This window comes from Methanoregula sp. (assembly GCF_049518935.1).
In the GTDB taxonomy this organism is placed as follows: Archaea; Halobacteriota; Methanomicrobia; order Methanomicrobiales; family Methanospirillaceae; genus Methanoregula.
The window spans coordinates 1-56,565 of sequence record NZ_JBEKRH010000001.1 but is presented as its reverse complement, the minus strand read 5'-3'; the positions used below and the strand labels follow the sequence as shown (position 1 = coordinate 56,565).

The 56,565-nt window shown below is 51.3% G+C and carries 57 protein-coding genes (1 of these 57 only partly in view); 27 read left to right on the top strand and 30 right to left on the bottom strand.

The features are described from left to right. The 3 genes in view from ABSE13_RS00285 to ABSE13_RS00275 are tightly spaced (each overlapping or abutting the next) and all read right to left on the bottom strand, a layout consistent with a single transcriptional unit that may run on beyond the window. Positions 1–127 carry the 5' portion of a 3-dehydroquinate synthase II gene (locus tag ABSE13_RS00285; protein WP_424026475.1) on the bottom strand. 836 nt of this gene lie to the left of the window's left edge, so only the first 127 of its 963 coding nucleotides appear in the window; it begins with the start codon at positions 125–127; its stop codon lies off the left edge, out of view. Then, positions 46–909 carry a 2-amino-3,7-dideoxy-D-threo-hept-6-ulosonate synthase gene (locus tag ABSE13_RS00280; RefSeq protein ID WP_424026474.1) on the bottom strand — a complete coding sequence of 288 codons (864 nt, stop codon included), beginning with the start codon at positions 907–909 and terminating at the stop codon, positions 46–48. The genes ABSE13_RS00285 and ABSE13_RS00280 overlap by 82 nt, the downstream gene beginning before the upstream one ends. After that, positions 906–1,703, bottom strand: a complete 798-nt coding sequence (locus ABSE13_RS00275; RefSeq protein ID WP_424026473.1) for a 2-amino-3,7-dideoxy-D-threo-hept-6-ulosonate synthase — start codon at positions 1,701–1,703, stop codon at positions 906–908. Before ABSE13_RS00275 ends, ABSE13_RS00280 begins: the two co-directional genes overlap by 4 nt. 586 nt (positions 1,704–2,289) lie before the next feature. Between ABSE13_RS00275 and ABSE13_RS00270 the strand changes: the two genes are divergently transcribed. The 3 genes from ABSE13_RS00270 to ABSE13_RS00260 all read left to right on the top strand — a co-directional run bounded on the left by ABSE13_RS00270 (position 2,290) and on the right by ABSE13_RS00260 (position 5,566). Continuing rightward, positions 2,290–3,108 (top strand): hypothetical protein, encoded by an 819-nt coding sequence (locus tag ABSE13_RS00270; RefSeq protein WP_424026472.1) that lies wholly within the window; start codon positions 2,290–2,292, stop codon positions 3,106–3,108. A gap of 482 nt (positions 3,109–3,590) precedes the next feature. Next, complete coding sequence (locus tag ABSE13_RS00265; RefSeq protein ID WP_424026471.1) at positions 3,591–4,217, top strand: hypothetical protein; 627 nt, start codon at positions 3,591–3,593, stop codon at positions 4,215–4,217. A gap of 1,091 nt (positions 4,218–5,308) precedes the next feature. Then, positions 5,309–5,566 (top strand): MarR family transcriptional regulator, encoded by a 258-nt coding sequence (locus ABSE13_RS00260; RefSeq protein ID WP_424026470.1) that lies wholly within the window; start codon positions 5,309–5,311, stop codon positions 5,564–5,566. Between the two features lie 113 nt (positions 5,567–5,679). Here ABSE13_RS00260 and ABSE13_RS00255 read toward each other — a convergent pair whose 3' ends face one another. Beyond that, positions 5,680–6,552: a hypothetical protein gene (locus ABSE13_RS00255; protein WP_424026469.1), complete on the bottom strand. Its 873-nt coding sequence runs from the start codon at positions 6,550–6,552 to the stop codon at positions 5,680–5,682. A 1,399-nt stretch (positions 6,553–7,951) separates the two neighbouring features. On the opposite strand from ABSE13_RS00255, the gene ABSE13_RS00250 reads away from it, so the two are divergent. The 4 genes from ABSE13_RS00250 (at position 7,952) to ABSE13_RS00235 (ending at position 13,155) form a co-directional block, all read left to right on the top strand. Beyond that, positions 7,952–10,453 carry a PEGA domain-containing protein gene (locus ABSE13_RS00250; protein ID WP_424026468.1) on the top strand — a complete coding sequence of 834 codons (2,502 nt, stop codon included), beginning with the start codon at positions 7,952–7,954 and terminating at the stop codon, positions 10,451–10,453. A gap of 419 nt (positions 10,454–10,872) precedes the next feature. Next, complete coding sequence (locus ABSE13_RS00245) at positions 10,873–11,286, top strand: hypothetical protein (protein WP_424026467.1); 414 nt, start codon at positions 10,873–10,875, stop codon at positions 11,284–11,286. 205 nt (positions 11,287–11,491) lie between these two features. Beyond that, positions 11,492–12,739, top strand: a complete 1,248-nt coding sequence (locus ABSE13_RS00240) for a C1 family peptidase (protein WP_424026466.1) — start codon at positions 11,492–11,494, stop codon at positions 12,737–12,739. 119 nt (positions 12,740–12,858) lie between these two features. Continuing rightward, positions 12,859–13,155, top strand: a complete 297-nt coding sequence (locus tag ABSE13_RS00235; RefSeq protein ID WP_424026465.1) for a hypothetical protein — start codon at positions 12,859–12,861, stop codon at positions 13,153–13,155. A gap of 61 nt (positions 13,156–13,216) precedes the next feature. On the opposite strand, the gene ABSE13_RS00230 is transcribed toward ABSE13_RS00235, so the two are convergent. The 4 genes from ABSE13_RS00230 to ABSE13_RS00215 all read right to left on the bottom strand — a co-directional run bounded on the left by ABSE13_RS00230 (position 13,217) and on the right by ABSE13_RS00215 (position 16,860). After that, positions 13,217–13,906, bottom strand: coding sequence for a class I SAM-dependent methyltransferase (locus tag ABSE13_RS00230; protein WP_424026464.1), 690 nt, complete (start codon positions 13,904–13,906; stop codon positions 13,217–13,219). 448 nt (positions 13,907–14,354) lie between these two features. Continuing rightward, on the bottom strand, positions 14,355–15,110 hold the full coding sequence (locus ABSE13_RS00225) for an ABC transporter permease (RefSeq protein ID WP_424026463.1): 756 nt from the start codon (positions 15,108–15,110) through the stop codon (positions 14,355–14,357). After that, the gene (locus ABSE13_RS00220; protein ID WP_424026462.1) at positions 15,107–16,102 is read right to left on the bottom strand and encodes an ATP-binding cassette domain-containing protein; all 996 of its coding nucleotides are present in this window, start codon (positions 16,100–16,102) and stop codon (positions 15,107–15,109) included. The genes ABSE13_RS00225 and ABSE13_RS00220 overlap by 4 nt, the downstream gene beginning before the upstream one ends. A gap of 62 nt (positions 16,103–16,164) precedes the next feature. After that, on the bottom strand, positions 16,165–16,860 hold the full coding sequence (locus tag ABSE13_RS00215) for an MBL fold metallo-hydrolase (protein WP_424026461.1): 696 nt from the start codon (positions 16,858–16,860) through the stop codon (positions 16,165–16,167). 113 nt (positions 16,861–16,973) lie between these two features. On the opposite strand from ABSE13_RS00215, the gene ABSE13_RS00210 reads away from it, so the two are divergent. Next, positions 16,974–17,435: a winged helix-turn-helix transcriptional regulator gene (locus tag ABSE13_RS00210; RefSeq protein WP_424026460.1), complete on the top strand. Its 462-nt coding sequence runs from the start codon at positions 16,974–16,976 to the stop codon at positions 17,433–17,435. 192 nt (positions 17,436–17,627) lie between these two features. On the opposite strand, the gene dinD is transcribed toward ABSE13_RS00210, so the two are convergent. The 3 genes from dinD to ABSE13_RS00195 form a co-directional block, all read right to left on the bottom strand. Next, a complete protein-coding gene (dinD, locus tag ABSE13_RS00205; RefSeq protein WP_424026459.1) occupies positions 17,628–18,506 on the bottom strand; it encodes a DNA damage-inducible protein D in 879 nt (292 codons plus the stop codon). Positions 18,507–18,944: 438 nt separating this feature from the next. Further along, positions 18,945–19,187, bottom strand: coding sequence for a type II toxin-antitoxin system MqsA family antitoxin (locus ABSE13_RS00200; protein ID WP_424026458.1), 243 nt, complete (start codon positions 19,185–19,187; stop codon positions 18,945–18,947). Then, complete coding sequence (locus ABSE13_RS00195) at positions 19,184–19,486, bottom strand: DUF4258 domain-containing protein (protein ID WP_424026457.1); 303 nt, start codon at positions 19,484–19,486, stop codon at positions 19,184–19,186. Before ABSE13_RS00195 ends, ABSE13_RS00200 begins: the two co-directional genes overlap by 4 nt. 429 nt (positions 19,487–19,915) lie before the next feature. Here ABSE13_RS00195 and ABSE13_RS00190 point away from each other — a divergent pair, with 429 nt between their 5' ends. Then, the gene (locus ABSE13_RS00190; protein WP_424026456.1) at positions 19,916–20,959 is read left to right on the top strand and encodes a zinc ribbon domain-containing protein; all 1,044 of its coding nucleotides are present in this window, start codon (positions 19,916–19,918) and stop codon (positions 20,957–20,959) included. A 69-nt stretch (positions 20,960–21,028) separates the two neighbouring features. On the opposite strand, the gene ABSE13_RS00185 is transcribed toward ABSE13_RS00190, so the two are convergent. Continuing rightward, a complete protein-coding gene (locus tag ABSE13_RS00185) occupies positions 21,029–21,295 on the bottom strand; it encodes a hypothetical protein (RefSeq protein WP_424026455.1) in 267 nt (88 codons plus the stop codon). 89 nt (positions 21,296–21,384) lie between these two features. After that, positions 21,385–22,239, bottom strand: a complete 855-nt coding sequence (locus ABSE13_RS00180) for a TrmB family transcriptional regulator (RefSeq protein ID WP_424026454.1) — start codon at positions 22,237–22,239, stop codon at positions 21,385–21,387. Between the two features lie 132 nt (positions 22,240–22,371). Between ABSE13_RS00180 and ABSE13_RS00175 the strand changes: the two genes are divergently transcribed. The 7 genes from ABSE13_RS00175 (at position 22,372) to ABSE13_RS00145 (ending at position 30,418) form a co-directional block, all read left to right on the top strand. Continuing rightward, positions 22,372–23,634, top strand: a complete 1,263-nt coding sequence (locus ABSE13_RS00175) for a COG1361 S-layer family protein (RefSeq protein ID WP_424026453.1) — start codon at positions 22,372–22,374, stop codon at positions 23,632–23,634. Between the two features lie 11 nt (positions 23,635–23,645). Next, complete coding sequence (locus ABSE13_RS00170) at positions 23,646–24,311, top strand: ABC transporter ATP-binding protein (RefSeq protein WP_424026452.1); 666 nt, start codon at positions 23,646–23,648, stop codon at positions 24,309–24,311. Further along, entirely contained in the window at positions 24,308–25,510 is a 1,203-nt protein-coding gene (locus tag ABSE13_RS00165) for an ABC transporter permease (RefSeq protein WP_424026451.1), read from the top strand. Before ABSE13_RS00170 ends, ABSE13_RS00165 begins: the two co-directional genes overlap by 4 nt. A 13-nt stretch (positions 25,511–25,523) precedes the next feature. After that, complete coding sequence (locus ABSE13_RS00160; protein ID WP_424026450.1) at positions 25,524–26,957, top strand: MATE family efflux transporter; 1,434 nt, start codon at positions 25,524–25,526, stop codon at positions 26,955–26,957. A 1,287-nt stretch (positions 26,958–28,244) separates the two neighbouring features. Beyond that, on the top strand, positions 28,245–28,856 hold the full coding sequence (locus ABSE13_RS00155) for a PH domain-containing protein (RefSeq protein WP_424026449.1): 612 nt from the start codon (positions 28,245–28,247) through the stop codon (positions 28,854–28,856). Positions 28,857–29,475: 619 nt separating this feature from the next. After that, complete coding sequence (locus tag ABSE13_RS00150) at positions 29,476–29,778, top strand: GNAT family N-acetyltransferase (RefSeq protein ID WP_424026788.1); 303 nt, start codon at positions 29,476–29,478, stop codon at positions 29,776–29,778. 310 nt (positions 29,779–30,088) lie between these two features. Continuing rightward, positions 30,089–30,418 (top strand): hypothetical protein, encoded by a 330-nt coding sequence (locus ABSE13_RS00145; RefSeq protein ID WP_424026448.1) that lies wholly within the window; start codon positions 30,089–30,091, stop codon positions 30,416–30,418. A gap of 322 nt (positions 30,419–30,740) precedes the next feature. On the opposite strand, the gene ABSE13_RS00140 is transcribed toward ABSE13_RS00145, so the two are convergent. From ABSE13_RS00140 to ABSE13_RS00125, 4 genes are all read right to left on the bottom strand, one after another. Continuing rightward, entirely contained in the window at positions 30,741–32,036 is a 1,296-nt protein-coding gene (locus ABSE13_RS00140; RefSeq protein WP_424026447.1) for a hypothetical protein, read from the bottom strand. Positions 32,037–32,389: 353 nt separating this feature from the next. Further along, the gene (locus ABSE13_RS00135; protein ID WP_424026446.1) at positions 32,390–32,539 is read right to left on the bottom strand and encodes a hypothetical protein; all 150 of its coding nucleotides are present in this window, start codon (positions 32,537–32,539) and stop codon (positions 32,390–32,392) included. Continuing rightward, positions 32,536–32,757 carry a type II toxin-antitoxin system HicA family toxin gene (locus tag ABSE13_RS00130; RefSeq protein ID WP_424026445.1) on the bottom strand — a complete coding sequence of 74 codons (222 nt, stop codon included), beginning with the start codon at positions 32,755–32,757 and terminating at the stop codon, positions 32,536–32,538. The genes ABSE13_RS00135 and ABSE13_RS00130 overlap by 4 nt, the downstream gene beginning before the upstream one ends. Then, entirely contained in the window at positions 32,754–32,972 is a 219-nt protein-coding gene (locus tag ABSE13_RS00125; RefSeq protein ID WP_424026444.1) for a type II toxin-antitoxin system HicB family antitoxin, read from the bottom strand. The genes ABSE13_RS00130 and ABSE13_RS00125 overlap by 4 nt, the downstream gene beginning before the upstream one ends. A gap of 349 nt (positions 32,973–33,321) precedes the next feature. On the opposite strand from ABSE13_RS00125, the gene ABSE13_RS00120 reads away from it, so the two are divergent. Next, a complete protein-coding gene (locus ABSE13_RS00120; RefSeq protein WP_424026443.1) occupies positions 33,322–34,167 on the top strand; it encodes a hypothetical protein in 846 nt (281 codons plus the stop codon). Between the two features lie 711 nt (positions 34,168–34,878). After that, entirely contained in the window at positions 34,879–35,025 is a 147-nt protein-coding gene (locus tag ABSE13_RS00115) for a hypothetical protein (RefSeq protein WP_424026442.1), read from the top strand. Positions 35,026–35,073: 48 nt separating this feature from the next. Here ABSE13_RS00115 and ABSE13_RS00110 read toward each other — a convergent pair whose 3' ends face one another. Next, positions 35,074–35,772, bottom strand: coding sequence for a hypothetical protein (locus ABSE13_RS00110; protein WP_424026441.1), 699 nt, complete (start codon positions 35,770–35,772; stop codon positions 35,074–35,076). Between the two features lie 1,072 nt (positions 35,773–36,844). Between ABSE13_RS00110 and ABSE13_RS00105 the strand changes: the two genes are divergently transcribed. Next, the gene (locus ABSE13_RS00105; RefSeq protein ID WP_424026440.1) at positions 36,845–37,849 is read left to right on the top strand and encodes a transcription initiation factor IIB; all 1,005 of its coding nucleotides are present in this window, start codon (positions 36,845–36,847) and stop codon (positions 37,847–37,849) included. A gap of 43 nt (positions 37,850–37,892) precedes the next feature. On the opposite strand, the gene thsA is transcribed toward ABSE13_RS00105, so the two are convergent. From thsA to ABSE13_RS00080, 5 genes are all read right to left on the bottom strand, one after another. Beyond that, entirely contained in the window at positions 37,893–39,479 is a 1,587-nt protein-coding gene (gene thsA, locus ABSE13_RS00100) for a thermosome subunit alpha (protein ID WP_424026439.1), read from the bottom strand. Between the two features lie 655 nt (positions 39,480–40,134). After that, on the bottom strand, positions 40,135–40,722 hold the full coding sequence (locus tag ABSE13_RS00095; RefSeq protein ID WP_424026438.1) for a hypothetical protein: 588 nt from the start codon (positions 40,720–40,722) through the stop codon (positions 40,135–40,137). Positions 40,723–41,077: 355 nt separating this feature from the next. Then, entirely contained in the window at positions 41,078–41,431 is a 354-nt protein-coding gene (locus ABSE13_RS00090) for a hypothetical protein (RefSeq protein ID WP_424026437.1), read from the bottom strand. A 39-nt stretch (positions 41,432–41,470) separates the two neighbouring features. Further along, on the bottom strand, positions 41,471–42,556 hold the full coding sequence (locus ABSE13_RS00085; protein WP_424026436.1) for a hypothetical protein: 1,086 nt from the start codon (positions 42,554–42,556) through the stop codon (positions 41,471–41,473). 312 nt (positions 42,557–42,868) lie between these two features. Further along, positions 42,869–43,330, bottom strand: a complete 462-nt coding sequence (locus tag ABSE13_RS00080; protein ID WP_424026435.1) for a hypothetical protein — start codon at positions 43,328–43,330, stop codon at positions 42,869–42,871. 366 nt (positions 43,331–43,696) lie between these two features. Between ABSE13_RS00080 and ABSE13_RS00075 the strand changes: the two genes are divergently transcribed. The 3 genes from ABSE13_RS00075 (at position 43,697) to ABSE13_RS00065 (ending at position 45,662) form a co-directional block, all read left to right on the top strand. Beyond that, the gene (locus tag ABSE13_RS00075; protein WP_424026434.1) at positions 43,697–43,972 is read left to right on the top strand and encodes a glutaredoxin family protein; all 276 of its coding nucleotides are present in this window, start codon (positions 43,697–43,699) and stop codon (positions 43,970–43,972) included. Further along, positions 43,969–44,511: a ferredoxin-thioredoxin reductase catalytic domain-containing protein gene (locus ABSE13_RS00070; protein WP_424026433.1), complete on the top strand. Its 543-nt coding sequence runs from the start codon at positions 43,969–43,971 to the stop codon at positions 44,509–44,511. Before ABSE13_RS00075 ends, ABSE13_RS00070 begins: the two co-directional genes overlap by 4 nt. A 554-nt stretch (positions 44,512–45,065) precedes the next feature. After that, on the top strand, positions 45,066–45,662 hold the full coding sequence (locus tag ABSE13_RS00065; protein ID WP_424026432.1) for a hypothetical protein: 597 nt from the start codon (positions 45,066–45,068) through the stop codon (positions 45,660–45,662). A gap of 217 nt (positions 45,663–45,879) precedes the next feature. On the opposite strand, the gene ABSE13_RS00060 is transcribed toward ABSE13_RS00065, so the two are convergent. From ABSE13_RS00060 to ABSE13_RS00050, 3 genes are all read right to left on the bottom strand, one after another. Beyond that, positions 45,880–46,614 carry an SDR family oxidoreductase gene (locus ABSE13_RS00060; protein WP_424026431.1) on the bottom strand — a complete coding sequence of 245 codons (735 nt, stop codon included), beginning with the start codon at positions 46,612–46,614 and terminating at the stop codon, positions 45,880–45,882. Between the two features lie 377 nt (positions 46,615–46,991). Further along, on the bottom strand, positions 46,992–47,303 hold the full coding sequence (locus tag ABSE13_RS00055) for a hypothetical protein (protein ID WP_424026430.1): 312 nt from the start codon (positions 47,301–47,303) through the stop codon (positions 46,992–46,994). 204 nt (positions 47,304–47,507) lie between these two features. Then, positions 47,508–48,020, bottom strand: coding sequence for a multiprotein bridging factor aMBF1 (locus ABSE13_RS00050; protein ID WP_424026429.1), 513 nt, complete (start codon positions 48,018–48,020; stop codon positions 47,508–47,510). A gap of 129 nt (positions 48,021–48,149) precedes the next feature. Here ABSE13_RS00050 and ABSE13_RS00045 point away from each other — a divergent pair, with 129 nt between their 5' ends. After that, a complete protein-coding gene (locus tag ABSE13_RS00045; protein WP_424026428.1) occupies positions 48,150–49,460 on the top strand; it encodes a proteasome-activating nucleotidase in 1,311 nt (436 codons plus the stop codon). 148 nt (positions 49,461–49,608) lie between these two features. Beyond that, positions 49,609–49,755 (top strand): hypothetical protein, encoded by a 147-nt coding sequence (locus ABSE13_RS00040; protein ID WP_424026427.1) that lies wholly within the window; start codon positions 49,609–49,611, stop codon positions 49,753–49,755. Between the two features lie 298 nt (positions 49,756–50,053). Here the strand turns inward: ABSE13_RS00040 and ABSE13_RS00035 are convergent, their stop codons facing one another. The 4 genes from ABSE13_RS00035 to ABSE13_RS00020 all read right to left on the bottom strand — a co-directional run bounded on the left by ABSE13_RS00035 (position 50,054) and on the right by ABSE13_RS00020 (position 54,325). Further along, positions 50,054–52,342 carry a PAS domain-containing sensor histidine kinase gene (locus ABSE13_RS00035; RefSeq protein WP_424026426.1) on the bottom strand — a complete coding sequence of 763 codons (2,289 nt, stop codon included), beginning with the start codon at positions 52,340–52,342 and terminating at the stop codon, positions 50,054–50,056. Between the two features lie 81 nt (positions 52,343–52,423). Further along, complete coding sequence (locus ABSE13_RS00030; protein ID WP_424026425.1) at positions 52,424–52,546, bottom strand: hypothetical protein; 123 nt, start codon at positions 52,544–52,546, stop codon at positions 52,424–52,426. A 65-nt stretch (positions 52,547–52,611) separates the two neighbouring features. Then, entirely contained in the window at positions 52,612–53,118 is a 507-nt protein-coding gene (locus ABSE13_RS00025; protein WP_424026424.1) for a DUF5804 family protein, read from the bottom strand. Positions 53,119–53,164: 46 nt separating this feature from the next. Next, positions 53,165–54,325 (bottom strand): proteasome-activating nucleotidase, encoded by a 1,161-nt coding sequence (locus ABSE13_RS00020; protein ID WP_424026423.1) that lies wholly within the window; start codon positions 54,323–54,325, stop codon positions 53,165–53,167. 44 nt (positions 54,326–54,369) lie between these two features. On the opposite strand from ABSE13_RS00020, the gene ABSE13_RS00015 reads away from it, so the two are divergent. The 3 genes from ABSE13_RS00015 to ABSE13_RS00005 all read left to right on the top strand — a co-directional run bounded on the left by ABSE13_RS00015 (position 54,370) and on the right by ABSE13_RS00005 (position 56,497). Then, positions 54,370–54,783, top strand: a complete 414-nt coding sequence (locus ABSE13_RS00015) for a DUF126 domain-containing protein (protein WP_424026787.1) — start codon at positions 54,370–54,372, stop codon at positions 54,781–54,783. 71 nt (positions 54,784–54,854) lie between these two features. Further along, entirely contained in the window at positions 54,855–55,316 is a 462-nt protein-coding gene (locus ABSE13_RS00010) for a hypothetical protein (protein ID WP_424026422.1), read from the top strand. A gap of 62 nt (positions 55,317–55,378) precedes the next feature. Further along, positions 55,379–56,497, top strand: coding sequence for a TIGR04013 family B12-binding domain/radical SAM domain-containing protein (locus ABSE13_RS00005; RefSeq protein WP_424026421.1), 1,119 nt, complete (start codon positions 55,379–55,381; stop codon positions 56,495–56,497). Positions 56,498–56,565: the final 68 nt, after the last annotated feature.

The window sequence follows — 56,565 nt, the reverse complement described above, 5'->3', positions numbered from 1 at the left end:
TTATGTCCCCGTCCGGTGCAACGGTCGTGATCCGCCCGAGCCGCTTTACGTCCTCGGCCTTATCAACGACCAGCGCATCCGCACCGCTCTCGATGGCGGTGGTCGCGATCTCCTTGTTCCAGGGCATTTGTGCTGCTCCAGCGCCTTTGCCGGGTCCACGTTGTGGTGGACCACGCTGCAGAGTGCCTGGACGAACGCCTTCGTGTCCTTGCGCTGGAAGGCGTTCCTGCCCACGCAGACACCGGCGCCTCCGGCATTGACCGAGTCCCGGATGATCTGGAGGGATTCGAGGTCGGCGCACTTCTCGCCGCCGGCAATGAAGACCGGCACTGAACATGCCTTCGCGATCTTTTTGAATGCCTCGGGGTCGCCCGGGTAGTTCGTCTTGATCATGTCCGCCCCGAGTTCCTCGGCAACGCGGACCGCGTGGCCGACCGACTGGGCGGAGAACGAGTCGATCCCCTTGCCCCGCGGGTAGCACATGATCAGGAGCGGCATGCCCCAGCGGTTGCAGTCCCGGGCAACGTTCGCGCCGATCTCCAGCATCTTGGACTCGCTGGGCGAGCCGAGGTTGATGTGGATCGAGACACCGTCTGCCCCGAGGGCAATGGCCTCTTCCACGGAACAGACCTGCACCTTGTCGTTCGGGTCCGGGTTGAGCGAGGTGGAGCCCGAGAGGTGGATGAAGAGGCCGATATCGCGGCCGTGCTTCCGGTGCCCGCGCTTGACCAGGCCCTTGTGGAGGATGATCGCATTTGCGCCGCCGTTGGAGACGTCCGAGATCACCTGCGTCATGTCCAGCAGCCCCTCGATCTGTCCCATCGAGAACCCGTGGTCCATCGGCACGATGACCGCCCTGCCCGTGTTCCTGTCCATTATCCGTTCGATCCGAATGTCCTTCCCGATCATGATTTCACCTCAAGGATTCTTAGTGCCTCTTCCACGCTCTTGTTCCCGTGCACGATACAGGCCGCGGCCCGGACGAACTTGTCCGGGTGCCGGTGCTGGAAGGCGTTGCGCCCGATCGAGATGCCGGCCGCCCCGCCTGCCATTGCGCCTTCTATCAGTTCAAGCGTTGTGCGGTCATCCGTCTTTGAACCTCCGGCCACCACGACCGGCACCGGGCAGCCCCGGGTCACCTCGCGGAACGACTCCGGGTCGCCGGTGTAGACCGTCTTGACGATGTCCGCCCCGAGCTCGGCTGCGACCCTTGCCGCGAGCTTCACCTGGTCGAGATCGTTGTTGGTCTTGATGTTCTTCCCCCGCGGGTACATCATCGCGAGGAGCGGCATGCCCCATTCCATGCACTCGACCGACACCGTCCCGAGGTCCGAGAGCATCTTTGCCTCCGACTCCGCCCCGATATTCACGTGCATCGAGACCGCATCGGCCCCCATCTTCAGCGCATTCTGCACCGAGTTGACGAGCACCTTCTCGTTCGGGTCCGGCGCAAGCTTCGTGGAGGCCGACAAATGCAGGATCAGCCCGATGTCCCGGCCGCCCTGCCGGTGCCCGTGGAGCGCCAGCCCCACGTGCCCGATCACCGCGTTTGCCCCGCCGTCCGCGACAAGATTGACGGACTGGCCGATATCGATCAGGCCCGCAATCGGCCCGTCCGAGACCCCGTGATCCATCGGTACGATGATCGTTTTCTTCGTATTCCGGTTCATGATCCTTTCCAGGCGAATTTCCTTTCCTCTCATGGTGTAACAACAACTCCACCCCCTGACTTTACTTTCCAAGCAAACCAGAGGGATTACTTCAATACCAGTAATAAAACCGGTAATAAAATGCAAATGCAAAAAAGCCAAAGAAGCTAAAACCTGCGGTCCTTGCTTCGGGCTGCTGAGAAACGATGTTCATGCAACGGACGGGTGCCTGGCTAGTGGAGATAAAGACATTCACGGGCAAAAAAACCCTCACGAATGCTGTGGCACTCTTCCTGCATATTTTATTGTTGGAGGCCGGGGTATATAATTGTGTGTGCTAATGAGTAGCATGGTCCGGCAGGTCATCAGACCTGGAGGAAGAGAAGAACCAGAAGGGTTCTTCGAATTGGGGGAGTGTTCGAATTGGATCTTATGCACTTTTGTTTTGGGTTATAGTTATCTCGTACTTTGCAACCCATCATCTCTGATATCACATTCCAAAAGAGCTAAGCGCGGGTCTTGCTAAAAATGTTAAAATCATCAGCCATGGTTGACCCTGTTTATTCAAAGCCTATGAAGAATATTTTTATTGTATTTTATTATAAGAGAATTAATCATTAGTGGAATTAAAATATCATATATGAAGTCTCAGCCTATTTCTTCTTGGATAAATTTTGGGACAGGATTAAGATATCTTCAAGATGCACAAAAAGGGTATAGTATTGAAGGAACTAGTTGTGTTTTAGAGAATATTGATGGTTTTTTAAAGAAATTGGATAAATTTAATTTGAAGGTAACTGAACGAGCAGCCGGAGATTTAAAATCTTTTAAATCCGATTTAGAGGAGAAATGCGCTAGGTTAGAATTGGAGAAGAAAGACGTTGAAAAACGTCTAACTCAGGAAGAAGCCAAACAATTAAAAGAAATCATAAAAATTTTGAGAATTACACTTTTTGCAGAAGCAAAAGGATTTTCTGCTTATGTTGCAACTGAAAAACGAATTGATGTTGAAAAACTCATAAATAACGTATCTAGTTTAATGGCACCTAATATATTCGAAAATTTAACTAAAATAGGTAAATATGATTTTGAAGAAGGGTGTAAATGCATTGCATTTGAGCGACCCACCGCAGCAGCCTTTCACCTATTACGAGGGACGGAAGCGGAATTAAGAGAATATTATTATCGAAAAAAGAAAATTCTTCGAAAAGATCAAAAGTCGTTTAAATCATGGTATACTATGACAACCGAATTACGAAATTTAAAAAGTCTTTCAATCCCAGATTCTCTTCTCAATAATTTAGATAATATTAGAGAAAATTACAGGAATCCAACGCAGCATCCCGAATTGATTTATGATATCGAAGATGTTCAAAATTTATTCCCATTATGCGTTGAAATTGTGAATCGAATGGTATCGCAGAGAGTGAGAAAGAAAAAAAAAGTTAAAACTCCTTAAAAAAATATTGAAGTTCAAAACATTCTTGCATTTTGAGAAAGATCTGCTACTTCGGGTTGTAAGTCAGTCCCCTTTTTCTCAACGTAGTCATATATGGTGAAAACCGGGATGTTTGTAATTCCGTCAGCTACCACTCAATTTCAGTTTCCCGCTTCTCCTCCATCGTGTTTTTCTATCAATCCCTATCTGTTTCGCGTCACATTACCGAAATCAATCACCGCGATTTTATCTTGAGCAATCGGCAATATCAATTCCAAGCCCCTTGCCCCACGCGATCCCCGGCCCGGCCACAGCCTCGCGCCACCGGCAGCAGTGGCGATGTGCTCCAAACTGGGCGGGGTCTCTCGGCCGCATCGTAGGAGTCTTGTTGGGGTTCTGGATTGGCAACGGGATCCAAAGTTGGATCTGTTAAATTATTTCTTAATTCTCGGCAGTTGAGATGCACCTAAAAAATTAATTATATCCCAGATAATATTATCATAATGTCTTTTAAAAAATCGAGAGATCAAATTTACAAAATTCCCGAAAAATTACTACTTGTTATTTTGTTATTAGTAGGAATTGGAATATTAGTAATTACTTTTGATAAAATTTACCCAGGTCCACTATTAAATGAAACTTCGTCGACTTTTATTGACAGTACAAAAAATATTTCTAATATCATTGCGGGAGCTTTGGTTGCATCAATAATTGGACTATTTTCTTCTGTTGCTATAATGGATTTAGATTATCAGAGAAACCGTGATAATATAATTTTAGGTTTTTATTATGAGATAATGGACTTGAAAGAAAAAATTAGTGAGATACCTGTTGATAATTTTCAAGATTGCATTGGATATTTCGTGATTCATAAAATAAAGTTATATTCGGAAAATGGTCTCTACTTTGTTTTGAAAAAGGAATTGTTTGTATTGGATAAATCAATTCTTGAGAAAATATTGGAGATATATCCTAAAATCATCTTCGTTGATTCTATAATCCCAAATTCTGGCGACCGTCATGCCTCTCCAGAGTTACTAAAAATTCATGAAAATATTGCAGAAATAAAATTAAAATTAGATGCCCTTCTTCTTATTCTGAAAAACGAAGTACAAAAAATGGAAGAATAAAATACATATTTTTCGAAAATGTATCACTCCAATTTTTCGAGAAATTTCCATGCGAGCAGCAATTTTCCCACCTACTCCTGCAGGGGGGTCGGCCGGCCGCCTCTCCAGGGCCTCGCTGGGCAGATTACCGGCGCCGGGATTTTTCCGGCAATCGCTCCGCCGCGGAGCGCTTTTCGGGGCGGCGGCCGTTCATCGCTCACCAAAATTTTCCGGCAAATAATTTTCTATAACCAACCCGACCCCACAAGAAAATTTTTTCAAGACCCCCCTACCCCTCTTTGGAAAAATTTAAAGAGTCCCATGATCCCCGGATTGCAAGTCCGGAAAACAAGGGTTTCCTTCACTTGCCCCTACCTGCACCAATGGCCCACTCAGTTCCGCGATTTATTTAAGCTCTGTTTACGTTTTACACCGCAACGCAAAACGCCCCATCCGGCCAGAATCCCACAGATATCGCGTATTCCCAAAACACTTGCACAAAGTAGGGTGGTTTTTGCACATAATTCCGGAAATGCTTGTCGGGAATGGCAATCCGGGCTCGTATATGGCCCGGATTTATGGCCCTCAACTAGGCCGTCAAGAAGGCCTCCCGGTTCGAGGAAAAATCCAGATCCAACCCAAAACCCATTGCCTCTCCTTTTCGCCCGCCCAAAAGCGCCCATTAGGGCATGGTCCGGAGCATGGTCATTCCACGACGTAAAAACCATAAAAATCCATGCAATAAGACCGGTTCAAGACACGCATTTTCAGGTTTAGGACACGGTCTTTTCCAAAAGCAGTCAAAACGGAGCCCTGTACGGGCCCGGATTGGGTGGGGAAATCACAAGGCAATATGAAAGGTTCTTAAAAAAGTGGGAGATCCCGATGAAGGATCTCCCTATCGTGGTGTCTGGCAAAGTCCCACAAGAGTGACATTGTTCCACATCCAGAACAATTGGTTTAGAGCCGGGGGTGGCCACTCCGGATTTTTTGTATCATATTTGTTCGATTGCTTTCACCAGGCACCCCTATAGTCATCGCCGTATCAAGGGATAAAATTTGTTAAACATCTATCAAACATCCTGATACGTATTCTGTTCCTTGTTCACTTAATGTATAATCTCGTGAGTTTTGTTACACGGGGGAGCGTAAGAAGAAAAGTGATCAAGGGCCTTCTCCGTCCAACCACCACAACGGAACTTGCGAAGATGATTGGTGTCGACCGGGCCGCAGTGAGTAGGACTATTCATGCTATGGAGAAAGTCGGGCTCGTGGAGTGTCTGACGCCGAACGAAAACAGAGACCGATATTACCGGACGACCGAGACCGGGAAGAAGGTTGCCGAGATTATTGAAGGAAAGGAAAAATAATTTTTTTTAAATCAATGAAGATCCTTCACTTCCGGTCTCCATTATATATTATCTATAGTGTAAAGTGATATCATGCCACGATTTATTATAACTGATTGCGTTGCTTGTATCAATTATCTAGATTTCTCGGATAAATAACGGCGCAGTTTACTAATCAAATCTTTTCTAAACCAATTTCCATAGTTATTTTGGGCTCTCCAGTTAATAATAAAAGATTCATATTCAGAAAATATATCTTTGAATTTTGGATCGTTAAGGGCCTCTCTCCAATGGTTTTTTAAGTAATCATCAATATCTTTTGGCATTTGCTCATAATCATTGCCAAAAAATTCCTTTAATCCATATTCGCAAATCAGAAGTGCATCACGCCAAATTGCAAAAATTTTATCGTTATATCCTCCCAAGCCAGAACCCAATATGAGTGCAATTTCATTTGGTGGAAAATTGCCCTGTAGAATGAAACTAGCCGTGCTGGGTCTTCCATGAATATTATAAAAATCATATAAATATCTAAATACACACGGGTGTGTTCTTTCAACTAAAAATGATAATTGTCTAAACTGTCTCCAATTTATTTTCCCTTTAACCCAACCTTTTAGAAGTTCAGCTAATATCAACGCTTTAAATTCATCATCAAAACGATCCAACAAAATAAGAATCTTTTCGTTTACCTTTTTACGGAATTTTACGTCTGTTAAAATATTAGAGACGAACTTTTGTTTATCTTCAGTACTCAATCCTGAGTTGTATTGTTTAATAAAAAGAACGACTTTTTTCATAAAAAATCGATCTCTAACTCTTAAACCTCCTTTGGATATTATGTTAATAGCTCGGAGAATTGGAACTACCTCCATAATGTCTGATTTGATAAGTTCATCAAAATCCAACTCTAATAGGGTCTCGCCAACCTCGTATGTTTTTTGAAAAATGGATTGATCCATTGGTTCTATTATTGGTTCAATTATTTCCTGATCCCTTTCCACCATTTGTCCCCCACTCTATACAATATGGTTTTTATTAGCCCAAAACTAAATGATAATTGCGTATAATCTGCGATAACACCAAAATGGATGATCGTGAAATTGCGGTCACGGTGCTCCGCAGTCTTTGTTTGCGACGGGGATATGACTGGCAACGCTTTCGCTGACGATCCTGCGATCACCGGTCCGCCACCAATCTCATTTTTTATTTTTCATCCATACAACACAAGGAAAACCGTGAAATATTTTCCCGATACCCAGGTCAAATAATGCCAACCGTATTTTTCTCTTCAGGGAATTTGGTTTGGTCGTGGCAATGATCGTATCCCGAGATATGGAGTCTGATGGCGGGACGAATGCCGAATCCATAATTTCATTTGGATTTTTATATGTAAAGTATTTCACCAGTTTTCACGGAAAATTTCTCATCATATTCACGGGTTCCACCTTCGCGATCCCCACCCCGCCTCGTCGGCCACCTCCTCCCCGGCAGACCGTGCCCACTCCGGCGCCGGTGGCAATCGCTCCATGCCCCCTCCACCAGCCCGTATTTTCATAAATCCGCCCTTGTATCGTTGCTAAATGTGGTCATTTCCGGACATAATAAGACCCTCAAATTAACAATCCGGGCCCAAAATCATCTCCCCTGAAAAACAGAGTGCTTCATTTTGAAGAAAAGTTGTCGGTGGATCTCTGGAAGTGGCCAATCGGAGGCGAAAATGACCCCGTATGGGCGATGGTCTCCGGCTCATCTGAAGAAGGGAATCACGACCTGGGATGAATAATCTCTCATTATTCTCCCCGGTTCCGCCTTCGCAATCTTCACCCCGCCTCGTCGGCCTCTCGATCGCCCGGTGCCGTGCCCCACGCGATCACCGGCCCGGGCCACAGCCTCAGGCGCCGGCGGGGATGCGGTGTCGGACGGGCGCCGGCAGTGGTGATGCGATTTTCCCCCACCCCCTTCGGGGGTCGCTCGGCCGCCTCGTCAGGGCCTCGCTGGGCAGATTACCGGTACCTGAACCTGCCGCGGGGACCGGGAAAAATGTAGATAGGATTATTGTGGGGACGGGGAAACAATAACCGCAGATTATTCTTATAGTCTGATTCCTTTTTGGAATATTTTTTTGACGTCGGTTATTCCGGGGACAAAAATAATTTCGGCAGAGATATAACCCCCCGGAAAAAAACTGCAACAGTTCGTGATGATGGTAAGTGACATTCCACCAGCCTGCATACCACCGGCGAGATCCGGATTAGAGTAATGCTCCGGGGGAATGTCCTGCCGTCAGGTTCCGGGGGAATGGTAAATTTTGCATAAACTACGGGAGCACTTCTCAATTGAGTCTGCAACGAATGCGTGTGATATCAGATTTTGTTCAGGACGATGGGGTTGAGGAGTATAGGTATGAAATGGCATAATCTGGTTCTTCCATCGCTTTTGATTATTGCACTGGTCATGATCGTGCCGCCGGTTTCGGCAAAGGTGTGGACAATCAATAACGGGACTGCCGGCATCATCCAGAAAACGATCGATAACGCCCGCAGCGGCGACACCATCGACCTGGGCCCGGGGACGTACTTCGAGCACGACATCAAAGTCTCAAAGGATATTATTATTGAGGCAACCCCGTCAACCCGGGGGACCGCGATAAATACCTTCATTGATGCACAGGGCCGGGGCCGGATCTTCAATGTTACCGGAAAAAACTCTTTTACGGTAAATTTCCTCTCCCTGCAGAACGGGAGGGCAGATAATGGCAGCGCTATCTACTTCAACGGAAATGGCGGCACTCTTAATATTGTCTACACAACGATCTCCGGCTGCTCGGCAACGGTCGAAGGCGGCGCGATCTATTCCCCCGGTCCAGCCATCATAAACATAGAGGATTCTACCCGGATCACCGGGTGCTCGGCAGAAGTTGGTGGTGGTGCAATCTATTCCGGTGGCGGGACTCTCACCATAGACGACTCCTCATTTTCTGACTGTTCGGCATCAGAAGGCGGGGGTGCAATCGCAGCGAATGGCAGCACGATTATCATATCTTCCACCACTTTCACCAACTGCCAGTCATCAAATGCGGGCGGCGCGATCGCAACATTCAACGGCAGCACTATCAGTATAACGTCCTCCACATTCACGAACTGTTCGGCTACTCCCGATGGCACCGCGGTCGGCGGCGCGATTGCAACATTTGGCGGGGGGAAGATTACCATAGAAACATCCACATTCAAGAGCTGCTCAGCAGATGGCGGTGGCGCGATCTCTTCCCAGAACGGCGCAACCCTCATAATAGAATCATCCACGTTCACCGACTGTTCGGTAACAACTGGTGGTGGTGCCATTTTATCAAACGGAAGCGGAACAACTACCATAACGTCCTCCACATTCACGAACTGTTCGGCAACAGGATCTAACGGTGCGATCGAAGGTGTTGGCGGCGCAATCGCTATCGAAGGCACAACTACCATAAAGTCCTCCATGTTCACCAACTGCTCGGCGACATCCGGAAGCGCAGCGGCAGGAGGCGCGATCGCGGTACTTGACCAGGGAACACTCACCATTGATTCATCCACATTCACCGGCTGCTCGGTTACAGGAAACAACAGTGGTGGCGCCGCCGGCGGTGTGCTCTTCACGGGCGGAACTACAACCATAAAATCTTCCACGTTCACCAACTGCATGGCAACAACTGCCGGTGGTGCGATCTTCACGGTCAACGGGGAACTCACCCTGAAATCATCCACGATCACCGGCTGCTCGGCATCACAGGGCGGAGCGATCTACGCCCAGGGCCCTGTTACTATAGATCACTCCTCGATCTCCAACTGTACCGCACCAAACGGTGGCTGTGGGATTTGGTCCACATACACTGCGTCCCCGACAATAATCTCCTCCACGGTCTCTGTCTGCCCACCCACACGCGTCTGGTCATCCAATGTAAGCATAATGCACGTGTGCGGCGTGTCGCTGTTCGGGTTGTGCCTGTCCGGTGGCAAAGCAGTACCTTTCGCCGTCCCAGCACATCTGGTAACCGGCAACATCTCTCACATCCCGGAACAGGCCGGCTTCCTGGACCAGGTTACAGGAGGGCTTACCGGTTTATGGGCCCGGCTCTTGCCCACACCAGCGGGAGCGGGTAACAACGCAGAGCCGCTCGCAGTCGACAAAGTTTCCGGTATTCAATCACAAATCACACCGGACCAGACCGGCAGCATAGCCGTGACTTCCGACCCGGGCGGTGCTGCCATCCAGCTGGACGGCACCGATACCGGGCAGGTCACACCATGCACGCTCAACCTTGTCACGCCGGGTGATCACATCCTCACTGCCAGCCATGCCGGATTCAACCCGGAAAATATAACCGTAACCGTTACCGCCGGTTCAACGGCAACCGCTCACTTCCCGTTCGGGCAGAACCACAAAATGTCCATCCCGGTGACTTCCAGACCCGGTGGCGCCGAAACCCCTCTCCTTATAAGCCCCACGACGATTCCATCCCCGGTTCTCACCCTCAATCCGGGTAATCATATTACTCATATCAACGATGGAATTAATCCGGTAAACACGATAGCCCCGGTTACAGCGGTCGTAACACCGGTCATTACATCAGGGATAAATGCACCCGTGAACGCAAACATCCAGCACCTCAGGATCACAGATATCGGGTCCCTCGCAGTTACCTCAACCCCGGCTAATGCAGAGATCTGGATCAATGGCCAGTATTCCGGACAAGTTACGCCCTATACATTTACGGAGGATTCAGGGACCTACAAGGTTGTCGTGAAGATGGAGTGCTACACCACCCCGGACGCACAGACCGTTGCCGTTTCTCCACCCGAATCGGCAACAGCCGACTTCAATCTTGCTTCAATAAAAGGCTGTAACCCGACAATACGTAGAATCTGATGATCATTCGCCAGATGGCCCTCACGAGGGAGAAAAAGAGATTCGTTGAATGCCTGACGCCGGATGAAAAGATGGACCGGTATTACCGGGCTACCGGGACCGGGAAGAAGGTTGCCGGGTTTATTGTGGGAAAAGGGAGTAATTTTCCCGGGGATTTTCAATTTTTTTAAGAAATTCCAGAATCCATCAGTAACAAATTAGGATAAAGATCGCGAGAATACTTTTCGAGATGTAGTGGAGGTTTTCTACCAAGTCATATTTCCATTGATTCGAGTGGACTAATCGTCCGGTGATATTTTTTTCGGCTCATCGAAATTTCCTACTCAATCGCCAACTGATCTAAATCGTAAAAAGGAAGAGTTATTTCGCAATAAAATAATTATCAAGGTATGCAAAAACGGATATTATTATTTTCAGTTTTGATTATCTGTATTGGAGCGGTTCTCGCAGCAGGGTGCACCAGCAGCGCATCTCCTGGTAGTACGACAGCCGGATCACCGGTCAAGCCGTCAGTCCCATCCGCGTCGGCTACTCCGGCAATGACCGAGGCTGGCGGAGGTTACCACCTTACTGGCCAGGGAATACAGAATACCGGAATATTCCATCTAAACAAAGGCACGGCGACATTCACCTTTAAGATGACCCAGCCCGGGAGAAACCCGGTATTCGAGGCAAACCTGTATGATAGCAAAGGCAACTGGTGCGCCCTCATCGCCAATGCGCCGACCGGCAGCGCAACCCCGATCACCCGCAAGCAGATAATCTCGTATACAAGCGACTATTACATCAACGTGAACACACAGGACAACTGGGACATCACCATATCCCAGTAATCCCGTTTTTTCAAAGCCCGCGAGGGAATTCCGGTAGATCCAGACTACGGGTGAATATAACAATCGTTATTACAAACCACCTGCAAATTTCACGTTAATCTGGTGTGCCGGATTATGCAGACCGGAATAACTCTCAAGCAGCATCCGGCGTCCTTCATGAATTCGTGTCATCCCGGATTTATCGGGAATTCTGAGGTTGGCTTACGTGAATCCGAAACAGTATAATCTGGTTCCGGCATTGCTGCTGGTTATTGCACTGGCAGTTATCGTGGCCGGTATAGGTATGCCGGTATCTGCCGATAAATCAAAAGGAACAGGTTCTTTACCAGCACCAGGTGTTCAGGACACGATTAATCCGGTATCCACGAACTCCGAAGGAGACCAAACAGAACCTGTTATGAATCTTACCGAAGATGAGATGGATGAACTGCAGCACGAGATAGATACTTCGCCAACATATTCAGCACCCAGATCCTCGCCCCCGATCCCCAAAGGTTCATTGAGCCTGCTTCCGTACCTCCCCTATGTTCCAAAAGAACGAGGACAGGGAAAATGCAGTGACTGCTGGGTCTGGTCATCGACCGGGGCCATTGAGATCGAGCATACGATCAAATCGGGGATACGTGACCGGCTTTCTATCCAGTACCTTAATGATAATTTTGGCAGCGGCCCGGTTGGCGTAGATTCCGGATGCTGCGGAGGGAGTGTGGGCAGATTCGTAGACTGGTATTCCAATAAAACAGCAAACCCGGATGCTATGAAACTGATCCCCTGGTCCAACACCAATGCATCGTTTGCTCCCGGGCAGAGCTGCAACTCTCCTATTACGGTGGGCGAACCCATCTCTATCACTCCATCCTACCAGATGAGCAGCCTCTCGGCAGCTACGGTTTCGAGCTTTGGCGTGGACAAGGCCACCGCTATCAATAATATCAAGAGCGCCCTGAATGATGGCCTGCCTGTTCTCTATGCTTTTAATTACGATCATACAGATATGAAGGCGTTCCAGCAATGGTGGCGCAACCAGCCTGAGACCGCGATCTGGGATCCCATGCCGTATGAAAATGACGGAGGAGGGGCGGCGCACGTAACTCTCCTTGTCGGGTATGATGACAAAACAGATCCAAAAAACCCGTACTGGCTTGTGGTGAACAGTTGGGGTGCCCCACCGAACCGGCCGGATGGCACATTCCGGCTTTCGATGAATATGAATTATAACGCGGCCATAAATAACCCGGGCAGCAAAAGCAAATCCAAACCGCGTCAGCAGCAATCATTCCATATCATTGATGCAGGTTTCGTGGATACTCCCGGGACCAACGTCACCGGCGGCACCGTACCTTCGTCCGGTACCATGGCCACCACGCCAAGAGCCGGACCCGGCACAATACCTGTCTTTGGAGCTCTAACCCTCGCGGGGATCTTCTTCCATGATAAAAGAGACGGAAATTAAGGTTTTTAATGGATGGCTGAGGTTCCGGGGAACAGGCTCTGAATTTTGTCAGGAAAAGAGAGTACACATCCCTGTCATCCGTTCCTTTTCCCGGGGGTCGGTCCATGCTGTAGCATCCCGTGGATTCCATCCCACTATCCCCACCCCGCCTCGTCGGCTTCTCGATCTCCCGGTGCCGTGCCCCACACGATCCCCGGCCCCGGCCACAGCCCCGGCGCCGGCGGGGATGCGGTGTCGCCCGGACCACGAGAATCAGAGCCGTCCGGGCACAGGAGAAAGCCGGGCTCGTGGAATGCCGGACGCCGGATGAAAAGATGGACCGGATTTACCGGACCACCGGGATCGGTGCTGTAATGGGGATGTGTGGTGTAATTTGCATTGAATCACCTGCATCGATCTCCACCGATCATCCATAAAAACTATACCGGAGGATGTTGTGATAGGTGCCAGACACAGAACCTTCCGGCCTATTCCGTCTTATGCCGGTTTTTTCGCACAGAATTCATGGACGCATATGTCGGCATAGTGTGGTATATGGTGATATGCATGACGACGATGCTCCACAATTTTAATCGGATTAAAGCCAGTGCCGGTTAAGTACCCACTCAGTTGATCCCTCGTCATTACGCGTGGCGGTCTCCATTCACCGTGAGACTTGACAACCTCCTCCCCTGCCAGCCCAGCTGTGGAACCAAAGAGGATCCCTCCGGGTTTGAGGACGGACCATGCATTCGCAAGATAATTTCCCAATATCTCATCGTCAGTAATCACATGGAAAACGGATCCAGAAAAAACCATGTCGAATTCCGCTGGGCCGAATGGAAACGTCTCTGAAACGGTAAAGAGATCGCATATCTCCTTCTGGTCACGGTAGAGATCAAAGCCGAGATTGATGCTTGCCCAGTTGATGTCGAATGCCGCTATCCTCTCCCGGGGAAACCCATCGCGGATCAATTGCCGGATATTCTCTCCGGTGCCGCATCCATAATCAAGGAGTCTGCCGCATCCTTCGAAACCACGGGAATAAAAGAAGTGGCTGTTGATCCGCGGCTGGCCAATATTCATGAGGATGTGAGGATAACGAACCCCCTCGTTTGTATACTTATCTAATAGCGTCTGGTAATACCCCTCTGGAAAGACAATACCGTAGTCTTCGATCCGTTTCATGGCGAGACTGAGTTCCTCCGGGAGTGTCTTTCCTGGGGGGAACCCAAGAGGTTTTGGTGCAGGCATACCGGAATAAGTGTCTTCCCAAGAATATTCATAGCTAACGCACTTGGCTGAGTTACAGAGTAAGGAATGCAATGCCCCGATACCCCCACACCCCTGGAAGGTGATCTCTCTGATGTGCGTCTGTGTGGGTTCTCCCCCTCAATCTTCCCTTCGCCTCGTCGGCCCCGCAAATCTCCCGGTACCATGCCCCACTGCGATCCCCGGCCCAGGCCACAGCCCCGGCGCCGGCGGGGATGCGGTGTCGGCCGGACCGCGGTGAGCCGGATCGTCCGGTGAGGAGAATGCAGGGCTCGTGGAATGCCCGACGCCGGATGAAAAGATGGACCGGTATTACCGGATTTCAGAATCCGGCAAAAAATTGAGGGGAACCGGGAATATTTTTTTAATAATTCATCCTCCTGAATAGGAATGCCCCCAATATCGTCATCACTATCGCGAAAAACCCCAGTACGATCAGGCATAAAATCGGATTGATTTGAGATACTCCTGTTAAACCGTACCTGATTCCTTCAACACCATAGGTAAGAGGATCATAAAGGGTAATTGGAGCGATCCACGCCGGGAGACTGCTGATCGGAAATAACGCTCCTGACAGGCCGAATATCGGTAAAACGACAAAACTCATGATAAACTGGTACCCGGTCGGGTCTTCCATTCTCGAAGCGATCGCAATCCCAAATGCAGTAAATGCGATGCCGGTTAATACCATAAATCCGAAGGCAATGAGAAAACCAATGAAGTTTACTCCATGAAGCCCGATGAAGAATGATATCACCATGATGATGATACCTTGCAGAAATGCCGTTGTTGCGCCTCCAAGTGTCTGTCCAAACATGATATCAAACCTTGAAACCGGGGCGACAAGCATCTCTTTAAGGAAACCGAATTGTTTATCCCATAATACCTGGATGCCCGATTGAAAGGATGTGTACACTACCATGAAGCAAACTATTCCCGGGATAATGAACAGTGTATAGTTCTGACCGAGCCCGGGTATGGTTACAACGGAATCCAGACCCAGACCGAGGAAGAGCAGAAAGAAGAGAGGCATGCCAACACTCCCGATAATCCTGCTCTTCAAACGGATGTACCTCTTCATAGTCCGTAACCAGATGGTATAGATAACGTCCGGTATCATCGATGCCTCATCCTCTCATACATCTGCATATTCTGCATATTCCCCTGAGGATCCGCCTCCTGTTCGCGGATTGTCTTGCCGGTAAACGAGAGGAACACATCCTCAAGTGTCGGTTTGTTAATTGCGAGGGAATCGATCGGTATCCGTTTTTCGTACAACAACGTTACAATAGCACTGACATGGAGTTCGGCATTCTGAAGGCTGATGGTTACCTCCCCGTTTTTTTGCTCCACATGGGACACCCATGACTCTTTCAATGCCTCGACAATCGCTTCCGGCTTCGGGGACCGGATAGTTACTACGTCCCCCCCGATTCCATCTTTCAGGTTCTTTGGAGTGTCGAGGGCAATTACCTTCCCATGGTCGATAATGGCGACCCGGTTGCAAAGGTGGTCCGCTTCTTCCATGTAATGGGTGGTGAGAATGATCGTGATCCCCTTCTCCCGGGCGAGGGTCGCGATGTACTGCCAGAGGTGGTTTCGGGTCTGGGGATCGAGACCGAGCGTTGGCTCGTCGAGGAAGAGAACAACCGGATGGTGGAGCAGCCCCCTCGCGATCTCGAGACGCCGTCTCATCCCTCCGGAAAATGTCTTGACGAAATCATCCTTTCTGTCTGTGAGCTCTACAAGTCCCAGGAGTTCGATAATTCTCTGATTTCTCTGCGCGGAGGGGATCTGGTACAGACGGCCGTGGAAATCCATATTTTCCCATGCGGTCAGCTCATCGTCGAGGCTCTGGTTCTGGAAAACAATTCCTATTGACTTCCTGACACCGTCCTCTTCACGTTCAATATCCATTCCATTCACGGTGGCAGACCCTGACGTTGGTTTCAGCATAGTGGCGAGCATCGACAATGTCGTAGTTTTTCCGGCTCCATTTGGTCCGAGGAGTCCAAAGATCTCCCCGTGTTCTATATCAAATGAAATGTTATCTACAGCCACAAGGCTGCCAAAACGCTTTGTCAGCTGATCTATGTGTATTGCGAAAGACATGTTACGCTTGTCCCATGTAAATTTCCAAGACACTCTTCAAATATCCTCAATAGTCTTCCCTCTCATTTTCCCGAAAATCCATTTTTTCGGGTATTTTTCTTTGCAAACTCTCTGACCTTTACCGATGCATTGGGCCTAAGAGGTATTCCATGTCCCGACAGCATGATATCAAAATCAATTGCGGCGATTTTATTGATTGATTGTTGTACCTCATTTGTGTCTAATGGCGACACTCCAATTTCGATTTTACTGCCGTTAAACCTCAACAGATCCCCGGCAAACAGAATTTTTGATGCCGGATCAAAAAGACAAATACTTCCCGGTGTATGTCCTGGTGTATGAATGGTGGTGAGACCGGCGATGGTATCACCGTCGTTGAGCTCTATATCCGGTTCAACAGGCCTTGATCCGAAAAACAAGGGGATGAGGACCTTAAAGATCATCCCCATAACACTTCTCGGTACAGGCTGGGTTTTTCTACCGGCAACATAGTCCGCATCCGCTTCATGAATGGCCACCTTCGCACCGCTAAGTTTTTTGAGATCGCCAGCGTCGCCCACGTGATCAACATGAAAGTGTGTCAGGACGATCGTTTTGATATCTGTTGGTTTACGGTTCAGAATATCCTGAATATATTTTACTATTTTTACGCTGTTTTTGGGCATTCCCGTATCGATAAGTGTCAGGTCGTCCCGAACAATAATGAAACAATTACCATTTACCCCATCGACTTGATGTATTCCAGGTACTATCTCCATAATCCTCCAACTCCATTTTTTTGTATTTCTTCACTACAAAGATCCAATGTATGTCAATTTATAGCGGATACCAACAATTTTAGCATGTGCTAACAAAATATATAGTGACTTAAATGGCGAAAAACAAGGATTTTTGGCGATGGATTGAGGCCGCACTTAATGTGATCGGAGGGAAATGGAAACTGCTGATCGTTATTGCATTAATGAACGGGACTCAGCGGTACAGTGAGATTTCGCATAAACTTCCGGCTATCAGCGAGAGGATGCTTGTTAAACAGCTCCGTGAGATGGAGCACGACGGTATTATCACAAGAACAGTCTATCCAGTAGTCCCCGCGAAGGTTGAATATTCGCTTACGCAGTCTGGCGAAAAACTGATTCCGGTTTTGAAGATTCTCGGCATATGGAGTATAACCTACCTTGGAGCCGATGTTGTCGGTGAGGGGTTGTCCGAGCCAGTGGAAGTAGACCCCGCCAAACTCAGTCAGCTGCTCGAAGATCTCGACGGTATCCTTAAAGATGTCGACAAAAACCTGAAACGCAAAGGCAATCCCGGTAAAGAAGCCTCTCGTTAATCACTCGTTTCTTTGACTATCCCGGGGTTCAGCCTTTACGATCTTCACTTCGCATCGTCGGCCTCCCCCCAGGCTGGCCGTGCCCCGGCGCCGGCAATGGCATTGCGATTTTCCCCCACCCCCTGCGGGGGTCGCCCGGCCGCCTCGTCGGGGCCTCGCTGGGCAGATTACCGGTTGAAATAATCCATTATTTTACTGATCTTCCGGCTTCTGCCCGTTAGTACGAAGCTGAGAAGAAATTTTCCCGGCCCGGCCGGCAATCTGTTTTTCCTGTGATTTGACCCGGCGCTCGAGTTTTATGAGATCTTCTTCCGGCGGGAGGGTCTCGGGCCGGATCCCCCGCTTCAGGAGCAGCTCGCGGACGTCCTGGTTATTCTGGACATGTTCGACCGTGATCGGATCCTCACCCTGCATATCTTCCTTGGTAACATTGAAATTCGTGATCTCCGTTGCGAGATTCTTGGCGGTGATCGTGACCGTCGGCAGAAAATCGGCGAGCGGCCGGTTGTCCGGAACTTCCATACGTGTTTTCATTGCAAGAGTGGTATGTCCGCCAAAAAGAGCCATGTCGCCTTTGCTACGGATTCGGGCAAAACCGGATTCATCAACACCCCGTTCATAAATATTCCGGGACAACTCTTTCTCTGAATCTTTCAGGTGTTTTCTTGCTTTCAACCGTTCAGCAAGCCGGATATGGTCTTCAATGATCTCCTGCTTCCGGGTCTGGACTGCAAAATAACTCTGGGCAAACGCGATCTCTTCTTTACGGGGATCACCGTTCTGGGCGATGAGATAACAGGCGTAACGGGTGAGAAGGATATCCTCGATTATTCGTTCTCCCCCTTTGGGAAGCGGTATCGATTTGTTGGCGTCAACAAAATGATCTAAAACCGGGTTATTTGCAGTTCTGCAGGATTCCCGGGCTTTTTCAATAATTTTTAAAAAATTTCTCCATTCATCATAACCGAGAAGTTTCTGCAGATCCCGGGCAAACCAGAATTCAACGCCGTCCTGTACATGAACATAATCCTCGAAATTTTTATGAAGACGTCGGACAATTTCTGTTTTCATATTCTGGTTCCCGTTCTAAAGAATATTCTTTCTACAAGTATATACCGGAAGTTCTGGCACATATAGTGTGACGGTGCGGGGTGAAAATAAACATAAGATCCCGGGTCATCGGAATTTTCCTTTTAATTTCTTCCTCCTCCTTCTTCGCATCCCCTGCATCCTTCGCGATTTTCACTTCGCCTCGTCGGCCACGCAAATCTCCCGGTGCCGTGCCCCTCACCACACCGGCCCGGCCACAGCCCCGGCGCCGGTGGGGATGCGGTGTCGCCCCGGTCAGCGGACCCGGTATCGATTTGTTGGCGTCAACAAAATGATCCGGCAGAGACCTCTCGTTTCTATCTCCTGATATCGCACTGCCACTAAACTAGGCTTCCCCAGAAAAAAATTACCGTGTTAAATCAGTTGAATGAATCAATCGCTACAAAAAAAGGAATTACATCAGCACGGCATGGCAGAGCCGGGAACGTACCGGCGTACATCGACCTGCGCCCCGCTCTTTGCCATGCGTTCTGCGATAGTAAGAATATCGTGGGCAACATGTTCGTCCACATAATCCTCTCCGCAGTTCGTGCATACCTGGGCCGGGACATCTTTCACGACAAGGGTCATCCCATCACGGTCAAACGTGACCGTTGTCGTGCCCTTCTTGGTTTCGCCGTGTTTACAGATTACACATTTCATGATCTCCTCCGCGTAAAATTATCAGACCATGAATCCGGGTCTGGTTCGTATGCTGTGATAACAATTGCTTCACGATCTACATTATTGTATGCCATTACCACGTGAAGCGGGCGACTGTTGACCATTCCCGAGATAAGAAAACTGGGATAGGGAATATCATCGGGATATTCTTCTATGATCATGCCAAGTCCGAGCAGTTCACGAATATCGGAATCTGATATTCTCCGCTGGAACATCTGGCGTAATGCGTGGATGCGGAAGGTCAGCTGCCGGTATACCGGAAATTTCTTATCGCTCATTTTTCCGCACCTCGCATCAGGTTCTCCTTATTCTAAACCGGATGTTCAGCTTTTTATAATGTGGTACCGGGGTGTGAAAATAATCCGGAATTTATCTTCAGTGGATTACCTGCACCATCGTACTCCGGGTTCTATCCCGCGATCTTCACTTCGCCTCGCGTCGGCCCCGCAAATCTCCCGGTGCCGTGCCCCACTGCGATCACCGGCCCGGCCACAGCCCCGGCGCCGGCGGGGATGCGGTGTCGGCCCGGGCCGGTATTTGCTTTCACGACGAGGCGGGGTGAGGATTGCGGGGCGGGAGCCGGGGCACTCCTGTAAACTGCCAGGGGGTGATACCCCCTACCCTCCCCCTCAGAAAAATCCGGGGGATGATGAGAATTTTATTAAAAAATCGAAATCTTTTTCATTGGCTGGTAAGAATAAAATATAATGCCAACATTTTGTCCGAATTGTGGTGTGAGTATAGGTGAAAAAACAAAATATTGTCCTGAATGTGGCGCAGACATAGTATCTTTCATCACAAAAACAGAACCCTCAGCAAACGGTTCTGTCACGGCATCATCCAATGATATAACGTTCAAATTATCAAAAATGCATCCTCTGGCAATCGTGGTATGCGTTGTTTACATACTTTGGGCCATTGTTGATACCGTATCCAATCATCCATTCGTTTATGCAATTTTCGATTTGTTGTTTATATTCGGTATCGGATACCTGTTGGGAGAGTATGCAGCGAAAAACTGGGCTCCGAAAATTAATGGAAGTCAATCCTGGGCATTTGGTCTCCCCTTCACCCTGAACTTAATCGGATTTGCATGTTATTGGTTTTTCTACAAGTACAACCTTGAAGGAAAAGCCCGTTTTTTAGTTGGATTTCTCGTTTTCTCGTTGATAATTGTCCTGCTTGTTTTCTTCTTCATGTATGCAATATCGATTCCGGCACATAATGGTTTACAAACAACGACTATACACGAGAGCAATTTGTCAACAGCTGAACTATCTGGGAGGATACTGCAGCAACCTTCTGAGATACCCAGCGATTATACGATTGTGGAATGGAGGGTGAATGATGCATCAGATGTCTCCCAGTTCGCCCGAAGTGTGGGATGGAAAAAAGGGTTTACCGTGAGATATCAACAAATTGGATTAAACGCTTCCTATGGTTCATTTATCCAGCAGACAATTTCTGTTTATCCTATTGAAAATGTAACCATGGTTTTACCGAATTTCCGTTACTACCAGAAATTGGTTACTGAAAATAATGACAGCTTCATGGTTGATGGATTACCCGATCCCGGAATTGGCGACAGCAGCACGGCAACAAGATTTTCGGCCATATATAATAATTCTCATACCTACTTCGTCGATTTTGTGAAAAATGATGTTCATGAGCAAATTATGATGGGTGGACCGACAAGCGATTATGAGACCGTAAAAAATCTGGCAAAAATCGCAGCTGCTAAAATTACATAAAATAAATTCCACGATCTCATTTTACGCCCCAGGGCCTCCCCCTTCGTCCAAGGGGACGCCCTGCGATCCTCACTCCGCCTCATCGGCCTCTACATCACCGGTTGCCGTGCCCCACGCGATCCCCGGCCCGGCCACAGCCCCGGCGCCGGTGGGGATGCGGTGTCGCCCGGTCCGCGAGAAGCAGGGCCGTCCGGTGAGGATAGGGAGCCGGGCGTGGAATGCCTGACGCCGGAGGAAAAGATGGACCGGTATTACCGGACAACCGAAACCGGGAAAAAGGTTGCCGAGATTATTGAGGGCAAGGGGAAATGATTTTTTAGGCCGGGGATTTGACATTCACCGGGGCCGACTTACTAATTGTCGGGGCATCCGGTTTTTCCTGTATCGCTCAGATCAATTCCAAAATATTCATCCTGAAAATGTAATTAGTTTATTTTTTTCTTTGGAACGTGATGGTGGAGAAACGGCAATTTCTCCCCATCGGTAAACCGCTTCCAGTTGAGCTGGCTGAACATTTTCATCTGGAGTATAGCACCTTTATTCCTGGTATTGAGGACCGAAACACTACCGGAGATAAATGGCGGGACCATGAGACTCTCCTCATCATCGATAAAAAGTTCAAGAATATTTTCCACGTCCATCTGACTGTGGAACTCTTCGAATTCCGGCGGGGCAAATGGCGGAGGAACTCTGAATTGCGCCGTGGTAATTACATGGATATCCGCATTTTTTCCCGGAAACAGTTTCCGCAGTTTTTTCTCGAGATCAGGATCGTCTGAGATCACCATAAGATGCAATGAGATCGTCTTGATTTTGATATTCTCAATAAATGGAAGGTACCGCACTCCAATCATGCAGTTGATCTCACGTTTTGCCTTGCTGAAGAGCTCGCGGATTTTATATTCGATATTGGCATCTCCGTAAATGGTCCAAAGGGCATCCTCTTTATCGGTGTGGACTTTCTCTTTTTCCAGCACCCGGAGTGTCTGAAGTGCCTGATCCGCTGACTTCCGGTGCCTGCCCATCAGGAGGTCGATGGTCATCTCGGGGGAGATTGCGCTGTACCGGGCCGGTTTTGTAACTCTTTTTACCGCAAGTCCCATCTCCGAAAGATGATCCAGTGCCTCATACACACTCGGCTTGGATATTTTCAGAAAATCCACAAGCTCCTTGGCTTCTGCATTGTCGTACAGAACCAGCGCGGCGTATACGCGTGCCTCATAGTTGGATAACCCAAGCCCGTTGAGTGATTTTATGAGGGCCGGGGGAATGCTCTCCATATTAGTATTAATTATCGCAGAGTTGTTAATAAATTAACTACCAGGATGAATACATTTTTTAACCCCCTGAGTGAAACGTTGTAGAACATTGTAGTAAAAAAATTTACTACAATTTTTATTTGAGGAAAATTCATGTCCGGATTACAACGATTCAATGGAACTATCCACGCAATGGAACAGGCATGCAGCCTGGAATCTGCACCACAATACCCGGCACGATCACGCACGAACAACAACACTCTTGCAGGGATGGTACTTTTTGCCGGATTTCTGCTGGCAATTCTTGCCCTTGTGGGAACCGTCAGTGCGTACACAACGCCCGACGGCATTTCATCGGCCGGGAATGTGTATGTATCAAGTGTCACGATCGATCCGGCGGTATTATTTTCCGGTGACAAAGCTACTGCAACCTACTTTGTGACCAACGGGAATGCGAATAAAAGTATTGCGATCAATCACGTATCATTTGGCGAGAGCAAGGATATCCGCCTTACGAGTGACAGTTACGATACCAATGCAAATATCGGTCCGCTTCAGACAAGATCATTTGTCTTTACGATACAGACCGATTCCGGAGAAGGATCGTACTATCCCACGTTCTCCATGAGTTTCCGGGATGCAGACAGCCTGTACTACCGGACGCAGGTCAAGGTCGACAATACGCCCCTTGTGGTGACAATTGTCGATAAACCGGACACTTTTACCCAGAACAAAAAAGATTCGATCACCGTGCAGATTGCGAATCCCCGGGAAAACGATGTGAAGAATGTTATTCTTGATGTGACCGGTGATGGCGTGACTGCCACACCTTCAGAGATATACCTCGGGGTGCTTGCATCCGGTGCAGATATGAACAGCACCTTCTTGATAACCCCCGGGCAGGAATCTCCTGTCAATATCACCGTGAAATATGATAATGGCGACAACCATCACGTTGTCTCCCTGGCGATGCCCGTCTCGTTTGCTCCTGATAAAAAGAAAGCAAGCCCGCAGATGAGCAATGTGAAGGTGAAACTGGACAGCGGTGTCTACGATGTCACGGGCGATATCACCAATTCCGGCCTCGAAAACGCGAACGGGGTTTCGGTTGCAGCGCTGTCTCCTGCAGTACCGCAGGACCCGTACAAGACATATGTTATCGGTGCACTCAAACCCGATGATTTCGGCAGCTTCGAAGTGACGTTTAAAGCAAGCGGCGCAGGAAGCGTTCCTCTCCAGATCTCCTACAAGGATACGGATGGGAACGTGATCACTTCGCAACAGGATGTTGCGCTTACCGTTACAGACTCCGCACAAACACAGAATTCACCAAGTTTTCTCCCGGTCATTGCAATCATCCTCCTCATTGCCGTTGGCGGCGGGTATCTCTACTACCGGCGGAAAAAGAACCAGTGAGGTGAGTTCTGATGGAACAGGTAATCCAGTTTGAGGACGTGGTTAAAATCTATCCGCTCAAGGCAGGTGATGTGACCGCACTCAATCACATCTCGTTTTCCGTTGAACGGGGGGAGTTCATTTCGATCATGGGGCCGTCGGGATCCGGGAAGTCGACTCTCCTTTCCCTGATGGGATGCCTTGACACCCCGACTTCCGGAAGTATCTCTATGAGCGGCAGGGCGATACGGAATATGGCCGATGAGGAACTGACCAGTTTTCGCAGGGACAAAATTGGCTTCATCTTCCAGTATTTCAACCTCTTCCCGCTCTTAAATATCATCGAGAATGTCAGTTTTCCCCAGATGCTCCGGGGAGGAGTTAACGAGGAAAAGGCCCGGGAAGTACTCCGGGCTGTCCAGCTCGATGAACGTCTCTTTACGCACACGCCCCTGGAACTTTCCGGGGGCCAGCAGCAACGGGTCGCCGTAGCCCGCGCCCTCATCAACGACCCGGATATCCTCCTGTGTGACGAACCCACAGGAAATCTCGATTCAAAGACCGGGGCAAGTATCATGGAGCTCATGACGGAACTCAACCGGAAGGGCGCCACGATCATCGTGGTCACGCATGACCCCAATGTTGCGAATTACACGAACCGGACGATCCAGATAGTTGACGGGTGCATTGCCTCATGATCTTCTGGGAGATCGCAAAACGGAATATCCGGATCCACATGCTCCGCTCCACCCTCGCGATGCTCGGCATCGTGATCGGGGTCGTGGCGATCGCATCGATGGGCATTCTCGGCAACAGCCTGGTTTCGACCGTTTCTGACAGTCTGAAATCTGTAGGCGACAGTGTGATCGTCACACCGTATAGCGGTGGAGGCGGCGGCATGGGGTCCGGGGGAGGCGGCGGGGGAAGCAGTTCCGCAAGCCTGAAGATTACCGACCAGGATTATCAGCAGATAAAACGGGTTGTCGCACCGAACGTGGCGACCCCAGTCTATACGACCTCCGATCACATGAAGATCGGCGTCGGTAGCGACGACATCGTTGCGACCATGTACGCGTTGCCGGCCGCGGATGTCCCGGACATCATGAAACTCCAGGCCGGCGATTACAACAACGGGAATTCCGGCTGTCTTGTCGGTTCTACCTTTGCCAATGATCATAACCTCAAGGTCGGTTCACGGATCTCGATCGGATCGGACGGCAGTAAGGGCACCTTGCGGGTCACCGGTATCATCGAGGAAAGAGGCATGAGTTTCGATATCAGTACCGACAGTGCCCTTGTCGTGACCCCGGAATGGTTCGAAAATGCCTACAACCGGAACAAGGATTACGATGAAGTGGTCGTGAAAGTGAAGGAAGGCGATACGGCCACCATCAAGACCACCATAGAAAAACAACTCAACAAGCACAAAGACGCCAAGGTTGTCAGCGTGACAGACAGCAAGGCAACCCTGGCCAGCATTTATTCGACCTTTGGCACGGTCACGACCTTCGTTACGGCAATCGGCGGGATATCCATGCTTGTGGCGGGAGTCTCCATCTTCAACATCATGATGATGTCTGTCAATGAACGTATCAAGGAGATCGGTATCATGCGCAGCATCGGTACCCAGAAGAGGGAGGTGATGAGCATGTTCATCTACGAGGCGGCTATCATCGGCGTTGTCGGCAGCGTCATCGGCGGGGCTCTGAGTGTCCTTGCCGGGTATGCCATCAGCGCCCTGATGCTGGGCACGACGAAGTACCTGTTTACAACAGCCAATGCACTCTCTGTCGGAGAAGGTGTCAGCTTCGGGATCGTGATCTGCCTCCTTTGCGGAATCTACCCGGCCTGGCAGGCGGCGAATCTCAATCCGATCGATGCGCTCAGGCACGAGTAAGGAACGCACAGCAATGAAAATTTTTTCTTTTTTCGATCAGAAAAAAGCCTGTTCTACAGGGGAGACTCAGGGAGTCACTATCCTGACCGGTGATCCGAAAAAAGCAATCATCTCGTTATCAGGACCGATGATCATCGCAATGCTCCTGATGTCCAGTTATAATATTGTGAACGCTATCTGGGTTGTCGGTCTCGGTTCCGATGCACTTGCCGCTGTTGGCTTCATGACCCCTTTGTATATGGTTCTCATGGGACTGGGAACCGGTATCGGTGCGGGGGCTACATCGGCCATTGCGCGGAGGATCGGGGCAAACGACCATAACGGCGCAAATAACTGTGCAGTACATACACTCCTCATCGCTCTCATCCTGTCAGTAATTGTTACCCTTCCGCTTGTCATTTTTGCAGAGCAGATCGCCCTTCTTTTCGGTGCCGGGGAGACCGCAGGCCTTGCTGCAGCATACGGACAGGTTCTTTTCGCCGGTTCATTCTTCATTCTCTTTGTCAACATTGCCTATGGCATTCTCCGGGCGGAAGGTGATGCCAGGAGAACAATGCACGCCATGGTGGCCGCATCTCTGTTGAATATTATTCTCGACCCCATCCTGATATACGGGCTGCGCCTTGGCATTGCAGGAGCTGCATGGGGTACGATCATCTCCCTTGCTGCCGCAACGATCGTCCTCTGTTACTGGTTCTTTATCAAAAAGGATACCTATGTGTGCTTTTCCCGGCAGGTTTTCATTCCGAGCCGGAGCGTGGTTTCCGATATCCTGTCCGTGGGAATCCCTGCCAGTGTTGAGTACCTGCTGATGTCAGCACTGAATATCATTCTCAACCTGATACTCGTTATGGTAGCCACCACGGATGCGGTGGCAGTCTTTTCCGTGGGCTTCAGGGTTGTGTCATTTGGGATTGTTCCTATTGTTGCTATCGGTACATCCGTAGTATCGGTTGTTGGTGCGGCATATGGTGCCCGGCATTATGAAAAGATCCGGGTTGCCCATACCTTCTCGATTATGTTTGGACTTGCCATAGCACTCAGTGTCAGTATCCTTACCGGGATATTTGCCTCCCCTATTGCGTCTGTCTTCTCCTATTCACAGCAAAGCGCCCACCTCTATCCGGCAATTGCCGCGTTTATCGGGGTCATGTGCTTTTTTTATCCGTTTGTACCGCTGGGTCTCCTGTCGTCTTCCCTGTTCCAGGGTGTCGGAAAAGGACCGACATCCCTTTTCCTGACGTTCATGAGAAGCCTTGTGTTTGCCGCAGTCTTTGCATACCTGTTCGCAATCCCCATAGGCATGGGAGAACAGGGCGTCTGGTGGGGGATAGTCGCCGGGGAAGTTGCCGGGGGTCTGCTGGGATTTGTCTGGGCGCGGTTATACGTGTCAAAGCTGGAGCTCCAGGGGGTCTGCGAGGTCAGGAAACGCGAGGCAGGAGCATGATACCGGCCCGGGAACACGTTCATGATGAGGAGGGGTATTGGAATGCCTCGTGAGAATCCGTGGTTTCTTATTACCCGGGACGAAATTGCCGAAATAAGACGACTACTACCTGCTCACAACAGCCAATGCACTCTCTGTCGGAGAAGGTGTCAGCTTCGGGATCGTGATCTGCCTCCTCTGCGGAATCTACCCGGCCTGGCAGGCAGCAAACCTCAATCCGATCGATGCGCTCAGGCACGAGTAAGGAAATCGAATTTTTACGTGATATCAGGAAGTGCAATCATGTAACTGACGAAAAATTACAACGGCATGGAACGTTATACCCGGTATTATCAAGGCACGGATTATAGAGACCTGAACAACAGGAAATAGATTGGGTTATCCGGGGAGAAACACTCCCCGAACATGATCAGAGGTGTCGCCAGGCACCTCATTACCCCTCATAACCAGGTATTTGAAAACCCTAACCATGGATCTCCATCTGAGTTTGTCCACTCGGCAATGGCGATCTTCAGTATAATTAATACCGGGGACGAAATTTTATGCCGTGCCTTCCCGCCCCGGCCCCGCTCCCCAATCCCTCGCTCCTTCCCCCGCAACCCTGCCACCCCCACCCCCCTTCGCTCCCGCTTCCCCTGAGTGTGAGCGTTTTACAGTGCCGCACAAAATGCCCCGTTCGCCGCACATCGCGGGCACAATGCGTATCGGGAAGACGCGGGTAAAACTGCACCCGTTTTTGCGGGAGTTCCGGAAATGACCGGGCCATGCACGAAGCAGGGTAAGAATGAGTGAAAAATTTCTTTCACTCATCGCCAGGTATATCCGAGCAACGCGGGTATAGGATTTTTATGAAAGGCTGTACAGGATCTTCCAGACCAAGGACGTGCTGGTACTGCTATACATGCGTGGCATATTTTTGGTGTAATTTAAGAGACCGCTGCTGAACGGATGATCCATCCCTTGCGGCCCGGGACGCAGGTACTCCGGGGTCTCTTCCTGTGACGGGGATATACCTGGCAACTCTTTCCCTGCCTATGCAGGGGTTCTGCCTCAGCGCTCTTCACCCCGCCTCGTCGGCCACGCAAATCTCCCGGTGCCGTGCCCCACATCGATCCCCGGCCCGGCCACAGCCCCGGCGCCGGCGGGGATGCGGTGTCGCCCCGGGACGCAAGAAGGCGGATTGTACGGTGACGATAGATACATCTTTGAGAGAATACATCAGCTCATCTCAACATCCGGAAAAATATTTAAAGAGAATTTATAAGATATCTTGATTAATTTACCTGTATGACCAATCTTAAAGTTACCGAAGAGAATACCAAACACGAAGCGACGGTAGAAAAAGAGTTTGAAACAAGTGTCAATCTATTGCCTGATGAGAATATTGAATTTACTAAAAGAGGTATCATTTTTACAGGAAAATTAACTTCACAAAGCACTGGACTTGTTGTTTTAACCAATAGAAGAATAATTTTTCTTATGCATCATTTTTTTGGTCCAGATAAACTTCTATATATTCCTCTAAACGCTATATCAAAAATGAATTTCAAAACCCTCGGGTTTCTGAGAAATGCTGAAAAGGCAATAAGTCTTGAATATGACAATACATCAATTATATTTGCAATCGCTTATGTTCAAAAACCATTTATCGGTTTAAGTGAACCAACAAAGACATTAGACTTCTATACGTTATTAAAGGAAAAATTACCCGAATGCACTACTGATGAGACTGATATCCCGACTAAAAACTGGGATAATTATTTATCCCTGGGGGGTATGGTGATTGGATCCATTATTGGTGTGATTACTGGTGGATTTATTGGTGGATTATTGATGATATTTCTTTTCGGAGTAATAGGTAATATAATCGGTAAAATAATCAATAAATTAACAAAATAGAATATCTCTGCCGAACTCTCTTTTGCTTCACTGACTCGGTTTTCTTTTCAAAAAATTTTACTATTCCCTCCTTGCTCCCGATCTTCACTTCGCATCGTCGGCCTCCCCCCAGGCTGGCCGTGCCCCTCAACGATCCCCGGCCCGTCCAGAGCCCCGGCGCCGGCAACGATGCGGTGTCGCACGAGCCGCAGGGATGCATACGGAGCCGCAAGGACCGGAAAACAGAAAACGGATCTCCGGTGCCTGTCTGCGGGAACTCTTCACATCATTTAACCGGACCTGCCGGAAAAAAACGTTTACCGGCTTTACCCCGGGATTCTTTACCATAGCAACGGTTATTGGCTGGACCGGCAGATAACGGTAAATTGACACTGATGAATTCAGGAAAAATCCCCAACAATGATACTGCAGGAAAAAAGCAGGGTAACCGGACGGTTTCCCCGGTTACGATCAGGCCGTTTACCGGGTCCGATGTGGATTTTGTAATATCCGGTCAACTGGCATTGTATAAATCGGAATATGGATTCACCTCAGATATCTGGAAAGCGTACCTGACCGATGGGGTTCAGACGTTTGTAAAATATTTTGATCCCGAAAATGACTGCATGTATATTCTTGAATACAGGGGGATTCCCTCGGGCTGTGTTGCTATCACGCACGCGGGTGCAGCGACAGCACAGTTACGGTTTTTTTTTTCCTGGAACCTGCAATGCGAGGACGCGGCTTCGGGAACCTGCTCATGGACAGGGCTATTGATTTTTGTAAAAAGAAGTGCTACGAGCGGGTATTTTTATGGACTTTCAGTACGCTTATGGCTGCACGACATCTGTATCGCAGCAGGGGATTCCGGATTACGGACACGCACGAAAATACCGACTGGGGTGAAAAAATTCTGGAAGAACGGTGGGATCTGGCATTATAAATTTTTTAACGGATTTTTTTGGGTTTACCGTAGCGATCTGCACTTCGTATCGTTGGCCTCCCCCTCCCCGGCTGCCGTGCCCCTCGCTTCCCCGGCCCGGCCACAGCCCCGGCGCCGGAAAAAATTTGGATGCTGGGGACATGAGGGAAAAATACCCCGCGGGAATCCGGATAGTGTCTCATGCGTATAACCCCGCGGTTTGACCTGTATCCGCAGCGCTGAAAACCACAAACCCCCGCAATTTTTCCAATTTATAACGTACTCCCGCAAAGATGGCTGTGCAGAATATGCCTGAGGAGGAAATGGAAGAATGACCCGGATGAGAGATGTCATAAAACAGGTCGAAGCGGTTATAGATGACGAGGAATTTCCTGCCACCCTGGATGAACTGGTGGTTATGGAGCGGATCCTCCTGAAGATCTCGTTGTTCCATACTATTGACAGGGAAACGAATATGTCCGGGAATGACGGGGCAGGACTCCGTAAAGACCGGTTCTTTCCGCATGCAGTGTTCGATTACCTGCGGCAGTACGAGATACGCAGGAAAGTTCACGGCAGGGTCCTGGACAGCCCCGTGCCGGTCTCCGCACAGTCCGGAACAACCGGGCCTGCCGACAGAATTTCCTGCCCGACCAGCTGAACCTTCTGATAATCCTAATCCATACTGTATAATCCGCTGGTTCAGCATTTCGCCACCGTTCTTACACGGTATACTGCTCCCATTTCACGAATACGTAAGTTCCTCAGGACAACTGGTAATCAAGGGAGCGAAACCTGCAAAAAATATCCCGATGATCCCGGCGTGATGCCCCGGGTGAGAGAGAAGACATCGACCATAACCAGGAACGCAAGTATAACAGAGCCAAAGACAGGAACTCCTCAAAAACAGGAACCGGAAAAATTCTTTTTCGCCGGTTCCCTTTTTCTAAAGAACAGTCATGTCAAAGGAAGAAAATTCCGTTTTACGAAGTATTCCCAATAAGTTGCTGGTAAAATTCTCCGGTTGGCGAGAGCGTGCCATCCCGGATATGCGCCGACGCAATGGTGTTCACCGCATTCGCCCGTCCATTATAACCCAGGGCGTCTATTGCCGGGGAATAATCGGTATACCCGAAGAAGTACGTGCCCCAGAAGGGTGAGATATAATCGATATGGTTCACTTTTGCTGATTCCGCGAGTGTCGAGAGGAAATGCTGGTCGAGCGGGGACCAGAAGCTGAAGATGTCGAGGCCGTAGGCCTGAGAGGAGGTTGTCATCCCGTTAAAGGTTGCCAGCGGGGCTGCCTGTTTGTGGAGCCAGGCCTCGTCAATCACGACCGACTTGTTGTACTGGTGCGCTACGGCGCTGATTGTGTCGATGCCGGAGAGCCCGTTCCCATAGATTGGGTACACGTGGATAGTGATGAAGTCGAGATCCGTGTTTGCAGCATAGCTTTTCGCATAATTGACGCAGGCCGGATCCCATGTCCCGGCACCGGCACCGATCTTCGTTCCCTTCCGGTCAAGACCGGCAAGGACGTAATTTATCAGCTCGGTATGCTGTGCCGGGGTCTGAACAAAGCTCCACCGGGTGAGGGCATACTCAGTATCAGGCTCCGCACTGATATCAAGGAATTCCGGGTGCGTGTCGTTGATGATTGCCTCCACCATTGCACGCTTCTCTTGTTTGTATTGATCGAACGTAACCCCGGAATAGTCCCATTTCACCGGTGAGAACTCCGTATTGGCAAAGAGTATATGGTTTTCCACGTCAAGGACCATCCCCCGCTCGTGTACCTCGGCTGCGACCTGACGGTAGAACGCAGCATATTCATTGTACCGAGGGTAGCCGGGCGTGTAGACCGGGTAGTGTATCGGTATGGTTACACCCTGTATTCCCATCGCCTTGTACCGGTCCAGCGTCAGCCTCACGCTGTCCATCACCTGGGGCTGGAGGAGTGCGTCTCCCCGGTTGACATTCGCCTGCAGAAGCTCTGCTCCGAAGAGGACCGGGTACCTGCTGCCCGTATCCCGGGCTGAGAGCGTTGCATAGTACTGGTCCATGTCGGTTTTGAGACTGTCATACGTGTCCTGGTACATGGCCGGGACGGGTGCCGGTGTGCTCTCAGGTTCAACCGTGACCGCGGCGGATACCGGTATTTCCGTGCCGGACTGACCTGGGACCGGGGCTGTATTACGCACGCAGCCGGCAATGGCGGCGGCGCTCAGGATAAGGGCGAGCATAAGAAGAGTAACAAGGCGCAGCGGCGGCCTGACCACTCCGACGTTTTCAGGTTTTACGGGATTCGGGGTAATAAACACGACGCTCCGTATGCAGATTTTTCGATTATATCTCCCATTACAGAGGGCCATATATTAAAATGTGAGGAACCAGCGGGTTCATCGTTTAGCCGCCGGCGTTGGGGTGCTCTTCAGGGACAGTATCCCACGGGTCCCGCAATCCCTGGCCCCATCCCCCACGCAACCCCCGGCCCGGCCACAGCCCCGGCGCCGGCAGCGATGTGGTGTCGCCCGGATACGTTGGTCCGGACCATTTTGCTGGCGTCAACAAAATGGTGCGGGTTCCAACTACGTGACATATCGCACGATTCTAAAAAAAAAGATACGGGACTTCACGGAGCAGGAACTTTCTTCCTTCTCTCCATGACGCTTTTGATAGTTTTATCCGGGTCTTTCTCCAGGATTTTTTTCCGGTCCTTTGTCCAGTCGCCGCTTCCGGTCTCATAGATCTGGAGGAACCGGATTGCATCATCCGGGCTCATAGCAACTCCAGGAATTTTTCTACCGTAAGATCCGCATCCTTGATGATAATCCTCAAAGTCCCCCGGGCAATTTCCGGGTGGTTCGGAACGGTCAGGGGTCTCATTACCGGATGCCGGAGATGTACGTGGCTTCCTTTCTGGTCATTGACCGTATATCCCAGTTTGCCAAGCGCTTTTATGACCTCCTTCCCGGAAAGGATAGGGAGTTTATCGGTCATATATCAACGGCAACAAAAGATTCTTTGGTACCCGGGCGGTGGTAAAGTGGAATGCCATCCCGGGCAAGGGCGGGGAGATGCAGCTCGATGGCTTCTGCAATATTTTTCTTCGCCTCCTCCTCAGTCTTTCCCTGGGAGACACAGCCGGGAAGTGCCGGCACGGTAACGATGTACCAGCCATCCTCGTCCTGTTCAATTGCGATCTTGAAGTCCATAGATGCTCCCTGATTTGTATACAGATATTATACTCCGGTATTTAAGAGAGTTTATGGTGATTCTCCTGAGATGGTGTGTCGTCGGCCCCCCCAATCCCAAGTGGCGTGCCCCTCTGCGATCACTGGCCCGGCCACCGCCCCGCCGCCGGCAGCGATCGCTCCCTCTCTCGGATACAGAAAATTTTACACGGTTTGTTAACAGAAACATTTTCTGAATGAAAATTAAAAAAAACAATGAAAAAATATTGATGCCGCAATTACTCAGATTAATTTGAATAACCTTATTAATGAATGTAAATTATATCACCTAATGCTTAAAAGATGTCCGTCCTGCGGGAAACCGCTGCCGATGATGACTCCCGAGATCTGCCCGAGCTGTGGTGTAATAATTGAAGTTCCGGCAACTCCTCAGGAAACCCCGGTTTCGGCTCCCTCAGTTTCCGCTACCCCTCAGGGAAGCCAGAATCATAATCATGTTCCGGCAAATTCTCAGGAGATCCGGAATCCCGTTTTGGCAGCATGCCTCAGTTTTTTTATGCCTGGCTGGGGCCAGTGGTATAACGGGAAGACCTGGACCGGCCTGAAATATTTTGTTGTCCTCCTCATTTTATCGTTTTTTATGATCGGTACCGGCGGAAGTGGAGCGCGACCTTCCCTTATAGTGTTACATCTTTTGCTCAGCATTGTCGTATTTGCAATCACGATTTACGGATTGTATGATGCCTACAAAACCGCACAGAGAATCAATACAGGAGAAGTACCCTTCTCCGGAAAAAGCAGATTATTCTGGATACCGGTAATCCTGGCAATTCTCATGATAGTTGTGTTATTGGCGTTATTGGTGATGGCCGTATTTATGTTCGGAATGGCCAATCATGCCGGAAGTAACGCCGGTGGCATTACCCATACCAAAGTTGTAGCAGTCACCGCTCTGAAGTCGACGGATGCTCATCATGTTATTGTCACCTACCAGGGAGGACAGGATGCAGACCTGCTTAATTATATATCAGTAACTGAAGCTGATAATGCCGGTAATCACCTGTTTCAAAGGATTGGACTCGCCAACCAGACAACGCCATTAGAGATTGGCAGTTTCACAACGTTCTCCGGGGTAGATCCGGGTCAGGATCATATTGAGGCATTCGGGTATTTCAGCGATAACACAGAACAGACACTCCTTGACACCTGGGTTTAGTGTCACTGGAACTCCTTGTCTTTTTCAATGCCCTGTTAAACAGAGTGTTTTTTTTCATCGGCCTCCCCCTCCCCGGCTGCCGTGCCCCTCGCCACACCGACCCGGCCACAGCCCCGGCGCCGGCAGCGACGCGGTGTCGCCCGGTCCGCAGTGAGCTGAGCTGTTCCTGCCCTGGAGAAAGTAGGGCTCGTGGAATGCCTGACGCCGGATGAAAAGATGGACCGGTATTACAAGACAACCGAGACCGGGAAAAAAGTTGCCGGGATTATTGAGGGGAGAGGGAAATAATTTTTCCGGGAGTTTAACATCCTCGGAAATTTTTTTAAAATAATACGCAACTGGTTGTGATAAAAATACTGAAATTTTCGCCAAAATTCCACTCCAGGAAAAAATGGTGAGATGGTGGCCTGCGCCAATAATTCATTACATGGCAGGAGGCCGGTATGATCACGTCACGATATCCTGTGCTGGTTTATGGACAGTTTGAATATGGGCACCAGCCGCGGAACCAGCAGTTGCAGCATGAGTACCTGAGCCCCTTGGAACAGCGTAGTTTGGTTTGCATATTGAAACATACGTGTGAAAAGGTATAATTACAGCGTTGAGTGAAAATTTTTTTGCGGTAATGTAATCATTATGAAACCGGAGTAATCGTTCGCTGAACTTTTGTAAAAAAGACAAAGTGAACATTGACTTTCTTTTTTACAAATAATGAAGATCCCCCTGCTCCCGGTCGCCGTGGTGTATCGTCGGCCCCGCGATCACCGGCTGGCCGTGCCCCTCACGATCACCGGCCCGGCCACAGCCCCGGCGCCTGCTGCGATCGCTCCCACCTGCCTGTATGGCCGGAATAAATGATGTATCAGATTGATGAAAAAGAAAAAATTATGGCCAGTCGTTCGCGATTCACGCCAGTGCCCATGCGGTCTTGTTCTCCGCGTCGAGCGTGACCACGACGGCGGCCTTCCTGATATCGAAGGAGGCCGGGACTTCATAGATGAGGAACCCGTCTGCGGCATTAGCGCTGCCCTGCACGATAAATCCGGTCACGCCACCATTCTCGAAATCATAATTATAGGGAGAGCCAAGACCGTTCGCGAAGGTGAAATGCGAACCGCTTATGGGATGGTATGCATAGTCCTTCCCATCATAGTTCACGATAAACTGGCCGGTGGACAGGGCACCAAGGCTGGTTGTCCCGGTATTGGTGAGCCGGGCATAGACGAACAGGAATACGTTGCCTTCTGCAGGATTCTGGGTGTTGTACCCGTACTGTGTGCTGAAGAGGGAATCGCCGGCTTTCAGCTGATCGTGGGCGCTGTTGAACGTGGGATCTGTCCAGCTGTAATTCGGCAGGATTTTGACTTTGTACACGGTTAATGTGCCGGTCTGGTCTGCCTTCCCAATTGTTACCGGCTGGTTCAGGGCAAGGGTACCGGGATATGGTGTAATTGTGGGTACTGGCGTTGCGATGGTCGCCGGCGGGGTTGATACGGTGGTTGCGGTTGCAGATTGTGGAGGCGCAAGTTGCGAGCTGGTGCACCCGGCGCAGAAGATTAGTAACATGGTGAGACCAAGAATTCCGATAATATGGACCGGTTTCATGGGGAGACGATTATTATCTGAGGGTAAAATGGTTTGGTTGAATTGCAAGATGTGCCCTATGGGTGGATTTTTTTATTTCAGGGATTTTATCGTTTGAAAATCCGACAGCTGCCGTGATATTTCAAATGGGATCAGGGTTACAGGATATTTCTCTGCCCTATCCCGGGGTTCCGCCCCGCGATCTCATTCCGTATCGTCGGCCTCCTTACTCCCAAGCCCCGTGCCCCACCCCCCGGTAGTATCACCGCCACAGTAGTCCCCCCACATTTCCGGTGTCATACTGCATCACACTAAGGCATATAACCTCATTCAGATAAGAGACCACGTCAAGTCTGATAAATTCAGCCAGACAGGAGACCGCAGATGAGCAATTATCATTTTTGTATTGATTGTGAACACATCAAAACCAGGACGTTCTCAGGACTCCATGGAACGGCAGTTAAAGAATTATCATGTCCGGCCCGGTTCAACCCGCGGGAAGGGAAGTGGGTCCCGGGCGAAGGCGTGAATCCGTACGAATGTCCGCGGAATGAAAATTTCATACGGATTCAGAAACAGGGTGAAGAACGCAGACTCCGGTGAATATGCATGAGGGAAGGGTTTTAACGGAGTCGTCCCGGTAAACGTAACCCGGCATCTGATTATTTTTTCCTGTATAACTGATTCATCCGGATCCCGGCATCGTATCTATACTCACAACGTTTAAATGCCGCACTGCCGTTCATATAAAAAACTATCAACGGATCCTTCACCGTTTTATTCATGAGATTGTGTGAACGTTGTTGGACGGGCAATTGAGCACCCCCGGCGACGAATGCTCGTTATGTCCTGTGACTTGAGCCCGGCACCATCTCCGTTAAAACGAGGCGACTGACCCGAAGATGAAGATGGCCGGCAGGATTCCCGCTTTCTTTCAGGAACGTTGGTGGCATCTCATGCTGCTGTCCACTGATGGGGGAAAATGCACGGTACGGCCCCATGAAAAACTCTTCACACCATAATGGACACCCGCGGATATGCCGGCTCCATGCACCAGAACATTCGAGACTACACAATTATCAGGGAAATGTGAATGCAGGAAATTGAACAACTGAAAGTCCTCCAATCTCAGCGGGAATCGTTCAAATCACGTACGAAACAGAAAGAGCAGGAGAAGAAAGCGGAAAACCAGACCGAAACGACCTGTCCGGAGTGTGGCGGTCGCCAGCTGACCCACGACCGTGAACGGGCAGAACTGGTCTGCCAGAGCTGCGGGCTCGTGATCGATGACGAGTTCATCGACCGCGGTCCCGAGTGGCGTGCCTTTGATGCCGACCAGCGGCAGAAACGTGCCCGGACCGGTGCACCCATGACCCTCACGATCCATGACAAGGGTCTCTCTACGATGATCGACTGGCGCAACAAGGACTCGTACGGCAGGTCGATATCCTCCAAGAACCGGGCCCAGCTCTACCGTCTCCGCAAGTGGCAGCGCCGGATCCGCGTCAGCAACGCAACCGAGCGGAACCTTGCGTTCGCACTCTCGGAACTGGACCGCATGGCCTCCGCACTGGGCCTGCCGCGGAACATCCGTGAGACCTCCGCCATGGTCTACCGTGACGCAGTCGACAGGAACCTGATCCGCGGCCGGAGCATCGAAGGCGTTGCAGCAGCAACCCTCTATGCCGCCTGCCGGCAGTGCAGCGTGCCCCGCACGCTCGATGAGATTGCAGAAGTCTCCCGTGTCTCACGGAAGGAGATAGGGAGGACCTACCGGTTCGTCTCCCGGGAGCTCGGCCTCAGGCTCCTGCCTACCTCCCCGATGGACTACGTGCCCCGGTTCTGCTCGGGCCTCACCCTCAACGGGGAGGTCCAGAGTCGGGCAGTCGAGATTCTGCGGCAGGCATCCGAGCGGGAACTGACGAGCGGCCGGGGCCCGACCGGGGTTGCGGCAGCGGCGATCTACATCGCCTCCATCCTGAGCGGGGAGCGGCGCACCCAGCGCGAAGTAGCGGAAGTGTCAGGGGTGACCGAGGTCACCATCCGTAACCGGTACAAGGAACTGGCAGAAAAACTGGATATCGAGATCATTCTCTGATCCCGCTTTTTTATTCTGATTGTGATTCCGGCAGATGTCGGATTTAGTTTTTGGACTGCGAGACCATCATGTCATCAATGCGGATGAGCATGATGGCAGTCTCCGATGCGCTCTGGATTGACTGGCGTTTGGACCTGAGGGGTTCGATGACGCCTTCTGCCAGCATGTCAACAATTTTACCCTCATAAACGTTCAGGCCGGCATTCTTTTTGCCCATGGCATGGGCATTCTTGAGCTCGACCAGCTTGTCGATCGGGTCGAAGCCGGAGTTCTCCGCGAGCGCCCGGGGGATGGACTCGTATGCGCTTGCGTACGCTTCGATTGCCATCTGTACGCGACCACCGACGGTCTGGGCGAACTCGCGGATCTTCATGAGAAGTTCGGTCTCTACTGCCCCGCCGCCGACAACATAGGTACCGTCTTCCAATGCATCCATCACGACACGGGTGCCATCGACAACTGCACGCTCAAGCTCGTCGAGCAGGTAGTCGCTTGTCCCGCGGAGGAGGATCGTGGTAGTCTTCGGGTTTTTGCACCCGGATATACGGGTCACTTTACCCTCAGTGTCCTCTTCGACAAGATCTGCCATGCCAAGGTCCTTTACCGTGAGCGCCTCGGCCTTGCCTACGATGGTCGCGTTGAGTGCCCGGCCTGCATACGTCATATCCTTCTCGGGTATGTCTTCGATTGCAAGGACGCCGGCCTTGGCGAGATAGAACTGGGCGATGTCCGAGATCCCCTTCTGGCAGAGGAGGACGTTTGCACCGGTGCTGATGATACGGTCGGCAAGGTTCTTCAGGGACTCGCGCTCCTGCACGGAAAAGGCCGTGATCTGGTCGGCGGACGATATCTTGATCTTTGCCTTGACCTGGGTCTTCGTTATCTCGAGCGGGGTGGCGATGAGGGCGACTTTTGCCTTTACGATCTTCTTTGGCATCCCTTCGTGGGCCCGGGTCTTGTCGATAATGACGCCGCGGATCAGCTCGGCGTCGTCCATTGATGGCCCCTTCTGCTTCTTGATCATTACATCGTCCTCGTCAACGAGCGTTTTGCCGTCCGCCTTCTCGGCTACGGCCATGACTGCATCGACGATAATGCTGTCGAGCTTCACCTTCACCTGCTCAATCGACTTTCCGGTGATCGCAGTGTTGGCGATCTTGATCAGGAGCTTCCGGTCCGAGGAATCAACCTTCAGCGCGAGGCTGTTCACGATCTCCAGCGCCTTCTCCATACCCGTGCGGTAACCTTCCGCGATGACGGTCGGGTGGATGCCCTGTTCGAGCATCGATTCGGCCTGCTCCATGAGGGCGCCGACAAGGATGACTGCCGTGGTGGTGCCGTCGCCGACCTCTTTGTCCTGCGTGCGGGCGACCTCAATCACCATCTTCGCGCCAGGGTGCTTCACTGCGATCTCGCCGAGGATTGTTGCCCCGTCGTTCGTGATCACGATGTCCCCGCCGGCCTGGTTCACGAGCATCTTGTCCATGCCCCGGGGGCCAAGCGTTGACCTGACGGCACTTGCGATCGCCTTTGCGGCCATGATATTCGAGCGCTGGACTTCCTTCCCGCGGGTCCTGGTCGTCCCTTCCTTAAGAATGTAAACCTGCTGTCCGCCAAGCTGTTGTGACATGTAAAACCTCACTATCTGTATTTTTGATTCTGGTATTCCGGCATTGCCGTTCGTACTCCCGGCATGCTGCTCCGGGTATTGTGCACTCGTGACCGGGGATTACATCCGCTTCATATCACGATCTGTTCGTAGGGAGTTTAGCCGGGTCCCCGCTGGCAACGCCGGCTTCTGTGCATCCCTGTGACGGTCAAGCCTTGCTTCGTGGCCTCATATGTCTATCTGTGATACCAGTCCGGAGACCGTTTTTTGTCTTCCCCGGATTAAGCCTGTATTACCCCGGGAAATTCCCGGTAAAAAATTTCAGGGAAGCGTGAGAAGAAAAGTGCTTAAGGGTCTTCTCCGGCCGAACACTCCCGCAAAACTTGCGAAGACGCATGGTATCGCACGATCCTCAGTGAGCCGTTCCATTCAGTCACTTGAGAAAGTGGGACTTGTTGAATGCCTGACGCCGGATGAAAAGATGGACCGGTATTACCGGACAACCGGGACCGGGAAGAAGGTTGCCGGGATTATTGAGGGAAAGGGAAATAATTTCTCCGGGGATTTGATATTCACCGGGGCTTTTCCTTTTTGTGCCGGGCCAGCACCGCCGTTGCACTCAATCACGATTTCCCCCCCTTTTACCAGGGTCGCTCGAATATATCATCAAAAAAAGTCAGGATTGCATTCCAAAAAGCTTCCTGAAAATCCCGATAATCTGATCGAGTAACCCGCTCTGTTGATTCATGTGCGAATTTGTAGGGGATGTCTGATTAAAACCGGATACGACAGCGGTCTGAATAACCTGAGAGCTTGTAACTACTTTCCCTGTTCTGTCAACTTCATAAACGTCCAGGATGGTATTAGTAGAGGTTGTACTCACCACGGGGGTTCTTCCCGTTAACGTTACACCCGTCACTTCACTGCCGTGTCCCTGATATGACAATATGAAACCACTCAGGTCAAGGGTCTGATTTTTGAAGCTTGGTACCACGGCCGATCCGCCATCCCCCGTCGTAATTGTGTAAGACCACGTTGGATTTATCAGATCAGTTGCCAGTACCAGATCGCTCCCGGCAGGGAACGTTGCCCCGGAAGTGCCTGTTGGAAATTCGACATTGAATGAAACATTTGCCGATGTATTCGGGGCCAATGGTCCGGACGGATCGATCGTGTAACTATCAACATTCCATGCCGATACTAACGAAATGCACACAGCCATAAAAACTGTTGCAAGAATAACCAGTTTTGTCAATTTTTTCATCGTTAACCTCAATTAAAAAAAAGTAACGAAACATTCTTCTGATTCCCTAATTTCTTAACTCTGTAACTAAAAAAAATTGTCTATGACTCGTACTGAAAAGTAATGGCTCAATAAGATATGAGCAATATCCGGATTTTTGTTCCTGCAATTTATGTTCCCCCGCATCCCCGGGTTCCGCTTAGCGATCTCGTTTCGTGCCGTCGGCTCTGCCATTACCAAGCCCCGTGCCCTGCTCGATCTCCGGCCCAAACACAACCCCTCCGCTCCCGCCAGCGATTTCCCCCCACCCCTGCGGGGACCGACGCAGGAGAGGCCTTTAAAAAGATGTGATCAAAATTAGATCAGATAAGATTCTTCACGGGATTGGATCCCCGAGGTCCACGCTGTCCGGCACCATTGTTGTTGACTGGCTGGTGCTGTTGTAGGGGTCGACTGAAGCATCGGCATTAACTGTTGCTGCATCCGTTCCGGCGTTATCGGCACTGTCCACTTGCGTTCCCTGATCAGAGACCGGTGCCGGAACAGTGGTCTCTGTCAGCTGCGGTGAAATACCGCTCCCCGCCGGTGCTGATGCAATTGTCTGCGTAATCTGCGGGGTTGCGCCCGCGTCCGTTGCCGGGGCATTCGATGATGATGTGCACCCTGCAGCGAAGATTGTTGCTATCAACAGGACTGCAAAGATACCTGTCGCAATGGTAAAACGTTTCATGGTCTTTCTCTCCCGTTATGCCATACCCGAACCCGTGGTTCAGCTGGTATTGCCTCCCGTCATGGACGGTGCCGGTGCAGTACGGAATGCCGGCTGGCGGAATGTTGCGTTCCTCGTTGTGTTCCCTCCATTCTCCCGGACATGGGTTATGGCAGACTGGCGGTATCCCTGGACGATTGTCTTGAACTGTTCGTACAGCGCCGTCAACTGGGTATCTACCGTTTTTACTGCATCTTGATCATGGTTATCGAACGCGGCCTTCAGCGGATCGCGTTCGGCCGTAATCTGGTTGAGAATTGTTTGGGCCTGGGTGACATCGATCCCTCTCGCAGTCATGTTTGTAAGCTGGTTCTGGAGGGTCGTTGTGCGTTTGTCGAAGTCGGCAAGACGTGTCGTCTCCCGTGCCTGCCACGCATCAGCGCCAACCGCAGCCCAGAACTGCTTGCCTAAGGTGCCGAGCTGGGTGTTCACGCTCTCGAGTGCCTTCTCGTCCCGGGCGTCGAGGGCTGACTTCAGGGACGGCTGCAGGCCGCCGATCTGGGTTTCGAAACCCTGTGGCTGCGAGACGTCGATGCCTTTTGCCGTCAGGTTGGTGAGCGCACCATTCCGGATGGCGTCGTTGTGGGCGAACTCGTCAAGACGTGAGGTCTCGCGTGCGGTCCACCATGCAGTATCGAGACTTCCGATGGTTGCCTGATCTGCAGTAACCGATGCGTTTACGCTCGTATGGAGCGCAGATGCACTGCCATTGTACGCCTTCATGTCGTTTTGCGTGTCGGTATGGAATGTTCCAACCTCTCCCTTCATCTGGGTGAGGGCTTCATCGATCGAATCATTGGTAGTCATGGACTGCACCGAAGCAGCGGTTGCAGTGAACTGCTGTTCTGCGCCGGTGAGGTCGCCTGTCCCGGCCGATCCGCTGATCGTACCGATATACGTTATCGCACCGTTCATCCGTGCCTGGTAATCTTCACTCACATAGGCCACGTATGCCTTCATGGCAGTGATGTGTTCGGGGTTATTTGTCCATGACTGCCCGGAATCTGCAGCACTCACGACGGGGATGCACAGCACCATCATGCAGAGCAGTGCAGTCCCGATAAATATGGTTCCTGATTTTTTCACGTTTAATTCTCCTGTCTGGCGGCCGCACCTGTGTGCTCCGGCCATCGGATTCACATTTGCACGGACGGGATTTATATTACCAAAATCGGCGGTGTTCATCGCTGATTCGCTGGTGGATATGCGTATAACCGTAAGGTTATTAGGTGTTTCATAAGATGCTGATGCGTTGGTTGCTGACGTCCCCCATCAACAGCCTTTGGTTTCACCTTGCGATTCGTATGCCATGCCGTCGGCCATCCCAATCATATGGCCATTGCTGGATACCTGAGGTGATGTGACTTCTTTTCCGGTCATTGACTGTCCATAAAAAAGTTATATGTTGTTTTTTGGACTGAATCTGGAAAATATTTTTTTTATTTCAGAAATTTCGTTACCCAGCTCAACCAACCCGGATTCTGTTTTTTGGACAATCTCCCAATCAAATTCCGTTAAGGGAAACCTTACCCTGGCATGTTTGTAGGCACCGTACAAAAAATGGCCGATAAGTTCAACAAAATCAGCATATCGCCGGTCATAAATTGTTAAAATGAAATGGAAAAAGATTTTTCCTAAATATTTGTCATCATATGCTTCGAAATCTTCAACTCTTCTGTTATCATACTGTGCCTTCGCAACACACGAGTTCCAGATATCCTCTAAACCATATTCTGAGCAAAAATGCCTGAAAGAACTGGATCTGATATATCCAAAAATGGGTAATCTGAGAATATTTGCACATAACTCTTTGATTATCTCTTCTTCTCCATCGGAAGCCATGATGACAACTCTTATCATAACTCATAGATTTTTGATGGTAATGAATTTTCCATACGAAATTCAGTTATACCCGGGGGGTGCCTTCCCTCCATCGCCTCCGGAGTTCCGCGCCGCGATCCTCACGCAAAGCCGTCGCCCCTCTCAATCGCGAGGCCCGTGCCGGAGGAGTTCTCGTGCCCATCCTTTCCATAATTTTCAAATTTTTTGCTTTCCCCGGAAACACGATTCACAAAATTATTTGTTCTCGCGATTTTTGGAGAATCTGCATGAAGAAAAATCTTCAGAGCCGGATAAATTTCCCTCACTACGGTTAATTATGCAATAATATTAAATAGTGATTATGCTCATTCCCTTCATTAAAGGGAATCGTGATCTTACGTGTCCGTGGAACACTTCACCGGAAAGCCTTCAATGAAGGTGATGTTGTATGCACTCTCCACGTGCGGCTGGTGTAAAAAAACCATCGAACTCTTAAAACAACAAAATATCGAATTTGATTATCAATATGTCGATTTACTGGAAGGAAAGGAGCAGGACGATGCCATGACAATCATGGAAAAATTCAACCCCCGTGGTTCTTTTCCCACCCTCATTATCGATGACACCAGGTGCATTGTCGGATTTAACGAAAAGGAGATCATCGGAGTGCTCAGAGAATGAGTGTCTTTACTGAATTTACCGGCCTTCTTGAAACGGAAGTTGAGAAACAATATCTGAAAATGAAACAGGATGCAGAAACCGGGGGTTACCATCTGAACCCGGATATTGAGTTCACCAAACATCTTATCCGTGGTCTGATGAAAAACAGACAACGTTACGGGTATGAATCATGCCCGTGCCGTCTTGCATCCGGAAACCGGGTGGAAGATCTCGACATCATCTGCCCGTGTGATTACCGGGATCAGGATCTTGCCCAGTGTAAAGCTTGTTATTGCAGCCTGTACGTGAACGAAAATATTCTTACCGGGGAGCATCTGCTCATGCCCGTGCCGGAACGCCGCCCTTCACGGATCCAGCGGGGAAAAACCAATATTGTAAATATTTTTTCTCCTGTGTCTGCATCAACGACACAAATTCCGGCATTCCGATGCAAAGTATGCGGTTACCTTTGTTCCCGCGACGAACCCCCCGAGTTATGTCCGATATGTAAGGCTAAGAAAGACCGGTTTGAACAATTGTTTATTCTGGTAAAATCCTGACCCAATCCCGTAGCAGGCACCCCCCCTCCCTACCCACTTAGCACCGGTGGAGTCCTCTCCTTCCCTCGCCACCCCGGGTTCCGCCCCAGGATCTTCATGCCGGGCCGCGTCGGCTATTCCGATTGCCCGGCCCGTGCCGGAGGGGGTATCTACCCCATTCCCGCCCGTTTTCCCCGGGGTTACGTAGAACCGTTATGCCCCCCTTCACTATAGTGCCCGATTCCAACAATACCGGGCACAGAGAATATCATGGACGAAGCAACTGAAGTACAGATCAGGAGATTAGAGAAGCGTATCGAAGTTTTAGAACAGCAGGTCCAGGTTTTGACCGACAACGCACAACCGCAGAAGCAGTGTGCTCATCACGGGCATTAACGGTCCTGGGATTTGAGAAGATCCCGGGCCGGTCCGGCAGGAATTTCAATTTCCGGTTCTGATCGTTCTTTTGTTAACAGGAAATTTTTTCCGGGCTGAAAAAAGCGGTTTCCAGCCGCAGACGAATCAAAACTACTTTTTTTTGCGATTTTTCTTAAAAAGTTACTCCTCCCTTTAATATGTCAGAGATCATCAGTAGTGTTATATATGCGAACTCTGATGCAAATCTCACAGTTCCCGGGATCGAACCCAATCACCAGGAGAAACTGATTTCGATTATGGAAATTTCTGGAACCGGTGTATCGGAAGACCGGATCGCAGCACTTGAAAAAAGGTTACGGGAGATGGAAGCGCTGGTCAAGGGACTGATCGAGGAACTGCTCGACTTCAAGGCGATCGCCATGAAGATGTCCCGGCAGGATGGGGAGCGCAGCCGCCAGGAGCTTAAGCGGGGACCGGTTGTGCTGGGCACAGCATCCCCGGTGCTGGCGGGCCAGTCCGTTGCAGCCTCATCAGATGGCAGCACCGTGATCCGGCCCAGGGGCGCACGCCAGCCGGATCTCCCGGTCGTCCCGGCAGAGCCCGTAATGGCCCGGATCATGCAGTCCGACGGCACGATGAAGATGGAGCCCCGGTGCGGGGACAGGAACCCGATTGACTCATCCGGGGGATATGGGCGCACAAGGAAGGGCACATCTGTCATGGGCAAACAGGCCCCTCTGATCTATGCTGCGGATGAAGTCAAGTCAGGCCCTGCAAAGAAGTATGGGGCCTGAGGTTGAGTGGGACAATTAACCGTGCAGGCAGTTTCACGAATATTTTATTTTTCATTTTAAACGGGTTTTGACCGCAAGTATTCCCGCCCGTGTTCCTTTCTCAATGTGTGAGCCTGAGATTCGCGTTGTATTCGTCCGGTGTATTTTTTTTGGTAGTTACCCGGCACTAATGAGGCCCCCTCCTTCCCATTGCATCCCGGATTCCGCCCCAAGATCCTCATGACGGGCCGCCCCTCATCGCGGAAAGTTTCGGGTCCTGCACCCGGATCTCGAATTCGTTGTTTGCAAACGCCTTCATGACCGGGACGATGAATTCGGCCGTGGATAAACCGAAATAGGTCTGTCCCCGGGCCTTCCGTGCTCCTTTGTCCAGGTTCGTGTCAACCATCGGGGGTATCAGCTCGAAAACCCTGACCGTTGTACCTTCCAGCTGCTGGCGGAGCGTCTGGCTGAAGCTGTGGACGGCGGCCTTGGTAGCACAGTAGACGGGGAGCTCGGGCATCGGGTAAAAAGCAAGGCCCGATGAGACATTGATGATCGCGGATTCTTTCTGCTTCATCAGGTGAGGGGTGAATAATGCGGTCAGGTACACGGGCGCCCGCAGGTTCACCTCAACTTCGTCTTCGCCGTCTTCCGCCCGGTGCCTGAGGAGGTCTGCGGTCCCTTTCTTAAAATCGATCATCCGCTGGATACCGGCATTGTTGACGAGAATGTTCAGGTTCTTGAAGTTGGCAACCGCCCACTCGTACAGGTCATCGCGATCGGATTCTTTTGCTATGTTGCATATTCTCGTGTGCAGCGATGGCAGTTTCTGCTTCGCCTGTTTCAGGGTCTCCTCAGTTCTCCCGCAGACAATAACTTCGCTGCCCGCTCTGGCAAACTCTTCCGCGAGAGCCAGGCCGATGCCGGTGGCTCCACCGGTAATCAGGACGGTGTTTCCGTTGGTTTTCATGCGAACCCCCTTGCAGGAATAACGATGACGATATGGTCTGGCGTGTGATCTCCATCATCTGAATTCATAATCCAGCATTCGCGTGCTATGCTGTATAAATTCTTGCGTTGCCTTCAGCACAACCTGCACGGTAATGGAATATCCCGCCTCCAGTTGAGATGACAGGCCCGACCCCCGGATTTTCCGTGGAGAAGATCTGGCTGGAAAGAACCTGAGGGGAGTAAACAGAAGAAAACCCGGATGCGGAGGGTCTCCCCCGATGGTATTGTTTGATCGGGGGATTAACCGGTTCTTCTACGGGGTCTGGTTTACAGCAGGTTTTACAGCCTGGAACCCGCTCCGAACCGCCAGTCCCGGATACATCCACCGTTATCCCGTCACGGACAGTGGCAAAGGCCGTCGTCCGGCGTGGGAGTGGGAGCAACGGTCCGCGACACTACCGGCTCCATCGGGCAGTTGCAGATAACCCGCGGCGGGGGGATCACACGAACGATGCTCGCGTTATTGTCCACAGGGGTCCCCGTGGTATGGGGGGGTGGGATGACTGCCGGTGAACCCGGAGGGACCGGCGGCAATTCCTTATTTACCGGCAATGATGACGGTGCGCTTGTGCAGGCACTGGCCAGCAGGCAGAGGATGACAAGGATCGCAGAGACCGAACTGATAATCATTTTTTGTTTCAACTGCATGATCAGGGATCGTATAAAATACGTGATAATGCTTGCTTTAACTGCGATAATATTCGCACTTATCGCATTTTACGCAGGGAATGCCGTTTTTTTGCACGGAATACCAGCATTGCGACCAGCGCATTCCCCGCTCCGGATCACGTGGGATATCGCTCACCGTGCGGCCGCCGGGCGTAAATAATAAAGACCGGGAAAAACCCGGGATTATTTCCTTGCTTTCCTGATGACCGTGAGGTCTCCGAGCGTGGGTGCAAGGGAGCCCGGAACCTTCTTCTCGGCCTCGGTCTCCGGTGCATCGATAAGACGGATGCCAAGGACCTTCTCGAGTTTCTTCCGTACATCGTCCTCGGGCATCAGCTCGTGGTTCTCGATCTTCCGGATCAGGTGCTCCTTCTCCTTCATCTGCATGGCGAGATCTTTCTGGGAGAGCCCCTTCTCCATCCGGGCTGCCTTGATCCGCTTGTCGTAATCGTCGACTACGTCCCCGTCACTGTAATCGAACAGGTCTCGTTTCCGGTACTGGGACGGGGCGGCTGCCGGGGAAGGTCTGCCCCCGGCTGCCCGGGGCGCCGCCGGGCGCACGAGATCGGTGCGCCGTGCCTGCTGGACAGCGGTACCGAACTTCTCGCATTTGCTGCATACCTGCAGTTCTGCCCCTTCCACCCTGACCAGCTTAGGGGCGCCGCGAACCGTTTCACCGCACATTTCGCACTGCATATTCTCACAAAGATGATCGCTGTATGACTATAAATGCTCACTGAAAGGGGCGTGATCATGCCGCTGATACCTGCCTCTTCACAAACACTTTATATGCAGTTTCCCCAATATAGCTATTTGAGGCACGGGATGGCCGACATTCTCCATCAGTCAACAGAACCCCAGACTCCGGAAGAGCTCTATCGCCTGTACCGGGCGCTGACCGAGCAGCTCCGGGAGCAGCTGGGCCAGATTGAGACCGATAAGCACGAGTTGGAAGTCCAGATGATGGAGCGTGTCGGCAACCTCGAATCCCGCAACCTCGAGCTCCGTGAACAGCTGCGGCAGGTCGAGGCGGATAAGCGGTATATCGAGACCCAGAAGATCCGGTACGAGCGGGAAGTGCGCAAGCTCAAGAGCGAGAGCGAACAGCTGCGGAGCCCGCCCCTGATCATCGGTACCGTTACGGACGTAGTTGATGCTTCAAGGGTCATAGTCCGGAGCAGTGCGGGCCCCCGGTTCCTGGTCAGGAGCTCCCCGTCTATCAATGCCGAGGAACTCAAGCCCGGCACGCGGTGCACGCTCAACCAGCAGTCGCTTGCGATCGTTGAACTGCTCCCCAGTTCTTTCGATGCTCAGGTCTATGGCATGGAACTGGTGGATTCCCCGCAGGAGAACTATGCGGATATCGGCGGGCTCGAGAAGCAGATCAACGAGATCAAGGAAGCAGTCGAGCTGCCGCTGAAACGCCCCGATCTCTTCCTGAAGATCGGGATAGACCCGCCGAAAGGTGTGCTGCTCCATGGACCGCCGGGCACGGGCAAGACCCTGCTCGCCAAGGCCGTGGCCCACGAGACCAACGCCCACTTCATGCGGGTCGTGGGTTCCGAGCTTGTCCAGAAATACATTGGCGAAGGAGCCCGGCTCGTCCGGGAACTCTTCGACCTTGCCAAGAAGAAGGCCCCGACCATCATCTTCATCGACGAGATCGATGCCGTGGGTGCCAGCAGGACCGAGGCAAACACCTCCGGCGACCGTGAGGTGCAGCGCACGCTCATGCAGCTGCTGGCGGGCATGGACGGGTTCGAGAACCGGGGCGACGTGAAGATCATCGGTGCCACGAATCGGATCGACATTCTCGACAAGGCACTCCTGCGCCCCGGCCGGTTTGACCGGATCATCGAGATCCCGCTGCCGGATGATCGGGGCCGGCTCTCGATCTTAAAAGTGCACTGCCGTACACTGACGGTTGACGATGACGTGAACCTGGGTGAAGTAGCAAAAATGACCGACGGCAAGAACGGTGCAGACCTCAGGGCGATCTGCATGGAAGCCGGTATGTTTGCCATCCGCAAGGAGCGGCCGGCCATCACCCAGGAAGATTTCCTTGCAGCCGTTGCAAAAGTAGCCTTGGACTTCAATCGCGGCCCGACTGATGTCGAAGGCGCCATGTTTGCATAATTCCTGCTCCCCATCAGCCCATTTTTTTGTATAACCCGTCAGTTCAATCGCAATCCCTGTGAGTGCGTGCAAAGTACTCCGGCCATTTTGGCATTATATATCGCGGACTGGTCAATGACATGGTATCAGAGTACGGTGAGATGCCAGTATGACTAACCTCGGTGACGTAATCCGGCAGGTGGAAACAACCCTGTGCGACCGGTCATATCCCCCCACGCCTGAGGAACAGGAGCGGCTGGGCAGGATCCTCTCCCTGGTATACACCGGTACTGTGGATTTTGTAGGGAGCGAGTAACATGGAGAATTTACAGATTCTGGAAAACTACGGGGTCTTCCTGCGGGCATGCGAAGGGCTGCCCCTGTTGATCCTGATGGTTGCATTCCTGGCAATCTCCTATGTTTTCAGGAATGAATAAAAAAATTTTACCCTATTTTACTATCCTGATTTCCACGGCACCTGCCCGGCAGGGAATGCGCTGGCAGATGACAGGATACTGAGATTGAGATCCGATAATGATCGTTCCGCGTTCCTGCAGGGGCACCCTGTCCGGTAAACCGGGAATTCACCGGCAGGATTTTGCAGGAATACCTGTCTACCGTATATGGTCCCGCGGGATGGTAATAGTATACGATGTACCACATTTCCTGTTGAGACTGATCGTTGCTCCCAGCTGTTCGCTGAGGCTCTGGATCAGCATGAGGCCGAGACTCTCGGTGTTACAGGGATCCACGTGTTCCGGGATACCAACACCATTATCGTTCACCCGAATGACGATCCCATCGTCATTCTTCTCGGTAAATATCATAATTTTCCCTGCACATCCGCCCGGAAACGCATGCTTGAGGGAATTTGAGATCAGCTCATTGATGATAAGGCCCAGGGGGACCGCCGTGTTGATGCCGACTTTGATACATTCCCCTTCGAGCACGAGCTTTATGGAGCGCTTATCGGTTCCATAGAAATCGAAGAGGTACTTGGCAAGGAAACTGATGTATTCGGTAATGTCAATCTCGGAGATGTGTTCAGACTGGTAGATCTTTTCATGCACAAGCGCCATTGCCCGCACCCGGTTCTGGCTCTCCTGGATTGCAGCAAGCACTTTCTTATCACTGATATGCCGTGACTGGAGATTGAGAAGGCTTATGATGATCTGGAGATTGTTCTTCACCCGGTGGTGGATCTCCCGGAGCAGGACCTCTTTCTCGGCAAGGGAAGCCGAGAGTTCTTCGGTCATCTTCCGGTTCTCTGTCACATCCATTAAGGACGCCACGCTTTTCTTTGTCCCGGGAATAATGTCGATTGACAGGAAGATGTTCCGCATATCCCCGGATTTTGTTACCAGCCGGAATTCGTAGTGGGTCAGGGCCTTGCCGGTTTGCTGCCTTCTCAACCGGTGCTGCGTAAGCATCCGTTCGAGATCCTCCCGGACAACAAACTGCGTCCAAGTCTTCCTCCCCTCTACCTCCTCTTTGGTATACCCGCTCATCTTCTCGAATTCTGCATTGATGAGACTGATGACGGTATTTTCCTCGATAAGCGCCATCGCGGTTCCGGTATTCCCGAAGATGGCACGGTACATATTTTCTGATTCGAGAAGTGCCTGGGTGGTCATCTTCAGGTCCGTGATGTCCCGGCTCTCTGCGATCAGGAATATTATCGTTCCTTTTTCATCTTTTACCGGTTTGATCGATACGTCAAAGTACAGGGAGGTACCGGAATCTGCGATCCGCAGAGCCTCGAACCGTACGAATGTACCCAAGGCAGCAGATCTGACTGCACCGTGGATGCGTTCCTGCAGTTCAGGCGAATGCGACCACCATGGCATCTCCCAGAATGGCCTGTTGAGGAGCTGTGTCACGTCCGGTGCACCTGAATTCATGGCAGAGCGGTTCGTGTCGAGCAGGAAGCCATCGGTCGAGAGCAGGCCGATGAACTGGAAGGTCTGGTCAAATACAGCCCGTATCTTATGCTCGCTCTCGATGAGCTCCTGCTCTTTTCTGGCCAGTTCATTGTAATTCCGCCGGAGTTCCTCCTCTGTTGCCGTCAGCTGCTCATAGGCTGCATAGAGATCCTCGTTTTTCCTGTGAAGTTCGTCCTCGATCTGCTTCCTGTCCGTGATGTCCCGGCCTTCCGGGATCAGGTAGATCACGTTCCCCTGATCATCCATTACCGGTTTCAGCGAGAAATCAACGTAATGGAGGATCCCGTCCGTGGCAGGATGTGTTGCCTCAAACCGGATGAACTCGCCTTTTGCAGCAGATGCGATCGCCTGTCGCAGTTGTTCCTGGAGTTCCGGGGAATGGGTCCACCAGGGTGTCTCCCAGAACGGCTTGCCGATGGCAGCAGATTCATCGATGCCGGAAAACTTCAGGGCGGATCTGTTGGCTTCCGTGAGGATACCTTCAGGCGTGAGTATGCCGATAAACTGGAAGGTCTGGTCAAATATCGCACGGATCTTCCGCTCATTTTCCCGGGCCGCGGTCTCGGTTTTTTTGTGCTCTGTATTGTCGATGAAATTTTCCATGAGGCAGCGGCGCCCTGCAATGGAGATGTACCCGACAGATTTGATGACGGGGACCGGTGCGCCCCCGGCCCTGAGGAGGATGCGTTCAGACCGGTCAACGGTCTGGTGGAGGTCCGTGATCGGGCAATGCCCTTTCTCTGCAGGGCAGATGTATTTATGGCAGATTGATCCTATGACCTGTTTTTTGTCATCACCAATCATGGCCAGTGCCGCAGCATTGGCATCAAGAATGCTGTGCGTATCAGGATCGATAATGAGGAGACCGGTCTGGACCGAATCGAAAATATCCCGGAAAAAATCATCGCGTGCATTGAACGCGACATTGATGTCATCTCTGTGGCGGGTACTCTTTGCCATGAAAAACCCCAAGGGTTTTCCTTTATATAACTGAGTTTTATATAGTTTTCGCATTACGCCTGCCAAATGGTAACGATGCGGTTACATCTCCGGCTGTGGGAGGGCGATATGCCGGTACCCGGCCATGATAACCCGGGAAGGGGCAGGATGAACGTTCCCGGGACTGGTTGCCCGGTCAGTTACATGAACTTCTGATACATTCACCAGCAATTCACCCGGAAAAGCCATCCCTGCTCTTCCGGCCCTGATCGTTGGAATGTCGGATAGCGTTATTCTGCATTCATGCTGGTTGTACCATCGTTGACGTTACCGGTACCCTGCCCGTCGTCAATTCTTTCACCCAGCTCGTCTTCCGTACACCACACTTCGATGGAATCCTCGACACCGGCATATTCCTGGTGGTATTCTTCTATGGTGGAACCCGGGGACATCATGACCTGGCTTATCAGTTTCCCGTCACGGAACCCGTACAGTTTCCGGAATTCCCAGCCCGGCCCGAGCACCGCAGTCCGCTCGTAATAGACATCCTGCGCCAGCTGGTGCGTGAACCAGATCCCTTTTTCGAATTCGAAGAGCGGCTCGCGGACATAGCGCCGGATATACCAGCGGAGTTCCGAGACCAGCGAGAGGGCGCTGCTGAGTGCGCCACAGGAGATGTATACGCCGCACGATCTCTTTTTCGGGTGGTAAAACCGCAGGACCAGGCGGCTGGTCTCGGATGAAAAGAGGGTATGGTGGAGATCCACGCCTTCCTTCTGGATCAGGAGGATGTTCATACGGATCTCCACCACCTGGCACTATACGGGCAGGTATTCTGAATCATCAGGTATACATGCGGGTATCGGCGTCTGTCTCGTTCCTTACTTTACGCACGGCTTCGGTAAAATCGCTCATCTCGATGCGATCAGCATCACGCCGCACGGCCATCATGCCCGCTTCCCGGCAGACTGCTTCCAGTTCTGCACCGGTTGCCCCTTCGGTCATTCCTGCGATATCCTCCAGCGGGACATCAGCGAGTTTCATCTTGCGGGAGTGGATTTTCAGGATCTGGAGTCGTGCCCCGGGATCCGGGACCGGGATCTCGATCAGGCGGTCAAAACGCCCGGGCCGGAGGAGTGCCGGGTCCAGCATGTCAGCCCGGTTCGTAGCGGCCATGATCCGGACATCGCCCCGGTTGTCAAATCCGTCCATCTCCGCAAGGAGCTGCATGAGCGTGCGCTGGACTTCCGCACTGCCGGATGTACCGTCGTTGGTGCGCATGCTGCCCACCGCATCGATCTCGTCGATGAAGACGATGGCCGGCGCCCGCTCCCTGGCCAGCTGGAAGAGCTCGCGCACAAGTCCGGCACCCTCACCGATAAATTTGTGTACGAGTTCGCTGCCCGACATGCGGATGAAGGTGGCTTTCGCCTCATGGGCAACCGCCTTCGCGATCAGGGTCTTTCCGGTACCCGGGGCTCCATACAGGAGGATCCCTTTCGGGGGTTCAACACCGATCCTGCGGAAGATCTCGGGCCGGGTGAGCGGATATTCCACTGCTTCACGCACTTCCTTGATCTGATCCGAAAGACCGCCGATCTGGGCATACGAGATATCCGGGGATACCTCAAGTTCCATGACCCGGATACGCGAGTCATAGATATTGCCGATCACTTTCACGATGGAGAGTGCATTATTTACCGCGACCTTTGCCCCGGGTTTCAGGAGAGGCCTGAGTTCTTCCGGTACGTTCGTCAGGTACTCCTGGTTGTTGCCCTGCTGGCGGAGATAGATCTCTCCATTCTCCAGGATGTCCACGACCACCGCAACAAAGAGCGGCATGCGCTTGAGCTGGTTATTCTCCCGTTTCAGCTGCCCGTTCTCTTTCTGGAGTTCGTCAACTTTCACCTTCTGGTCAAGTAATGCAGCCTCGAGCTCGTTGAGCTGGATCTGGTACTTGAGTTCGCTCTGTGGCGTGGCGCTATTGACGGCAGTATCTTCCATATTACTCTTATATCTTCATCTTCAACCATTTATGTGGTGTGATTTTGCATATCAGCGGAAGAGGTATCTCAAGGGGACGGGGGAACGGGCGCCTGCTTGTCAGCCCGGTCCCGATATCGTTTTTATCCGGTGTTGACCCGGAGACCGGCATGATTGTCGAGAAGGGGCACCCACTCAAGGGTTCCAGCATCACGGGTCGTGTACTGGCATTTCCCTATGGAAAAGGTTCGACCGTCGGATCGTATGTGTTGTATGCCCTGAGCCGGAACGGGCACGCCCCGGCGGCTATCATCAATACCGATGCCGAGGCGATCATTGCCACCGGTGCCATCATAAGCGGGATTCCCATGATCGACCGGCTTACCGTGCCCATTACCCGCCTTGCGGATGGTACTATGGTTACCGTTGACGGCGATCGCGGTGAGATCGAGTATGATGGTACGCTGACGGATTCCTGAATACCCCCGTCTGCCCTAAGGGAATCCCACGGAGCGCAACTATCATATCGGTCCCGCTCATAATATCCCGTATGCAGTATAAAAACACCGTGACCGTAATCCTTCTTCTCTGTGCAGTGATCGCCTTTGCCGGATGCACCGTTCCCACAGGTCCAGGTCCGTCTGCCACGACTGCCCCCGTATCAGGCTCCTATGCCGGTTCTGCATCAGCAGAAAGTAATCTCGTGCCCTCGCCAACCGATGCGATGCCCGATAATAATGCGGTAAGCGTGACTGTCCAGGAAAAAGTATATGATGCGACAATCCCCGTTGTTTTTGATGGTGGCAAGGGACAATATCTGGTAAAATCCATTGACGTCACTCTCTATACTTCTGACGGTCAGGTCACGACGGCAAAGATCGGCACAAACAAGGACGACCTTGTGACCCTGCAGGGGACCAGGCAGACCGATCGTGTCGTTGTTACCGTATCCGAGATGAATGGTCAGACGTATAAAGTCGCTGATGTCCTCAGCCCGTACCGCCAGCATTAACTGCTCTCATAATTCCCGGATACTCCTTTTTTAAAACCCGCAGGTACAATAATTCGTTAGTCATGCAGGTCAACTGGCGCTCTATCCATGCGGCACGGAACTCGTACGCGATCCTGCACGCGGCATGCGAACGATCGGATTTTCTCCTGAAACCGGTTGAAAACCCCTCGGACGATATCACCTGCTACAGTCTCAATTCGATCAATGCCCCGGCCTATCACGACGAGATCGCGTATGCCGGTTCCCTTACCATTGTCGGTGGCCCCCATGCCACCGCATGCCCGGGCGATGTGGCAGCATATGCCGATTATGTAATTGTCGGTGAAGGGGAGTACACCCTCCCCCGCCTGCTGGAGGATCTCCGCAACGGGGGCGAAGGCAGGATCCCCGGGGTCATGACAAGGGACTTTTACGAGCCGGCCGATACTACCGTCCGCCTTGATGCATACCCGGCGTTTTCCGGGATGAAGGGATACGTGGAGATCACGCGGGGCTGCCCGTTTTCCTGCGGCTACTGCCAGACTCCTCAGATCTTCGGGCACTGCATGCGCCACCGTTCCATCGATGAAGTGGCGAAGTATGCGAACCGGCATGAGCAGTCCCGTTTTGTCTCGCCGAATGCCTTTGCCTATGGATCGGACGGGGTGCATCCCCGGTGGGATAAGATCGAACACCTCTTCCGGCAATGCAGGCACCAGATTTTCTTCGGGACGTTCCCCAGTGAAGTGCGTCCGGAGTTTGTCTGCGAAGAGTCGCTGTCCCTCCTGTCCCGGTACTGCGCCAACACAAAACTCCATTTCGGCGCCCAGTCCGGGAGCAACGCCGTGCTCCAAAGCCTGCATCGCGGGCACACAATCGATGACGTGATCGCTGCTGTCGAACTCTGTCGCGACCATGCGATCACACCCGTTGTGGATTTCATTGTCGGGCTCCCGTTCGAGACCGATGACGACCAGAGGGCCACCGGCGACCTGATCCAGCTGGTTGCCCGGTCCGGGAACGTGCATGTTCACCGGTTCATTCCTCTGCCCGGAACCCCTCTCGCCGGAAAAACCGCGCGGCCACTCCTGAAAGAGATCGAAAAACTCTGCGGAAATCTTGCTTTACGGGGAAAACTGACCGGCTCATGGGACGATCCTGAGATAAGGTTTTTTAGACGCCCTTCAAATGATATACCATGAAAGATGTGCTTTTAATAGCAGATCTCCATGGTCAATTCGGTAAAATTGATTCATTTCTGGAATTGAAT

What these genes read in the sequence shown, in the direction of transcription:
- ABSE13_RS00280 (WP_424026474.1), bottom strand. Translation starts at nt 909, where the DNA reads ATGATCGGGAAGGACATTCGGATCGAACGGATAATGGACAGGAACACG.
- ABSE13_RS00275 (WP_424026473.1), bottom strand. Translation starts at nt 1,703, where the DNA reads ATGAGAGGAAAGGAAATTCGCCTGGAAAGGATCATGAACCGGAATACG.
- ABSE13_RS00270 (WP_424026472.1), top strand. Translation starts at nt 2,290, where the DNA reads ATGAAGTCTCAGCCTATTTCTTCTTGGATAAATTTTGGGACAGGATTA.
- ABSE13_RS00265 (WP_424026471.1), top strand. Translation starts at nt 3,591, where the DNA reads ATGTCTTTTAAAAAATCGAGAGATCAAATTTACAAAATTCCCGAAAAA.
- ABSE13_RS00260 (WP_424026470.1), top strand. Translation starts at nt 5,309, where the DNA reads ATGTATAATCTCGTGAGTTTTGTTACACGGGGGAGCGTAAGAAGAAAA.
- ABSE13_RS00255 (WP_424026469.1), bottom strand. Translation starts at nt 6,552, where the DNA reads ATGGTGGAAAGGGATCAGGAAATAATTGAACCAATAATAGAACCAATG.
- ABSE13_RS00250 (WP_424026468.1), top strand. Translation starts at nt 7,952, where the DNA reads ATGAAATGGCATAATCTGGTTCTTCCATCGCTTTTGATTATTGCACTG.
- ABSE13_RS00230 (WP_424026464.1), bottom strand. Translation starts at nt 13,906, where the DNA reads ATGAAACGGATCGAAGACTACGGTATTGTCTTTCCAGAGGGGTATTAC.
- ABSE13_RS00225 (WP_424026463.1), bottom strand. Translation starts at nt 15,110, where the DNA reads ATGATACCGGACGTTATCTATACCATCTGGTTACGGACTATGAAGAGG.
- ABSE13_RS00220 (WP_424026462.1), bottom strand. Translation starts at nt 16,102, where the DNA reads ATGTCTTTCGCAATACACATAGATCAGCTGACAAAGCGTTTTGGCAGC.
- ABSE13_RS00215 (WP_424026461.1), bottom strand. Translation starts at nt 16,860, where the DNA reads ATGGAGATAGTACCTGGAATACATCAAGTCGATGGGGTAAATGGTAAT.
- ABSE13_RS00210 (WP_424026460.1), top strand. Translation starts at nt 16,974, where the DNA reads ATGGCGAAAAACAAGGATTTTTGGCGATGGATTGAGGCCGCACTTAAT.
- dinD (WP_424026459.1), bottom strand. Translation starts at nt 18,506, where the DNA reads ATGAAAACAGAAATTGTCCGACGTCTTCATAAAAATTTCGAGGATTAT.
- ABSE13_RS00200 (WP_424026458.1), bottom strand. Translation starts at nt 19,187, where the DNA reads ATGAAATGTGTAATCTGTAAACACGGCGAAACCAAGAAGGGCACGACA.
- ABSE13_RS00195 (WP_424026457.1), bottom strand. Translation starts at nt 19,486, where the DNA reads ATGAGCGATAAGAAATTTCCGGTATACCGGCAGCTGACCTTCCGCATC.
- ABSE13_RS00190 (WP_424026456.1), top strand. Translation starts at nt 19,916, where the DNA reads ATGCCAACATTTTGTCCGAATTGTGGTGTGAGTATAGGTGAAAAAACA.
- ABSE13_RS00185 (WP_424026455.1), bottom strand. Translation starts at nt 21,295, where the DNA reads ATGTCAAATCCCCGGCCTAAAAAATCATTTCCCCTTGCCCTCAATAAT.
- ABSE13_RS00180 (WP_424026454.1), bottom strand. Translation starts at nt 22,239, where the DNA reads ATGGAGAGCATTCCCCCGGCCCTCATAAAATCACTCAACGGGCTTGGG.
- ABSE13_RS00175 (WP_424026453.1), top strand. Translation starts at nt 22,372, where the DNA reads ATGTCCGGATTACAACGATTCAATGGAACTATCCACGCAATGGAACAG.
- ABSE13_RS00170 (WP_424026452.1), top strand. Translation starts at nt 23,646, where the DNA reads ATGGAACAGGTAATCCAGTTTGAGGACGTGGTTAAAATCTATCCGCTC.
- ABSE13_RS00165 (WP_424026451.1), top strand. Translation starts at nt 24,308, where the DNA reads ATGATCTTCTGGGAGATCGCAAAACGGAATATCCGGATCCACATGCTC.
- ABSE13_RS00160 (WP_424026450.1), top strand. Translation starts at nt 25,524, where the DNA reads ATGAAAATTTTTTCTTTTTTCGATCAGAAAAAAGCCTGTTCTACAGGG.
- ABSE13_RS00155 (WP_424026449.1), top strand. Translation starts at nt 28,245, where the DNA reads ATGACCAATCTTAAAGTTACCGAAGAGAATACCAAACACGAAGCGACG.
- ABSE13_RS00145 (WP_424026448.1), top strand. Translation starts at nt 30,089, where the DNA reads ATGACCCGGATGAGAGATGTCATAAAACAGGTCGAAGCGGTTATAGAT.
- ABSE13_RS00135 (WP_424026446.1), bottom strand. Translation starts at nt 32,539, where the DNA reads ATGAGCCCGGATGATGCAATCCGGTTCCTCCAGATCTATGAGACCGGA.
- ABSE13_RS00130 (WP_424026445.1), bottom strand. Translation starts at nt 32,757, where the DNA reads ATGACCGATAAACTCCCTATCCTTTCCGGGAAGGAGGTCATAAAAGCG.
- ABSE13_RS00125 (WP_424026444.1), bottom strand. Translation starts at nt 32,972, where the DNA reads ATGGACTTCAAGATCGCAATTGAACAGGACGAGGATGGCTGGTACATC.
- ABSE13_RS00120 (WP_424026443.1), top strand. Translation starts at nt 33,322, where the DNA reads ATGATGACTCCCGAGATCTGCCCGAGCTGTGGTGTAATAATTGAAGTT.
- ABSE13_RS00115 (WP_424026442.1), top strand. Translation starts at nt 34,879, where the DNA reads ATGAAGATCCCCCTGCTCCCGGTCGCCGTGGTGTATCGTCGGCCCCGC.
- ABSE13_RS00110 (WP_424026441.1), bottom strand. Translation starts at nt 35,772, where the DNA reads ATGAAACCGGTCCATATTATCGGAATTCTTGGTCTCACCATGTTACTA.
- ABSE13_RS00105 (WP_424026440.1), top strand. Translation starts at nt 36,845, where the DNA reads ATGCAGGAAATTGAACAACTGAAAGTCCTCCAATCTCAGCGGGAATCG.
- thsA (WP_424026439.1), bottom strand. Translation starts at nt 39,479, where the DNA reads ATGTCACAACAGCTTGGCGGACAGCAGGTTTACATTCTTAAGGAAGGG.
- ABSE13_RS00095 (WP_424026438.1), bottom strand. Translation starts at nt 40,722, where the DNA reads ATGAAAAAATTGACAAAACTGGTTATTCTTGCAACAGTTTTTATGGCT.
- ABSE13_RS00090 (WP_424026437.1), bottom strand. Translation starts at nt 41,431, where the DNA reads ATGAAACGTTTTACCATTGCGACAGGTATCTTTGCAGTCCTGTTGATA.
- ABSE13_RS00080 (WP_424026435.1), bottom strand. Translation starts at nt 43,330, where the DNA reads ATGATAAGAGTTGTCATCATGGCTTCCGATGGAGAAGAAGAGATAATC.
- ABSE13_RS00070 (WP_424026433.1), top strand. Translation starts at nt 43,969, where the DNA reads ATGAGTGTCTTTACTGAATTTACCGGCCTTCTTGAAACGGAAGTTGAG.
- ABSE13_RS00065 (WP_424026432.1), top strand. Translation starts at nt 45,066, where the DNA reads ATGTCAGAGATCATCAGTAGTGTTATATATGCGAACTCTGATGCAAAT.
- ABSE13_RS00060 (WP_424026431.1), bottom strand. Translation starts at nt 46,614, where the DNA reads ATGAAAACCAACGGAAACACCGTCCTGATTACCGGTGGAGCCACCGGC.
- ABSE13_RS00055 (WP_424026430.1), bottom strand. Translation starts at nt 47,303, where the DNA reads ATGCAGTTGAAACAAAAAATGATTATCAGTTCGGTCTCTGCGATCCTT.
- ABSE13_RS00050 (WP_424026429.1), bottom strand. Translation starts at nt 48,020, where the DNA reads ATGCAGTGCGAAATGTGCGGTGAAACGGTTCGCGGCGCCCCTAAGCTG.
- ABSE13_RS00045 (WP_424026428.1), top strand. Translation starts at nt 48,150, where the DNA reads ATGGCCGACATTCTCCATCAGTCAACAGAACCCCAGACTCCGGAAGAG.
- ABSE13_RS00040 (WP_424026427.1), top strand. Translation starts at nt 49,609, where the DNA reads ATGACTAACCTCGGTGACGTAATCCGGCAGGTGGAAACAACCCTGTGC.
- ABSE13_RS00035 (WP_424026426.1), bottom strand. Translation starts at nt 52,342, where the DNA reads ATGGCAAAGAGTACCCGCCACAGAGATGACATCAATGTCGCGTTCAAT.
- ABSE13_RS00025 (WP_424026424.1), bottom strand. Translation starts at nt 53,118, where the DNA reads ATGAACATCCTCCTGATCCAGAAGGAAGGCGTGGATCTCCACCATACC.
- ABSE13_RS00020 (WP_424026423.1), bottom strand. Translation starts at nt 54,325, where the DNA reads ATGGAAGATACTGCCGTCAATAGCGCCACGCCACAGAGCGAACTCAAG.
- ABSE13_RS00010 (WP_424026422.1), top strand. Translation starts at nt 54,855, where the DNA reads ATGCAGTATAAAAACACCGTGACCGTAATCCTTCTTCTCTGTGCAGTG.
- ABSE13_RS00005 (WP_424026421.1), top strand. Translation starts at nt 55,379, where the DNA reads ATGCAGGTCAACTGGCGCTCTATCCATGCGGCACGGAACTCGTACGCG.